At 41.1% G+C, this 57671-nt stretch carries 47 protein-coding genes and 1 pseudogene (2 of these 48 only partly in view); 29 read left to right on the top strand and 19 right to left on the bottom strand.

All coding sequences use genetic code 11. The annotated features are described in order from the left end of the window. The 4 genes from FTU36_RS02185 to FTU36_RS02170 all read right to left on the bottom strand — a co-directional run. A protein-coding gene (locus tag FTU36_RS02185) for a hypothetical protein (RefSeq protein WP_180116713.1) crosses the window boundary here: on the bottom strand, positions 1 to 375 show its 5' end (the start). The gene continues 729 nt to the left of window position 1, outside the view; the window shows 375 of its 1104 coding nt (coding positions 1-375); the start codon lies at positions 373 to 375; the stop codon falls past the left edge of the window. 2 nt (positions 376 to 377) lie between these two features. Continuing rightward, a complete protein-coding gene (locus tag FTU36_RS02180; protein WP_180116712.1) occupies positions 378 to 3500 on the bottom strand; it encodes a type VI secretion system Vgr family protein in 3123 nt (1040 codons plus the stop codon). A 236-nt stretch (positions 3501 to 3736) separates the two neighbouring features. Continuing rightward, positions 3737 to 5551 carry a tetratricopeptide repeat protein gene (locus FTU36_RS02175; protein WP_180116711.1) on the bottom strand — a complete coding sequence of 605 codons (1815 nt, stop codon included), beginning with the start codon at positions 5549 to 5551 and terminating at the stop codon, positions 3737 to 3739. A 114-nt stretch (positions 5552 to 5665) separates the two neighbouring features. After that, positions 5666 to 6436, bottom strand: coding sequence for a ThiF family adenylyltransferase (locus tag FTU36_RS02170; protein WP_180004537.1), 771 nt, complete (start codon positions 6434 to 6436; stop codon positions 5666 to 5668). Positions 6437 to 6634: 198 nt separating this feature from the next. Between FTU36_RS02170 and FTU36_RS02165 the strand changes: the two genes are divergently transcribed. Next, a complete protein-coding gene (locus FTU36_RS02165; RefSeq protein ID WP_180116710.1) occupies positions 6635 to 7075 on the top strand; it encodes a GNAT family N-acetyltransferase in 441 nt (146 codons plus the stop codon). Positions 7076 to 7131: 56 nt separating this feature from the next. On the opposite strand, the gene orn is transcribed toward FTU36_RS02165, so the two are convergent. Beyond that, on the bottom strand, positions 7132 to 7689 hold the full coding sequence (gene orn / locus FTU36_RS02160; protein ID WP_067763591.1) for an oligoribonuclease: 558 nt from the start codon (positions 7687 to 7689) through the stop codon (positions 7132 to 7134). A gap of 125 nt (positions 7690 to 7814) precedes the next feature. Here orn and rsgA point away from each other — a divergent pair, with 125 nt between their 5' ends. The 4 genes from rsgA (at position 7815) to secB (ending at position 10145) form a co-directional block, all read left to right on the top strand. Beyond that, positions 7815 to 8873: a ribosome small subunit-dependent GTPase A gene (gene rsgA / locus FTU36_RS02155; protein WP_180004539.1), complete on the top strand. Its 1059-nt coding sequence runs from the start codon at positions 7815 to 7817 to the stop codon at positions 8871 to 8873. A 93-nt stretch (positions 8874 to 8966) separates the two neighbouring features. After that, positions 8967 to 9374, top strand: a complete 408-nt coding sequence (locus tag FTU36_RS02150; protein WP_078189639.1) for a rhodanese-like domain-containing protein — start codon at positions 8967 to 8969, stop codon at positions 9372 to 9374. A 20-nt stretch (positions 9375 to 9394) separates the two neighbouring features. Beyond that, positions 9395 to 9649: a glutaredoxin 3 gene (gene grxC, locus FTU36_RS02145; protein ID WP_078192689.1), complete on the top strand. Its 255-nt coding sequence runs from the start codon at positions 9395 to 9397 to the stop codon at positions 9647 to 9649. Between the two features lie 40 nt (positions 9650 to 9689). Next, positions 9690 to 10145 (top strand): protein-export chaperone SecB, encoded by a 456-nt coding sequence (secB, locus tag FTU36_RS02140; RefSeq protein ID WP_078189641.1) that lies wholly within the window; start codon positions 9690 to 9692, stop codon positions 10143 to 10145. 150 nt (positions 10146 to 10295) lie between these two features. Here secB and FTU36_RS02135 read toward each other — a convergent pair whose 3' ends face one another. From FTU36_RS02135 to FTU36_RS02105, 7 genes are all read right to left on the bottom strand, one after another. Beyond that, complete coding sequence (locus FTU36_RS02135) at positions 10296 to 11102, bottom strand: enoyl-ACP reductase (protein ID WP_078189642.1); 807 nt, start codon at positions 11100 to 11102, stop codon at positions 10296 to 10298. 151 nt (positions 11103 to 11253) lie between these two features. Next, a complete protein-coding gene (locus tag FTU36_RS02130) occupies positions 11254 to 12075 on the bottom strand; it encodes a TatD family hydrolase (RefSeq protein ID WP_180116709.1) in 822 nt (273 codons plus the stop codon). Between the two features lie 8 nt (positions 12076 to 12083). Further along, positions 12084 to 13040, bottom strand: coding sequence for an RsiV family protein (locus FTU36_RS02125; protein WP_168378435.1), 957 nt, complete (start codon positions 13038 to 13040; stop codon positions 12084 to 12086). Between the two features lie 74 nt (positions 13041 to 13114). After that, complete coding sequence (locus FTU36_RS02120; RefSeq protein ID WP_180116708.1) at positions 13115 to 13942, bottom strand: hypothetical protein; 828 nt, start codon at positions 13940 to 13942, stop codon at positions 13115 to 13117. 106 nt (positions 13943 to 14048) lie between these two features. Further along, positions 14049 to 15641, bottom strand: a complete 1593-nt coding sequence (locus FTU36_RS02115) for a peptide chain release factor 3 (RefSeq protein ID WP_078189646.1) — start codon at positions 15639 to 15641, stop codon at positions 14049 to 14051. Positions 15642 to 15882: 241 nt separating this feature from the next. Beyond that, positions 15883 to 17949 carry an EAL domain-containing protein gene (locus FTU36_RS02110; RefSeq protein ID WP_180116707.1) on the bottom strand — a complete coding sequence of 689 codons (2067 nt, stop codon included), beginning with the start codon at positions 17947 to 17949 and terminating at the stop codon, positions 15883 to 15885. Positions 17950 to 18386: 437 nt separating this feature from the next. Continuing rightward, complete coding sequence (locus FTU36_RS02105) at positions 18387 to 20597, bottom strand: carboxy terminal-processing peptidase (RefSeq protein ID WP_180116706.1); 2211 nt, start codon at positions 20595 to 20597, stop codon at positions 18387 to 18389. A 200-nt stretch (positions 20598 to 20797) separates the two neighbouring features. On the opposite strand from FTU36_RS02105, the gene nagZ reads away from it, so the two are divergent. Together nagZ and FTU36_RS02095 are read left to right on the top strand one after the other, a co-directional pair. After that, positions 20798 to 21820 (top strand): beta-N-acetylhexosaminidase, encoded by a 1023-nt coding sequence (gene nagZ, locus FTU36_RS02100; RefSeq protein ID WP_180021058.1) that lies wholly within the window; start codon positions 20798 to 20800, stop codon positions 21818 to 21820. Between the two features lie 130 nt (positions 21821 to 21950). Next, positions 21951 to 22820, top strand: a complete 870-nt coding sequence (locus FTU36_RS02095) for a class I SAM-dependent methyltransferase (protein ID WP_180021060.1) — start codon at positions 21951 to 21953, stop codon at positions 22818 to 22820. A gap of 29 nt (positions 22821 to 22849) precedes the next feature. Here FTU36_RS02095 and FTU36_RS02090 read toward each other — a convergent pair whose 3' ends face one another. Continuing rightward, positions 22850 to 24178: an alpha/beta fold hydrolase gene (locus FTU36_RS02090; RefSeq protein ID WP_180116705.1), complete on the bottom strand. Its 1329-nt coding sequence runs from the start codon at positions 24176 to 24178 to the stop codon at positions 22850 to 22852. A gap of 303 nt (positions 24179 to 24481) precedes the next feature. Here FTU36_RS02090 and FTU36_RS02085 point away from each other — a divergent pair, with 303 nt between their 5' ends. From FTU36_RS02085 to FTU36_RS02060, 6 genes and pseudogenes are all read left to right on the top strand, one after another. After that, positions 24482 to 25747 (top strand): glutamate-5-semialdehyde dehydrogenase, encoded by a 1266-nt coding sequence (locus FTU36_RS02085; RefSeq protein WP_180088984.1) that lies wholly within the window; start codon positions 24482 to 24484, stop codon positions 25745 to 25747. A 493-nt stretch (positions 25748 to 26240) separates the two neighbouring features. Continuing rightward, positions 26241 to 27458, top strand: coding sequence for an acetate/propionate family kinase (locus FTU36_RS02080; protein WP_078189653.1), 1218 nt, complete (start codon positions 26241 to 26243; stop codon positions 27456 to 27458). 59 nt (positions 27459 to 27517) lie between these two features. Continuing rightward, entirely contained in the window at positions 27518 to 29659 is a 2142-nt protein-coding gene (gene pta, locus FTU36_RS02075) for a phosphate acetyltransferase (protein ID WP_180004548.1), read from the top strand. 269 nt (positions 29660 to 29928) lie between these two features. After that, a pseudogene (locus FTU36_RS02070) lies at positions 29929 to 30650 on the top strand (DUF2515 family protein). Next, complete coding sequence (locus FTU36_RS02065; RefSeq protein ID WP_180059543.1) at positions 30634 to 31533, top strand: hypothetical protein; 900 nt, start codon at positions 30634 to 30636, stop codon at positions 31531 to 31533. The pseudogene FTU36_RS02070 and the gene FTU36_RS02065 overlap by 17 nt, the downstream one beginning before the upstream one ends. A gap of 657 nt (positions 31534 to 32190) precedes the next feature. Further along, positions 32191 to 33717 (top strand): fumarate hydratase, encoded by a 1527-nt coding sequence (locus FTU36_RS02060; protein ID WP_078189659.1) that lies wholly within the window; start codon positions 32191 to 32193, stop codon positions 33715 to 33717. A 129-nt stretch (positions 33718 to 33846) separates the two neighbouring features. Here FTU36_RS02060 and FTU36_RS02055 read toward each other — a convergent pair whose 3' ends face one another. The 4 genes from FTU36_RS02055 to tig all read right to left on the bottom strand — a co-directional run bounded on the left by FTU36_RS02055 (position 33847) and on the right by tig (position 38195). Then, positions 33847 to 34560 (bottom strand): DUF2846 domain-containing protein, encoded by a 714-nt coding sequence (locus tag FTU36_RS02055; RefSeq protein WP_180007185.1) that lies wholly within the window; start codon positions 34558 to 34560, stop codon positions 33847 to 33849. A gap of 163 nt (positions 34561 to 34723) precedes the next feature. Next, positions 34724 to 36034 carry an ATP-dependent protease ATP-binding subunit ClpX gene (gene clpX / locus FTU36_RS02050; protein WP_180116704.1) on the bottom strand — a complete coding sequence of 437 codons (1311 nt, stop codon included), beginning with the start codon at positions 36032 to 36034 and terminating at the stop codon, positions 34724 to 34726. Between the two features lie 29 nt (positions 36035 to 36063). Beyond that, on the bottom strand, positions 36064 to 36669 hold the full coding sequence (gene clpP, locus FTU36_RS02045; protein ID WP_180105472.1) for an ATP-dependent Clp endopeptidase proteolytic subunit ClpP: 606 nt from the start codon (positions 36667 to 36669) through the stop codon (positions 36064 to 36066). Positions 36670 to 36863: 194 nt separating this feature from the next. Next, on the bottom strand, positions 36864 to 38195 hold the full coding sequence (tig, locus tag FTU36_RS02040; protein ID WP_180116703.1) for a trigger factor: 1332 nt from the start codon (positions 38193 to 38195) through the stop codon (positions 36864 to 36866). Positions 38196 to 38460: 265 nt separating this feature from the next. Between tig and FTU36_RS02035 the strand changes: the two genes are divergently transcribed. The 10 genes from FTU36_RS02035 to FTU36_RS01990 all read left to right on the top strand — a co-directional run bounded on the left by FTU36_RS02035 (position 38461) and on the right by FTU36_RS01990 (position 50619). After that, positions 38461 to 40650, top strand: a complete 2190-nt coding sequence (locus tag FTU36_RS02035) for a TonB-dependent receptor domain-containing protein (RefSeq protein ID WP_180116702.1) — start codon at positions 38461 to 38463, stop codon at positions 40648 to 40650. 301 nt (positions 40651 to 40951) lie between these two features. Then, entirely contained in the window at positions 40952 to 43249 is a 2298-nt protein-coding gene (locus tag FTU36_RS02030) for a catecholate siderophore receptor Fiu (protein ID WP_180116701.1), read from the top strand. Between the two features lie 97 nt (positions 43250 to 43346). Further along, the gene (locus FTU36_RS02025) at positions 43347 to 44030 is read left to right on the top strand and encodes a Fe2+-dependent dioxygenase (RefSeq protein WP_180007181.1); all 684 of its coding nucleotides are present in this window, start codon (positions 43347 to 43349) and stop codon (positions 44028 to 44030) included. Further along, a complete protein-coding gene (locus FTU36_RS02020; RefSeq protein WP_180040543.1) occupies positions 44027 to 45127 on the top strand; it encodes an alpha-hydroxy acid oxidase in 1101 nt (366 codons plus the stop codon). The genes FTU36_RS02025 and FTU36_RS02020 overlap by 4 nt, the downstream gene beginning before the upstream one ends. 263 nt (positions 45128 to 45390) lie before the next feature. Beyond that, positions 45391 to 47088 carry a 2-isopropylmalate synthase gene (gene leuA, locus FTU36_RS02015; RefSeq protein ID WP_111884051.1) on the top strand — a complete coding sequence of 566 codons (1698 nt, stop codon included), beginning with the start codon at positions 45391 to 45393 and terminating at the stop codon, positions 47086 to 47088. A 104-nt stretch (positions 47089 to 47192) separates the two neighbouring features. Beyond that, a complete protein-coding gene (locus FTU36_RS02010) occupies positions 47193 to 48353 on the top strand; it encodes a homoserine O-acetyltransferase (RefSeq protein ID WP_168377871.1) in 1161 nt (386 codons plus the stop codon). After that, the gene (gene metW, locus FTU36_RS02005; RefSeq protein ID WP_067763682.1) at positions 48353 to 48946 is read left to right on the top strand and encodes a methionine biosynthesis protein MetW; all 594 of its coding nucleotides are present in this window, start codon (positions 48353 to 48355) and stop codon (positions 48944 to 48946) included. Before FTU36_RS02010 ends, metW begins: the two co-directional genes overlap by 1 nt. Beyond that, a complete protein-coding gene (locus tag FTU36_RS02000) occupies positions 48943 to 49533 on the top strand; it encodes a tetratricopeptide repeat protein (protein WP_078189669.1) in 591 nt (196 codons plus the stop codon). Before metW ends, FTU36_RS02000 begins: the two co-directional genes overlap by 4 nt. A 103-nt stretch (positions 49534 to 49636) precedes the next feature. Further along, complete coding sequence (gene rdgB, locus FTU36_RS01995; protein WP_078192870.1) at positions 49637 to 50260, top strand: RdgB/HAM1 family non-canonical purine NTP pyrophosphatase; 624 nt, start codon at positions 49637 to 49639, stop codon at positions 50258 to 50260. Positions 50261 to 50325: 65 nt separating this feature from the next. Continuing rightward, positions 50326 to 50619, top strand: a complete 294-nt coding sequence (locus tag FTU36_RS01990; protein ID WP_180055641.1) for a hypothetical protein — start codon at positions 50326 to 50328, stop codon at positions 50617 to 50619. Between the two features lie 36 nt (positions 50620 to 50655). Here the strand turns inward: FTU36_RS01990 and FTU36_RS01985 are convergent, their stop codons facing one another. Beyond that, the gene (locus FTU36_RS01985; protein WP_168377993.1) at positions 50656 to 51537 is read right to left on the bottom strand and encodes a permease; all 882 of its coding nucleotides are present in this window, start codon (positions 51535 to 51537) and stop codon (positions 50656 to 50658) included. 141 nt (positions 51538 to 51678) lie between these two features. Between FTU36_RS01985 and tatA the strand changes: the two genes are divergently transcribed. The 4 genes from tatA (at position 51679) to FTU36_RS01965 (ending at position 55594) form a co-directional block, all read left to right on the top strand. Next, positions 51679 to 51900, top strand: coding sequence for a Sec-independent protein translocase subunit TatA (gene tatA, locus FTU36_RS01980; protein WP_078189673.1), 222 nt, complete (start codon positions 51679 to 51681; stop codon positions 51898 to 51900). A 12-nt stretch (positions 51901 to 51912) separates the two neighbouring features. Beyond that, a complete protein-coding gene (tatB, locus tag FTU36_RS01975; RefSeq protein WP_180021083.1) occupies positions 51913 to 52389 on the top strand; it encodes a Sec-independent protein translocase protein TatB in 477 nt (158 codons plus the stop codon). Beyond that, positions 52386 to 53156, top strand: coding sequence for a twin-arginine translocase subunit TatC (gene tatC / locus FTU36_RS01970; RefSeq protein WP_180113544.1), 771 nt, complete (start codon positions 52386 to 52388; stop codon positions 53154 to 53156). Before tatB ends, tatC begins: the two co-directional genes overlap by 4 nt. A 221-nt stretch (positions 53157 to 53377) precedes the next feature. After that, positions 53378 to 55594, top strand: coding sequence for a PhoX family phosphatase (locus FTU36_RS01965; RefSeq protein ID WP_180113545.1), 2217 nt, complete (start codon positions 53378 to 53380; stop codon positions 55592 to 55594). A 40-nt stretch (positions 55595 to 55634) separates the two neighbouring features. Here FTU36_RS01965 and FTU36_RS01960 read toward each other — a convergent pair whose 3' ends face one another. Next, a complete protein-coding gene (locus FTU36_RS01960) occupies positions 55635 to 56414 on the bottom strand; it encodes an NRDE family protein (protein ID WP_078192717.1) in 780 nt (259 codons plus the stop codon). Between the two features lie 93 nt (positions 56415 to 56507). Between FTU36_RS01960 and lgt the strand changes: the two genes are divergently transcribed. After that, the gene (lgt, locus tag FTU36_RS01955) at positions 56508 to 57320 is read left to right on the top strand and encodes a prolipoprotein diacylglyceryl transferase (protein ID WP_180010199.1); all 813 of its coding nucleotides are present in this window, start codon (positions 56508 to 56510) and stop codon (positions 57318 to 57320) included. A gap of 156 nt (positions 57321 to 57476) precedes the next feature. Beyond that, positions 57477 to 57671, top strand: the 5' portion of a protein-coding gene (locus tag FTU36_RS01950; protein ID WP_180026022.1) for a hypothetical protein. It continues 198 nt past the right edge of the window; 195 of the gene's 393 nt are visible here — the first part of the coding sequence; it begins with the start codon at positions 57477 to 57479; its stop codon lies off the right edge, out of view.

Below are 57671 nucleotides of genomic sequence, written 5' to 3'. Positions count from 1 at the left end.
CTGATTTTTCTTTGCTTCATCGTAATGTTGTTGACTCTTATAAGGGATAAAAACAGCATTCCCTTTACTATTTCTATTATTACCAGGTGTCTTAGTTGTATCAACAGATGTAGGATACCTAAACACTGAATCACTATAGGTACCATTCAATGTAGGTTTAACTTTCACTTTAAACTTTAATTTTTTATCTTTATATAAAAAAAATTTGACTAAATCATTCTTTCCACACTCAAAAACTTTTGTACAAAAGTTTGAATCTAATTTAGAATCATTTGAAGTGGATTTTTTTGTTGTTTCGTTTACAAAAGAATAAGTTAAACTTTGTACTAAATTTCTATCACTACAAATAATTTTTAGCCTTGCCTTATAATTCATAGTTATATCTCCTGATCCTGATAATAACTTCGTAAATAATCCCCTTTATCACCACCTTCCGGCAATAAATCTATATCTACTAATATTTTAGGACTTATTAAAACCAACTCTCTAATAAAATCGCTTTCAATCTTAAACATTGGTTTATATTCAGAGTTATTAAATCGTTTAATCGCAATACAAGGTTGTTTTACTTTATTTGAAATAAATTTTGCTTCTCCATTTGCATCACTTTTAAGAGAAGCTAATACATTAGAATTATCATCTAGTAATCTAAACATCAAATTTGAAATTGGATCTCCATTAAAATCTACGAATTTCACATAGGTTTCATCTTCTTGAGTTCCACCTAATCTATCCGCGTAATAGAACCAATTTTCGCCTCCAATAAGAACTTTTACCTTTTCAGCTTTATTTGATTTTAATCGACTAGTACGTCCATATTCATCTAAATTACCTTTTACTAACTTTCCATCATCATAAACTGCTGAGAATTTTAAAGCTTCAAAATCTTGTTTAGGGAATATACTTACTATATCGACTTTATTACTATACGTTATCTCTGCAAATGGTAAATTAGGTAAAAAATAATTTACTTTACTTCCAAGTATAAACTTATGCTGCCCCGCTTTCGCTTCAAACTTCCCACCCGTAGTCGGAAACACACCTGAACCATTTATTTTGATCTGTGAACCACCCGCAGTTAAATTAATCTCTTTAGGGCTGGTGATATAGATCGTATCTTCGGTAGAAATAACCTGAATGCCCTTACGTGCTATCAGATCTAATCCATCACCTTGTGCCTGAATTTCAACTTTTCCTTTGCCAGCAAATGCTCTCAATCCTTCTTGCGCTGCAAATAAACTGATTTTTTTACCTGCATGACCTATTAAAGATTTTTGCGTGGAAATGTTCATACTATTGCCTGCAGTTTGGCTGATCTGACCATTTGCAGATACATGGATATCTTCATTACTACTTAAAGCAATCGAATTAGGTGAAGCCAACACTATGACAGCAGACTTAAATTCTGCTGCTTTTTTCTCATCTTTTTGACTTAAAACTTCGATAAACGCTTGAAGCCCTTCCAAAACTTCCAGTGGGTCTGTCTGCTGATTCTTGGCAACCTCACTTAATGCCTTAGAGCTCTTTAAGGAACTTTCAATTTGGCTTTTGGCTTCATTTGCATTTAAGTGCTCACCTTTCGCCTCATCTTGTTTATAAGTCGACACCAATAAGCCTTGTCCAGCTCGTACTGCCCCCCATTGATCGGTCCGCAGCTCAAAACCTTCACCCCGACTTTCACTTTCTGCCGTTTCTTTAGGATGGCTTAAATGCCCCAAATTCAGTTGTGTTGTCCCGTGGCTGTTTTGTAGTTGGGTCGAGATCTGTCCTGTAGTGTCATCAAAGCGTAATTGACCAAAACCCTCACCGGCCACTTCTTTAGAGCGAATTCCCGCGAGTTTTTTGGTATCTGGTAATTGTCCTTTATTGTCAAATTTAGTAGGACTACGCTGCGCTTCATGAATACGACCCACGACAAAAGGTCGGTCAATGTTGCCATCAAAGAAATCAACGACAACTATTTCACCAACTCGAGGTAAGAAGCGTGCACCATAACCTTCGCCGGCCCAAGGGGTCACCACATCAACCCAAGCCGAGTCTGTGTCATTATTATTCGCACCTGCACCGCCATCATGACCATGATCATCGGAACGGGTAAATAGGAAACGGACTTTTATCCGTCCCCATTCATCAACATGGATTTCTTCACCGGCAGGACCCACAACTTTGGCACGCTGTGGATGTGTTACTGGTCGATGTGTAAGTGGATTAAATTCAGGAACGGTCGTAATATTTCGACGTTGCAAAGCCAAGGTATTGGCTTGGCGTTCATCCGCATCGCTTTGTTTGACTTGCCACTGACTTTGATGGATCAGTTGTGTAACTTGATCGGTTAAGTCTTTGGGTAAATTATTTTGGTTATAAAAAGACTTAGATAAAATCAAAAATTCTTGATCGGCACCACGATGCTGGTCAATCTCTGGATGCTCATCCAATTTGAACCAATAACCAACTTGTGTATCACGCACGGTACTTTTAGCAATAAATTGTTTGGCTTGAGCCGCATAATAATCACTAAAATTTTGATTGAGACGTTCAACTTGAGCACTATTAGAGGCAGTTGCAGCATCTTCACCATTCAGATCTTGTATCCATGCAGGGCTCACATGCCATGCCTGCTCTAAGCTTAAGCTCGCATTATCTTGATTTTGACTATGTAGATGCTTGCTTTGTACTGCACCACCACCCTCGTCCTGTTCAAGCACATCCGCCTGCCACCGCTGCACATGTACCGACGTCGGCTGCAGACTGCGCTGACCGATAAAACTGGTCATACTGTCATTTTTTTCAGTCGCACTACTGCGATGAAAACGGATATTACGTCGCTCCAAAGCTTGATATTGACTATTATCATCAATCAAACGTAGCTTTTGGGCTGCTATGGGTGTCGCAGACGATGTTACAAAAGATTGAGCTTCATCAACCAACCAATGAATGCCTTCACTGCGTAATAAGCGGGTAATAAAATCATAGTCGGTTTCATTACTTTGCATCATGAATGGTCGAACGTCATACTCTTTTTTTAAGCCACTTAAGTCCAAACTTAAGCTCGCTGCAAAAAGTGGGCTCTTTTTTTGCCATTCCTTAAAAATAATCTCGACCACATCTTTGACCGATTTATTCATAAACACGCGGCTATTACGACGCTTATGCCATAATGCCGTTGCATCTTCTAAGGTCAACTTATATAGCGTTAATGCACCATCACTTTGGCCTTGAAATGCTTCTGTAATGATCCCGGTAATACGAAAAAGTTGACCCGCATCGGTTACCTGATCGATTGCGACTTGCGTGCCAATAAATTGTTTGAGTTCTAAGGTCGCAGAAGTCGATAGACAAATCAGTTGAACATTTAAACCCGTACTAAGCGCATGTTCCCCATCAATGCGTTGTAAAAATACCGCCTGATTTAATGTCGAATTTGAAAATTGAATGTGCAAAGCACGTTTTTGTGGACTAATGCCCAATTTTTCAATTGCAGAATATATATTGTTCAGCATCGTTATTATCTAAAATCAGATTTTTATAAAATATGCGGGGTATTTAATCAAAAAAACTCATATTTTTCTAGGCATAAACTGCCTGCTTTGTTGGGTTTTATGTAAGTAAAAATTCAAATTTCCACATCAATTCTTTATGTTATTTTTACTCTATTTATTTCTGCATAAAAAAAATGTAGAGACCATCAAACTAAACTTCAGGTCTCTTCATACCACCTTACTGCTTTGCATCGCGATTAATTAGTATTTAAAAATGCGTGAATATTCTCCAATTGCTCTTGTGCTTCGACATAGCCTTGCAAGGCCGCTTTTTCCAAATATTGCTGTGCAATTTTAAGATCACGCTCTATGCCCATGCCATGAATATATAAATAGCCCAATCGCGTTAACGCCGCAGCATTCATCCCCTGAGCCGCTTGTGCATAATAACTATGTGCCTGAGTTAAATCTTGCTGCACACCCAAACCATGTTCTGACATTTCACCAAGCTGGTACAAGGCAGTCACATTTCCTAATCCCGCCGCTTGCGAGAAATACTGCAACGCTTGTTGGAAATCTTGTGTTCCCCATTGTCCTTTTAAATTAACTAGACCTAGTTGCGTAAGTGCATCAGGATGGCCTAATTTCGCCGCCTTCAACAATGTTCGCTGGGTTTGAGCTTCATCAAACTGTACATCAGGCAAGATATTGTCCATGGCTAAACGGTAGAGATACCAAGCAGCATCCTGCGAACCTTGTTCTGCAGCTTTTTCCAGATAGCTCAGACACTGATCACGATGTGGTAAAGGATACTCTGGCAATGCATAAAAACGTCCAATCACATAATTCTGATCGGCGACACAAGTAATGGACATATCATTTAAGTGTCTTGCCGCTTCAACTAAAAGTTGCTGCGCTTGCTTGATATTTCGCTCAACACCGACGCCGTGTAGATAGCATAGGGCCAAACCGACTTGGTTAATGAATAATGGTTTGAATTGATACGCTGTTTGATATAACTCAAATGCTTTTTGCGGATCATCACTAACCAAATACTTTTCAAAATACAGCGCTGCAATAAGACTAATCGCTTCAGCATCTTTAAGTTGAGCAGCTTCGGTCAGAAAGCGAAAACCTAAAGTTTCCTGCTTCTCCAGGTACCAACCATGAAAATGTGCAATGCCTAATAATCGGCTGGCTGCTGCAACTTTGTGCTCTTTGGCCTGCTGCAAAAGGTCATGATAAACCCGCTGACGCTGATCGACGTCGATTTTACCCATCAATACTGCTTGATAATATTCATACAACTGCTGCTGGTGCCCGAGTAGCAATCCTCGCTTTAAATATTGCAATGACTTTTCATCATTTTGCGCAAGATACTTTCCTTGAGCATAGAACTGCTGCAATTGCTGAATAGCCGCCATATGATCTTGTTGAGCAGCTTTCAGTAAATATTCCAATCCCAGAGCAATATTTGGCGTGGCTTGTTTTAAATAGCACTGTGCCAATTGATACTGTGAATTGGCATGTCCATTGTCCGCATTTTTTTGCAACAAATCTAAATGTTGCTGCTCGGCATGTGTCTGATCTTCTGGGTTTAGTTCGGCGAGTCGATATTGTGCATCCAAATGACCGCGTGAAATCGCATGTCGATACCAGTATTGCGCTTTTTCAATATTGGGCACACCGCCATAGATACCTTCTTCAACTTGCCCCAACACATATGCAGCATCATCGCTACCTAAACTATTGGCTTTTTCCAATAAAGCCAGCGCATTTTCCACACTGACTTCTCGGCCTAAGCCTTGTAAATGCATCTGCCCCATAGCGACATAGGCCTGCGGAATTTCATGCTGTTTGGCTAAATTTTGATACAACTCATAGGCACGCGTATAGTCGGTTGGTGCATCAAGCATTAAACGTTCTGCGAATTTCAGTTGTGCATCTAATTGGTCTATCCACAAGTCATGCCCAACTGCTTTAGCCTGATCGCGTTTTACTGGATCAGGTCTTTTCCACATCCAAAACGCAAGTGCTCCCATCCCCAAAATTAGTATCAGTAAAAACCACATACTCGCCCCAAAAAATCAATATTTTAATTATTCCAACATTGTGTCTGATTTTAATTCTATATACAAAAAAAGCACCGAATTCGGTGCTTTATTTTTTTCAAAATGAGATAGCTGTCATGCTTTTGCTCGTTTTGCATCAAGTTTTTTGAGCACCTCTGACACAGCCACCATCGCAAAGCTGGACGTCACGACTACTGCTGAACCATATCCACCACAACGTAAGCCTGCACTTGGACAAACATCAGCACTGGAAAATGGATTATCAATTGAATAAACACAGGTGATGCCAAACTTTTCTTTCGGCTTTTTACAAATGCCTTTGCCACGTAATTGTGTCCGCAATTTAGCTAACATCGGGTCTTGCTCTGTTCTTGATAAATCTGCGACTCGGATTTTCAGCGGATCAAGTTTACCCCCTGCTCCACCCGAAACGATCAACGGAATTTTATTAAAACGGCAATGTAGCATTAAGGCAAATTTTGCCTTCACATCATCAATGCAATCTAAAATTAGGTCAGGAGCACCTGCCAAAATTTCTTTGACATTTTCAGGCGTAAGATAATCATCAATCAAATTTATTTTGATTCGGGGATTAATCGCACGGCAGCGCTCTGCCATCACTTCAATTTTTTCATGTCCCAGTGTCGTGCTCATGGCAGGCAATTGTCGATTGATATTCGATGCAGCAACCACATCCATATCGACCAAGGTTAGCTCACCAATACCTGTACGTGCTAAAGCTTCTACCGCCCATGAGCCTACACCACCGATCCCGATCACCATGACATGACTTTTTTCATAATGATGAAAACTTTCATCACTATATATTTTGGCTACGCCAGCAAAACGGCGGTCATATTCATCATCTTGGAGCAGTTCAGTCATAGGTTTGGAGGCAGAGTTAAATCAGCCGCCATTTTAGCAAATTCACTGCTTTTTTTCTTTGATAAAACGCAATTCAGCAGACAGCGCAACAGAGCAGCATTCGCATCAGGTCTAAATCCATCAAAATAAACATTTACAGCGAACGGAGATCTGCTTTAAAAATATAACCATAGATCAAAAACTCAAGTGTGTATTGCCATGGACATCCATCCTCTGCCAAATAATTTAAAAATTACCAATGACAAAAATGAAATGGATTTAGACACCGTGCATCGTTTTTTAAGCCATACCTATTGGTCAAAAGATATTCCAAAACATGTGGTGAAAAAAGCGATTGAAAACTCTTTGGCCGTGGCCCTACTTCTCGATGATGAACTCATCGGTTTTGGTCGTGCCATTACGGATTATGCAACTTTTGCTTATTTAGCCGATATTTATGTCACCGATGAGCATCGAGGCAAAGGCTATTCAAAATTAATTGTGAGTACTTTATTTGAAAAATGTGGCTCCTCAGATCTAAGACGCATGTTGCTTGCGACGGCGGATGCACATGGTTTATATCGTCAATTTGGCTTCACTGATTTGGCTCAGCCTGCAAGTTTTCTCGAGATTCATCAAGCCAACATCTATCAACGATAGAGAAAATATCTCGGATAAAAAAAAGAGGCTTTCGCCTCTTTTTCGTTCTTACAACCTTAGTCTTTATTCATAATAAAGAAATATTCACGGTAGTATTTAAGCTCTGCAATCGAGTCACGTATATCATCCATTGCTAAATGCGAGGCATTTTTCTTCAAGCCACCCATAATCTCTGGGCGCCAGCGTTTCGCCAATTCTTTCACTGATGATACATCGAGATTACGGTAGTGGAAGTATTGTTCCATTTCAGGCATTAAACGATGTAAGAAACGACGATCTTGGCAAATTGAGTTACCACACATTGGTGATGATTTTGGATTCACCCATTTTTTCAAAAATTCTAAAGTTTGCTGTTCAGCATCTTGTGCTGTCAATTTACTACGACGTACACGTTCGATTAGGCCTGATTGACCATGTTGGCGAGTATTCCATTCATCCATCGCATTGAGCACACGGTCAGACTGATGTACCGCAAGCACAGGCCCTTCCGCCAGAATATTTAAATTATCATCCGTCACAATTGTTGCAACTTCAATAATCTGGTCGTTATCTGTATCTAGACCTGTCATTTCAAGGTCAATCCAAATCAGGCGTGTATCAGGTGTGCTGCTCATAAATGTGCAATCTTATTAGGCTGTAAAAATGAACATAGTAGCAAATTTATTGGGCTTGCGCTGTAAATAGACCCTGCTTTCATGCTATTTTTGCCATCTAGTTTTCATGGTTTTTTAGGATATGAATGGCTTTAATTCGTAAGCGCCGACTGACTGAACAGCAGCAACGTCGCATTCAGAAGCAACATAAATCTCGTCAGGAAGAAATCGATACTTCTGCAGATTTGGAAGGCTTGGTCGTCCAACATTATGGTCGTCAACTTGAAGTTCAAGCGCTGTCTACACCCGACCAACATCCTGAAAAACCAATTGTGCAAGCAGGTGAACCTGAACCCCATTGGAAACCCATCGAATTAGGCAGTGTTTGGCGCTGCCATACCCGTACCAATCTCGAATTATTGGTGACGGGTGACCGTGTCAAATGGCAAGCTGACCCGATCACAGGTTTAGGGATTATTACCGCGATTCATCCACGCCAATCTTTACTGACACGCCCTGACCGTTATCACAAAGTGAAACCTGTCGCAGCCAATGTCAGCCTGATTGTGATTGTATTTGCACCGCTTCCTGAGCCAGCACCTGGCCTGATTGACCGCTATTTGGTGGCCTGTGCAGATGCTGATATTCCAGCCTTATTGGTCTTAAATAAATCAGACTTACTTAAAGACAACGATCCGATCTTAACGCTATTACAAGAATATCGTGACTTGGGCTATGAGGTCATGCAAACCCAATCCGATGGTGACTTAAGCGCACTTTCTGCTCGACTTTCTGGTGAAACTGTCGCATTTGTAGGTCAGTCTGGGGTTGGTAAAAGTACTTTAATTAATGCCATTGTTCCGGATGCTGCGCAAAAAACCAATATTATTTCGGAAAACTCCGCGCTCGGTCAGCACACCACCACCTCTACGCGCTTGATTGCGTTTGGTGAAGGTTCTGCATTGATTGATTCACCTGGAATCCGTGAATTTGGTTTATGGCACCTAGAATTGGAAAAAGTTCAGCAAGGTTTCCCTGAGATCGAGTCACATTTGGGTTATTGTCAGTTCCGTAACTGTACGCATAAACATGAAAAGCAATGTGCGCTTAGAATGGCGGCTCAAAATGGCGAAATTTTGCCGCGCCGATTAGACAGTTATTTACGTCTGATCGACGAAATCACGGAAGCGCAGCAAAAAAATTAATTTTTATTCTGTTCATGCCCTTGAAGGGGTGATTTTGATCACCATATTTATGGGCTATACTCTTGGCAATTTAAAATTGTAGTTAGGTGAATTGTGGAACGTTGGTTCGAATTTATGGGGAATCACCCCTTCTTATTTGGAACGCTGGCTGTATTGGTCGTGCTGTTCTTTATTCTTGAAGGCCAGCGTAATGGTCGCAAAATTTCACCTCAATCTTTAGGGATTTTAGTAAAAGCTAAAAATGCTCAATTGATTGACTTACGTGATGCGAAAGACTTCCGCGAAGGTCATATTAGCGGTAGCCGTAATATTCCATATAGCCAAATTACAAAACACATTGAAGAGTTAAAAACTTCTGATCGCCCGTTGGTTTTTGTATGTAACCTTGGTCAAGTGGCAGGTTCTGCATTGCAACAAGTCGGTCATGCAGATGCATACCGTTTAGACGGCGGCATTAGCAACTGGAAAGCTCAAGGCTTACCTCTAGTTAAAAGCAAATAAGCGCTTCTTAGGAGATTAACATGGCTGAAGTTACGATTTATTCAACAACTGTATGTCCTTACTGCATTCGTGCAAAACAGCTCCTAGAGCGTAAAGGCGTGGCTTATAAAGAAATTAATTTATCAAATGAAGCGCCTGAAGTACGTGTTGAATTGATGCAACGCACCAACCACCGTACCGTTCCTCAAATTTTTATTAATGATCAGTTTATTGGCGGTTTTGACCAACTTTATGCTTTAGAGCGTGAAGGCAAACTCGACAGCATGCTATCTTAATTTTAAACATAAATCGTCACCTCATATTAAGGAATAAACAATGAGTGAAGAACAACAAGCTCAACCACAATTGGCATTAGAGCGTATTTATACTAAAGATATTTCTTTCGAAGTACCTGGGGCTCAAGTATTTACTAAAGAATGGCAGCCTGAACTAAATATCAACCTTTCTTCTTCTGCAGAAAAAGTTGATCCAACACACTTCGAAGTTTCACTGAAAGTTGTCGTTCAAGCGAACAATGCGGGTGACACTGCATTTATCGTTGACGTTACTCAAGCAGGTATCTTCCTGATCGATAGCGTTGAAGAAGAACGTCTTCCGTACATTCTTGGTGCTTACTGCCCAAATATCTTGTTCCCATTCCTACGTGAAGCAGTGAACGATATGGTTACTAAAGGCAGCTTCCCACAATTATTGCTTACACCAATTAACTTCGATGCTGAATTCGAAGCGAATTTGCAACGTGCGCAAACTGCTGCTGAAGGCCAAGCTTAATTACTTGATCTCAGATATAAAAAAGACCGCTTTTAGCGGTCTTTTTTATTGCCTTTTAGCTTCCCCCTTTACTAAAAGGGGGAATGAGGGGGATTTACTTCTACTTAACAAAATCCCTCCCACCCTCCCTTTAAAAAAGGGAGGAGCAAATTACTCAGCATCTGCCATTAGATCAGCGCTCATACCTACAGTATTAAAGCCAGCATCAACATACAGAATTTCACCTGTGATACCATTTGCCCAAGGTGAGCAAAGGAACAATGCTGCATTACCGACATCTTCAATGGTGACATTGCGTTTAAGCGGTGCGACTTTTTCATTTAGATCTAACATTTTACGGAAAGATTTAATCCCTGAAGCCGCTAAGGTACGAATCGGACCTGCTGAAATCGCATTTACACGAATACCTTCAGCGCCAAGACTTGTTGCCAAATAACGTACGCCTGCTTCTAGTGACGCTTTTGCCATACCCATAACGTTATAGTTTGGCATTACGCGTTCAGAACCTTGGTAAGTCAGCGTCAATAAGCAACCTTGACGTGCAGCCAATAAAGGTTTTGCCGCACGAGCCATCGCAATAAAGCTATATGCGCTGATGTCGTGAGCAATTTTAAAACCTTCACGGTCGGTAATATCAGTGAAATCGCCATCTAAAGTATGTGCCGGTGCAAAACCAATTGAATGCACAACACCATCTAGACCATCCCAATGTTTAGCAAGTTCAGCAAAAGCGGTATCAATTTCAGCGTCTACTGCGACATCACATGGGAAAACTAAAGTTGAACCAAATTGTTCAGCAAAATCATCTACACGTTTTTTTAATTTTTCATTTGGGTATGTAAAAGCCAGTTCTGCACCTTCGCGATGTAAAGCTTGCGCAATACCAAATGCGATTGATAACTTACTTGCAATACCCGCGATTAAAAAGCGTTTGCCAGCCAATAGTCCTTGTGCCATGTGAAACTCACTCAAAATAATTTAACAGCATAATGCCAAGTCTAAAGCATTTTAGAAATTGCATAATGCGCCTTTTTTTAGAAAACCATCATTGTATAAACAATGTGGAGAAAACCTGATTCAATCAAGCAGCGTCAATATTTGTTGCCGCTTAAGCGTCCAAATGCAATGCTTGTAATGAATTTCTCCATAAGATCTGTGCAATCTCAGATTCAGTACGGTTTAAGCTCTGAGCCAAACCCTGCAAGACATAGGGCAAATTGACCGGCGTATTACGAGTACGCCCTTCCGTCGAATGCTGACAACATAAGGGGGTCATATCGGGACAGTCGGTTTCTAAGACCAAATGTGCCGCCCCTAAAGTCTGAACCACTTGATGTAATTTTTTTGCATTGGGATTGGTGATTTGCCCCGTTACACCAATTTTAAAACCTAGCTTGGTAAATGCCTTCGCTTCTTCAACACCACCACTAAAAGCATGTGCGATACCACCGAGTTTAAATCGATGCTTTTTCAACATCGAAAGCACCTCCGCATGGGATTTGCGAATATGCAGCAAAATGGGTTTATCAAACTGCTGTGCTAATTCAAGTTGTGCGGAAAAATACTGCTGCTGCTTTTGAAAAAGTTCGGGCTGTTTATGCTGTTTCAAAAAGGTATCTAAACCTATTTCACCGATAGCGACACAATCATGCTGCTTTAGCAGCTGTTCCACATCGAACAAATGTTCTGTACGATGTTGCTCAATATAAAACGGATGTAAGCCGGGGGCTAAATAGCTTTTGGGAGCATTGGATAAACGAGCTAAAAACTCTTGGGTTTGCAGCAAATCGTGAAAACGTGACTGCACAAAACCAATTAATACCAAAGCATCGACACCCACCTGTTTGGCAGCATGCGCCAACTGTTCCCGATCAGCGTCAAAATCAGGAACATCAAAATGCGTATGCGTATCAAACAGTGAGTAAGTCATTGAACTAATTAATTTGCTTTTACGGCTGAGGCTTCAGCAGCTTCAACTACTGGTAGATATTGCTTTTTCAAGATACTTTGCAATTGATCATACGGAATGGTCAAACGTGGTAAACCCGCCACATATGGCCCAATTTCATATTCGGCATATTGCAAAATTAGACCTTGCTGACTTAGATAAAAGTTATCAGACAGTTTAAATTTCCAAATCTGTTCATATTCTTGAACATTGTCCGCCAACTTGGCATCTTTCACCCAAGTTTTAAAGACTTCATAGCCCAGCTTTTCAAGTTTAGTACGTTGATTGGGCAGCAATATGTCATTGAGCTGTACCAATTTTTGAGTGCTTAAATCGAAGTTATAATATTGCTGTGCAGAAGAACCATGCGCCCCACCTAAATATGAGCTGGTATTTAAAACCACTGTTGCCAAGGGTTTTTCAGCATTCAATATTTTAGGTTTAATCATCAAACTGATTTGCTGATTGGCGCTTAAAGATTTCAACTCTTTATCTAAATTTAAAAATGCTTGCATATAAGGCTGCGTGGCTTTTTCCAATTTTAATTTGGGCGTTTCAACCTTTGCCAAAGCAGATTTTGCTTCAGACGCTGCAGGTACTTCACTTGCAGCGGGAGCGTCTTTGCTCAGCGTTTTATCTTCTAAAGGCGAAACAGACAGGATCTCTCCCAACTGTTTTAAAATTTCCGCATCAATAAATTCATCAATAAAGGCTTGATTACTGTTTAAGCGTTCAACTGAAATTTCAGGACAGACCCCGCCATCACATTCAGGTAAATTCAGTTGTAATTTTTCCGCATCACCAATCAGTTTTGCACTCAAATCTGGCTGTTCAGTTTTGGCTTGATCCGGCTTTTTTTCAGGTTCAGCTTGTTGTGGCTGACACGCCGTGAATGCAACAGAAACTGCCAATATTGAGCTTGCCCAAATTTTATTTTTTTGCACCATTGCTTCAACCTTTCATTTCGAATAATTGATATTTATCTCAGTAAATATCTCATCAAATTAAATACTTTCGTTGTTTAGAACATATGCTGATACACATCAGCTTTCAAGACTTGTTGTGTTTGCGCTTTGCTGAGATAAATATCCAGTTGTGTACTATCTTTGATAATTTCATCTGTACGGTAATGCAAACCGACACCTTCTTGATCAAAGAACCAATCTGCTTGGCCCCAATAGAGCTTTTTCGGTGCCGATTTTTTGACATCCACATCTTGTTCATCTAACCATTTGCCATAGGCTTGCTGCACAATGGCATCCATATTTTGCTGCTGCTTTGCATCAATAATATCTAAGGGTTTGAGATTTTTTTTCGCACGACGGTCTGCCACAAAAAAATAATAGCGCTCTTTGACCGTGATATTTTCCTGTTTGGTATCGACACCGATTTGCAGCAGCACATATTGATTCCGTTGATATGGAACTCGTGTGTACATCGCCAATTCATAGGCTTTATTGGTTTTAAACTCGGCCTGCCAAGCATCTGATTTTTTCACATACGCATCGACAGCTTGTTGGAGATTCATATTCTGCTTTAGTGCAATCTGATCTTGTACGACGCTCGCCTGATTCTTTTCAATCCAGCTATTCAACCACGTATCTACGGTCTGAATGGTTTGTATCTCTAAATCAATACAACTTTTATTTTCACAAAACGGTTTGGCAATTTTAGCGGCTTGCTCTTGGATATTTAAATAAGGCAAAACATCTGGATTGATCACGGCCGCTTCAGAAGCGCCATCATCGGCCGGCTTTGTCGCTTTGTTTTCTTTTCCTGAATCACATGCACCGAGCAGCAAAACACCCCCCAAAAGTGCAAAAACTGTAGCATCCTTGAATATTTTCATGATGTCCTAAACGACCAAATGATTGCGTAATGTATGAATTTAAAAACTCTACCATAAAATAAAACAGCTTCACGAAGAAGCTGTTTTATTTCTGTAAAAGAACAACTTAGTGTTCACGTGTATTACGGAACACGATATCCGGATAACGTTCTTGCATTAACTGTAAATTCACACGACTTGGTGCAAGATAAGTTAAATGACCACCGCCATCGACAGACAATTGGTCATGTGCTTTTTTCTTAAATTCGTTGAATTTTTTCTCGTCATCACACGATACCCAACGTACGGTATTGATGCTTACAGGCTCGTAAATACAATCAACTTTGTATTCTTCTTTCAGACGATATGCCACCACTTCAAACTGAAGCACACCCACAGCACCCACGATTAAGTCGTTACTGTTTTGCGGCATAAAGACCTGAGTCGCACCTTCTTCTGACAGTTCTTTTAAGCCTTTTTGTAGCTGTTTTGACTTCAATGGATCTTTTAAACGCACGCGACGGAACATTTCAGGTGCGAAGTGAGGGATACCGGTAAAGTGTAAATCTTCACCTGAAGTGAAGGTATCACCGATCTGAATCGTACCATGGTTATGCAAACCGATAATGTCACCCGGCCATGCTTCTTCAAGATGTTGACGGTCACCGGCAAGGAACGTCAAAGCATCACTAATACGTACATCTTTACCTAGACGCACATGTTTCATTTTCAAGCCTTTTTCATACTTACCTGAACAGATACGCATGAATGCAATACGGTCACGGTGTTTTGGATCCATATTGGCTTGAATTTTAAAGACGAAACCTGTGAAGCCTTCTTCAGTCGCTTCAACTTTACGGTCTTGCGTCGGATGTGCTTTAGGTTCAGGCGCATATTGACTAAATGCATCCAAAACATGGTCTACACCAAAGTTACCAAGTGCCGTACCAAACAGGACTGGCGTTTGACGGCCTGCCAAAAATTCATCTCGGTCTAAAGGCTCGTTGGCCATTTGAACCAATTCCAATGATTCTTCAAATGCTGCCCAAGCGAGATCGCCGACTTTTTCACGCAAATCTGCATAGTCATAGCCATCACGGACTTCAATATCCGTAATGGTTGAACCGAAACCTGCCTTATAAACGTAGAATTTTTCTTCGAGTAGGTTAAATACACCGGCAAAGTCACGACCTGTACCCAGTGGCCAAGTAATCGGAACACATTTAATTTTTAATACGTTTTCGATTTCATCAAGCAGTTCTAATGGCTCACGAATTTCACGGTCCATTTTGTTGACGAATGAAATAATCGGCGTGTCGCGCATACGACACACTTCCATCAACTTGATCGTACGATCTTCGACACCTTTTGCACCATCAATCACCATAAGTGCAGAGTCAACGGCAGTTAATGTACGGTAGGTATCTTCAGAAAAGTCTTCATGCCCTGGGGTGTCGAGCAAGTTAATCATCTTGTCTTTAAACGGGAACTGCATAACCGAAGTGGTGATCGAAATCCCACGTTCTTTTTCCATTTCCATCCAGTCAGACGTTGCCGCACGATCAGATTTACGGCTTTTTACCATACCTGCAACCTGAATCGCCTGTCCCCATAACAACAGTTTTTCTGTCATTGTGGTTTTACCGGCATCGGGGTGGGAAATAATAGCGAAAGTACGTCGCTGAGCGACCTGTGTCGCTAATTCTTCTTTAAAACTCATGAAAGACACCTACTGCAAAACTCGCAGTGCAAAAGATCAGATCTGATCAATATGGAAAATTGGCGATATTGTATCAGATTGACCATTAAAAATAATCAACCACATCGGGTTGAGTCAAAATCTTAGCGTGGCGTGTCTTGATGTTTTACATTGGATGACGACCTGTTTTTATCGACGATATAACGTATTCCACTGTCTTTTTTCTATACTCATTGGCAATGCGATAAGACTACAAATGACTTTATTCAACTTTCGCTTTCATGCTTTCTTCAAGCTGTGTCACTGGCATCGGCATTCCTAACAAATATCCTTGCAACTGTTGGCAACCTAAACGTTTTAAAATTTCTGCTTGTTGTTCTGTCTCTACACCTTCTGCAGTGACTGTTAGCCCCAGTCGAATTGCCAAGTGAATAATACTTTCTAAAATAATTTCTTCTTTAGAACCGACGCTCAAATTGCGGATAAACTCACGGTCAATTTTCAGTTCATCTACAGGCAGTTCTTTTAAATATAAGAAACTTGAATGTCCCGTCCCAAAGTCATCAATCGCAACTTTAATCCCCATCTTTCTCAAATGTTCAAAAGTCACGATACTGGCATCGATATGATGCATCGCAGTTGACTCGGTAATTTCAATAATTAAATGTGACGGGTTAATTTCATACCGTGCAAAAAGCGACTCTAAAGTACTAAATAAGTGTTTATGTTCAAACTGAATCGTTGATAAATTGACCGCAATCGGATACAGCGGCATGTTCAGCTTTTCCCAGTGCTGAATTTGCTTACAGGCTTCTTCAAGCGCCCAATAGCCCATGGCAATAATCAGTCCAGTTTTTTCTGCACCATTGATAAACTTATTTGGCGTCAGCATACCTAGAGTTGGATGATTCCAACGAATTAAGGCCTCTACTCCACAAATTTCACGATCAACGGCATTAAATTTTGGCTGATAAAATAAAATAAATTGCTGTTCTTCTACCGCTTTATACAAATCATTGATCAGTTTCGTCTGACTTTTTTCTTCAAATTGGTCGGCGGTATAATTAAAAAATGAATAGGTATTACGCCCTTGATACTTTGAACTCAGCATTGCAGTGTCTGCATTGATCAGTAGGTCTTGTAAGTTCGCACCATGTTCAGGGTACATCGCAATACCAATACTGCCTGAAATGTTAATTTCCTTACCTGCAATCAAAAAGCTTTCTTGCATCAATTCCAATATTTTTTCAGACATTGCTGTGGCAGAATCATTGCTTGCCGACTCAAGTACAATCAGAAACTCGTCCCCACCGATTCGTAGCAATTTGGCTTGATCATTAATTAAACGGTGAATGCGTGTGGCAATTTGAATCAGTAGTTGATCACCCACATGGTGTCCAAACACATCATTGACCGCTTTAAAACGGTCGATATCAATATAAATAAAAGCAATTTTATCTTGTCTTAAGCGATGCTCTGTAAATAGAAAATGTGCATATTCAGCCAAAAATAGTCGATTAGGTAAACGGGTCAAATTGTCCTGTACCGCTTGATTAGCCAGTTCTCGATTTGCGCGCATCAACTGCAAACTGCGATGTTCTAAACGTTGCTCAAGTACTGCAACGCTAAAGGCCGCCATCAACAATAAACTGGTGACAAATAAGACAATAAATAGCAATAAATTATGGTTAATTTGAGCCGCAACCAATACATCCATCGAGTTTAGCGGTACAAAATCAACAGCTGCCATACCAATATAATGCATAGCGACAATGCTAAAAGTCAGCATGACCGCAACAAAGGCATTCATGATGTTACGTTTTGGCGAGTATTTATTTTTAAACGTTAGCCAAAATGCCAAACACGAGCCACAGATCGCAACTAAAATTGAACAGATAACAATTAAAGGTTCGTATCGTTGCTCATAACCCTGAACGTCTAAACTCAGCATCCCCGTGTAATGCATTCCGGAAATGCCTAGCCCCATTAAAACTGAGCCTAAAATTAAACGAGGAAATGGTAGCGTCAGTCGTGTGGTTAACCACACGGCAAAAGTGGACGCAACAAAGGCGATAAAATAAGATGTTAGGGTCAGACTAGTATCAAAACTATGATTTGAAGGCAAATGGCTGGCCATCATACCTACAAAATGCATGCACCAAATCGCAGCACCTAAAATTGCACCGCTGAATAATAAAATGACATTTTCATATCTTGGTCGTGTTCCACGGAACAACATTTGTTCGAGTGAAACAGCTAAGTAACAACTTAATAATGCAACTACGATTGAACCAACGACCAGATTGTAATCATAATGAATATGGGTCATATCAAGCGTTCCGCTTAGGTTATCGTGGCACTTTCTTTAACCGAATTACCCAATCTATCTCTTCCCTTTAACTTGTTACATTTTCAATTACTTACTTATTTTCTCTTAGAATCTATTAGTCTACGGTAATGGTCAAGTCTTTCTTTCAAGATTTTAAGCAACTGATTAATTTAAAAAAATAAAGCTTGATGAAGTTCACTAAAACTTAAACTTTTGATAAAAATTGCATCAGGTGTTTATTATTTTAGAACAGTTTCTAATCATAATAAAATGAATAAGTTAGAATCATTTATAGATTGCTTTCTAGATTTAAATCGAACACCGCCCTACTCACAAAAAAAATAGCGAGCCGTAGCTCGCTATTTCTCAATGGATAAATTCATCTTTTCTGTCAAAAACTCAAGCAATCATCTCAATGTTATTTATGGATGAATTACTTACTTTTTGGCTGTTGTTGTATGCGTTTTGCCTTGTAATTTGGCATAGTCCATTAGCACGTTTGCTGCTTCCGTCACAAAGACTTCTTCTTCAGGCAGTGCTGGACGTTGGTTTGCCTTCATTTTTGCACGTGCCTCCACCAATGCATCCATAGACGCTTGGTAGCTTTCCCAGTTGGCATAAGGTTTTTGACCCACCACTTTACGGCGCTGATTTTCAGCATCCAAAGACTTTTGCTCTAGTGCCAACAGCTCGGCTTTACGCTTCGCTAAGTCTAGTACCACACGCTTTTGCTCTTCCGTCTTTTTCGCAATCGCAGTACGTTGCTCTAAATATTTAAATTGCGGATCAATGCTGACACGTTGCTGAGATGACTTAATCAAATCGGGAACATAGGCTTGGATCGAGCCTTCACGTTTAAACGGTGCTGTAGGAATGGTATCCCACTGTAAAGCATTTTTCGCTTTACGTTCACCAAACTCTTCATTGTAAATATCAACCAACTTAATATCAGGCACGACCCCTTTATTTTGGGTACTGCCGCCAGTCACGCGGTAGAATTTACGTTGCGTTAAGGTCGCTTGACCATAGGCTAAAGAGTCAAGTTGCACCTGTGCAGTACCTTTACCCGTTGTGGTACTACCAATCACCACACCACGTTCATAATCCTGAATCGCAGCAGAATAAATTTCACTCGCAGATGCCGAAGCCAAGTTAATCAATACTGCCAATGGGCCTGCATAAGTTTGCGCGCCACCATCATCATCTTCAAACACGCTGACATTGCCATTACCATCACGGATTTGCACCACTGGACCTGATTTAATCACTTGTCCAAGCATACGCGCCACTTCTTCAAGTGAGCCACCTGGGTTGTTACGCAAATCAATGATGATGCCTTCAACATTTTGCGCATCTAATGTTTTTAAGGCTTTATTGGTATCTTCTGACACAGAGCGGTAATCTGTACCTGCACGACGGGCACGATAGTTCAAATAAAACGATGGAATTTCAATCACACCAAACTTATGTTTTTTGCCATCACGTTCAATTTCAACGGTACGTGAACGCACGCCCGCATCTTCTTCTTGAATTACATCACGTACAATCGTGACATTTCGCGCTTGATTCATGGACGCACCAGCACCCAATAAACGTAAAGTCACTTTGGTGCCACGTTTACCACGAATCAGTCCGACAATTTCATTGCTCGGCCAACCGATCACATCCACCATTTTGTCGCCATCTTGGGCAACACCAACGATGCGATCACCTGACTTGACTTGTCCTGATTTGCTGGCTGGACCACCTTCTACAATCGTTTCAATTTTGGTGTAGTCTTCGTTGCCACGTTCAGGACGAATCGACACCCCAATCCCTTCCAATTGCAACGTGGTTTGACGGTTCAATTCCATCGCATCTACAGGCGGAAAATAGTTACTGTGCGGATCATACGTCAGCATCATGGCATTCAGAGTTTTATCAAGCACATCATCGCTTTTTAAACGACTAATCCGCTCTAACTGACGTGTATAACGCTTAGTTAAGGTCTGTTCAGGAGTTAAATCTTCAGGACCAGTTAAATCTTGACCATTTGCTAGGGCAGGATCATCTTTCAACGCTTTCTGTTTGGCTTTCTCTTCTTCTTTGCTGATGGTTAAATTGATCAGCTGAGAGACCAACATTTTATTCCAATGCGCACGCTGTTCTTCTGTCGACTTAAAGAATGGCGCTTTTTCACGATCGGTTTCGATGTAGCTATTCGGTTGATTTAAATTTTGTGGCTTTTTCAGCTCTTCCAACATATAGGTGTAGAACTGTTTTAAGCGCTCACGATATTGCGCATGAATGGCATACGGCCCTGTTAAATTGCCCGCTTTGAGATTTGCGCCAAAAGTTGGGCCATAACGTTTTTTATAATTTTCAATGTCCGGTGCCAAGAACAACGTATGTTCAGCGTCTAAACTATCAATATAAAAATCTAAAATACGGTTAGAGGTATTGGCATCTAAACGCTGATTTAAATAGTGTTGACGGTCTACCAATGTTGCAAGCTGACGTGAGACCAAGGCTTGTTCTTGAGTGGGTTGAATAGTACCCGCACTCACTGCTTCTGTATTATTGGCAGCAATTGCGTCATTCACCACATGAGTGAAAAAGAATCCACCTGTCGCAATCGCAACGGCACAAGCTAATGTTTGAAGTTTCATAAATAATTTGTACTTCCTTGGTATTAAGACCAATATTACCGTGTTGGTTTTCGACCTGAATTGAATAGATTCAAAATCTTAAACAACTTAATATGTTTATGTCGTGTAGTTTTATCATATTCTCTGCTGACAAAGTGTAGCAAATCATTGCAGAATTCAGGTATTGTTTTTCCTTAAAAATTCCAACACGGACACCGAATATGATTGGCGCATTAATGCTCGACATTGCTGGCACAGAACTCACCCAAGAAGATATTGAACTATTACAGGCACCACAAGTTGGCGGCATGATTTTATTTGGTCGCAACATTGAATCTCCTGAACAAGTTCGTGCCCTGACCGACCATATGCGTCAAATTCGTCCTGATATTTTAATTGCCGTCGATCAGGAAGGTGGTCGTGTACAACGCTTAAAGCAAGGCTTCACACTCCTACCAGCTATGGGTAAGTTTGGAGAACTTTACTTAACTGAACCTGAAAAAGCAGTTGAACTGGCTGAACAATGTGGCTGGTTGATGGCGGCTGAAGTCCTTGCGGTCGGGATCGATTTCAGTTTTGCACCAGTGCTGGACCTAAATAATGTCAGTGATGTGATTGGTGACCGTGGTTTTGCCAAAAATATGCAAGACATCATTCCACTTGCAAGTGCCTTCTTAAAAGGTATGAAACGTGCGGGGATGGCATCTACAGGTAAGCATTTCCCAGGCCATGGCTCGGTGAAAGCAGATTCACATGTCGCTGCTGCCATTGACCATCGTAGTTATGAAGAAATCTATCAAAAAGACATGCAAAGCTTTATTCAACTGCAACCACAGCTTGATGCCTTAATGCCTGCGCATGTGATTTATGAAAATATCGATCCTAATCCTGCTGGATTTTCACCGTATTGGATTCAGAAAGTCTTACGTCAAGAGCTCCAATTTGATGGCATTTTATTCTCCGATGATTTAAGCATGCAAGCCGCTTGTGTCGCTGGCGGCGCAGATGCTCGTATCCAAGCAGCATTAAATGCAGGTTGTGATATGGGCCTCGTGTGTAATAACCGTGAATCTGCATGCATTGCGCTGGATGGCATTCAAAACTTGGCTCTCCCAAATCAAGAACGCCTAGAACGTATGCGCGGTAAAATCCCACAGATTGAGATTGGACAAAGCATTGAACTCGGGGCGGACTGGCAAAACGTGCGTAACCGTATTGTGGATTTTAAAAATCAATATTGCTAATCCAAGACTTTCAAAATTCTAGAAAATGGAGCACGACAAGGTGCTCCTTTTTGATTTATGATGAAGACAAAATAAGTGCTTCGGCGCTATACAAAAATTGCCAATAAAAACAACATTAGGTCAGGACGACATGACACAAAGTTTATCGGAACATCGACACATTTCCTTTACTGCACATTACACCGGCTATATTTGGTACAGCATGGGGATTTCGCATCCCGTTTTTGCCACACGTAAAGGCAAATTTTTAGCACGTTTAGTCCATCCTTTAGAAAGCTGGGCAGAAAAGAATGTGGGCGGTAGCATGCGCTCGACGCTCAAACAGCGCCATGCCATGATCGATCAACATTTAGATCAACTCATTGCCCAACACCCTCAGCTACAAGTCCTTGAAATTGCCTGTGGCCTCTCCCCGCGCGGTTGGAATTTTCGCACCAAACATCCTGAAATTGACTATCGTGAACTCGACTTGCCAGATATGGCAAAAATCAAAACACAGGCACTCAAACAGATTGACCCGCATGCCCCCGAGGTCTTAACTGGCGACATTTTCACACAAGATTTTGAACGTATTTTTCAGAGTTTCAACCCTGAACGTCCTTTGGTGGTGATTAGTGAAGGGCTAATTAATTATTTTGATCAAACGCTACTGAATAAGTTATTGCAAGGGATCACCGAATATGGCGCCTCGTTTCAGGAATTACATTATCTGACCGACATCTATCCAGAACCCGTTAAAAACCGTTTAGCACGTTTTATTTGGGCCAGTAGTAAATTACTCAAAGTCATGTCTCGCAGCGCTTTTACTTTTCATTTTCAATCCCCTGCTGAATTACAGCAGTTTTTCACCCATACAGGATTTGAAGAAGTAAAAGTCGTTCAGCCGGCCTTATACTTTCCACAACAGCAACATGAACAAGTGATTCCTTTCCACGATGCAGAGCAGCACTGTGGCGATTTGGTTTGGATGGTCCATGCCAAAACAAAAAAACAGCGCTAAAGCGCTGTTTTTTTTTAGTTGTTCATGTTTTAACTGACGGCTTCTAATAACAATACATCTTCTTTTTGGCGTTGTACAAAGCGTAATAAGCGCTCTGCCAACTCAAAACTACCATGCTTAAACAAAGCGCGAACCTGTGTATCCACAACGTCAAAGATGAGACATTCAATTTTAAACTCACCTTCTTCGTCTTCTAGATGTAAAGCCAAATCTCGTGGATATGCGTGCATGGAGTCCAACATTTCAGCCTGCACATTCAACAACACACCAAAATAATTTAAATCCATAATTTGAGTATCAACCACAAGGTCTGAATGGCGATGAGATAAATGCGTGAATGGCTGTTGTACACTTACACGCGCTTCGCCACGGCGTTCAATATTTTGCATTTGCTCACGGCTCATTGGAATGATCCCGTCCAACTGCTGAATAGACTCACCGCGTAGATAAGTTGCAAACAAATTCATGGTTTCCTTACGGCGTTGCAACTGCGGTAAATGATCCGCATTGGCAATCATAGCAAATTGCATATTCGGACATTGCAATGCAAAGCCCGCATTTTCATGTGGCAAAGTAAAACTGTCGTACTGCCCGCATGACACCAATACATCACACTGTGGAATCGGCACGTCTTGCAAACGCAGCAAACGATTACAATTAATGTCATAACGCTCTTGTTCGGTATTGGTGAATTCAGCCATTTGTCTAAAGAACAAACGCTTCGCTGTCGGTGACATCCGCGTCACATCCAGTTTGGCATGATTGACCAAATACAAAATCACCGCTTGACCAAATTCATCCATGCGCTGTTCTTTCATTAAGTGCAAGGATTCTTCAAGCAACATGCGCCAGCTCTTGCGCGTTTTTTGCATCACGCCCATTAAAATCATGCGATCAATCAATTCAGGACGTTGATCGGCCAGACCTGCTGCCACCACTGAACCTAGTGACATCCCCATCACGGATACTTTTTCTAGCCCGGCGATATCCAACCAAACGCCCAACATCTGCGCCAGATCACCCAACTCTAAAGTCCCTGCTGACACGGCTGTATCGACATTGGTAATTTGCTGGTTTGAGCCCATGGAGGGTAAATCAATTAAAATAATAGGGCCTGCCGCAAATAATTGTTCGACACAATATTTGTAGGAATTAAAGTTTTGAAATGCCCCACCAATAATAACAATCGGGGTGCGATGAATGGTTTCAGGTTGTGCAATGGCCATATATTCGACCTTCCAGCCATCAATCCATGTCGTTCTGGCAGGCTGTTTAAAGCTTTGCTTGTCATACAGATCGAAAAAACTGTAATGCGTACTTTCCTGTACGGTGGGATCCATTTGGATAATGGAATTCATATTCCTTTCCTCCATTCCTGCCTTATTTTTATTGTCAGGAATTCATTTAGAGACTCTGCTCGACTTAGCGTCCTGCTCTTTAATCGTTATTTGTACGACTTCAATGTCGCTATTGTTTCATTCTATACAGAGGTTCATTTTACAAGCAACTGATATCCCCGCCGCTTATCTACTTTTGTTCTAAAAACAATTTCAAAATGTTAATTCTGGTCAGCAAGTACAGTCGAATATGCACTTAAGTGCTTCATTGTTCAGTCACAGGCTGTTAATATCGAGTTGAAATTTCTAAGTGATCAAACCGCTATGCAAGAGTCTATTGAACAATACATGCAAACGGTAGGACAGCAAGCACGCACAGCATCACGTGTGCTCGCAGGGGCTTCTACCCAGACTAAAAATAATGCCTTATCAGCAATTTATACTGCTTTACAAAACAGTGAAACTGCAATTTTGGCAGCTAACCAAGTGGATATGACCAAAGCGCATAACAACAACTTGGATAGTGCTCTCCTTGATCGCTTAGAACTTACCCCCACACGCTTTAAAGGCATGCTCCAAGGTCTAAAAGATGTGATCGCACTAACTGACCCGATTGGCGAAATTACCGATATGGCCTTTCGTCCGACAGGTATTCAGCTGGGCAAAATGCGCGTGCCGCTAGGTGTTGTCGGCATGATTTACGAATCTCGCCCAAATGTCACCCTTGAAGCCGCATCTTTAGCGCTTAAATCAGGTAACGCGATTATTTTACGTGGTGGTTCTGAAGCTTTGGAATCTAACCAAGCAATTGCGGCAGCGATTCAACATGGCTTAACTGCCGCAGGTGTACCTGAGCATGCCGTTCAAGTGCTTAATACCCCAGACCGTGCTGCGGTTGGCCAATTAATTACCATGCCTGAATATGTCGATGTGATCGTACCTCGTGGTGGCAAAGGCTTAATTGAACGTATCACCAATGAAGCACGTGTGCCTGTTATCAAACATCTTGATGGTAACTGCCATGTTTTTGTGGAAGCTCAGGCTGATTTGCAAAAAGCATTACCTATTGCGCTTAATGCCAAAACACACCGTTATGGCGTATGTAATGCCATGGAAACCTTGCTCGTCGATGAAAATGTCGCTGAAGAGTTTTTACCACGCATTGCTGAACTCTATGCTGAGAAAAAAGTTGAGCTTCGTGGCTGTGCTGAAACGCAGCGCATTTTGGGTGAATCGATTGTTCCTGCAACTGAGGAAGATTGGTACACCGAATACTTAGGCCCAATTTTGGCAGTGAAAGTCGTTACAGGCTTAGATGAAGCAATTGAGCACATCAACAAATATGGCTCTCACCATACAGACTCAATCATTACCGAAAACTTTAGTCTGGCTCGTCAGTTCTTAACGCGTGTAGATTCGAGTTCAGTGATGATCAATGCCTCGACTCGTTTTGCAGATGGGTTTGAATATGGTCTTGGTGCTGAGATCGGTATTTCAACCGATAAAATCCATGCACGTGGGCCAGTCGGTCTTGAAGGTCTGACTTCTCAAAAATGGATTGTGTTTGGTGATGGTCAAATTCGCCAATAACACCCAATAAGACAATGAAAGCTGTGCTTTTCTGAGTAAAGGCACAGCTTTTTTTATTGCGATTTAAAAAACTAGACCCAGGGTTCACATATTGAAATATAATCCTGCAAACACACAGGATTTAGAATCGAAAACAGATTTTTTGACAATTAAATGCTTAAGAAGAATAAGAAAAGTTCAATTTACCTGCTTTTTTGCAACAATTTTAGGATTACAGCGCAGCAACCGCATGTTATGTTCTATGTATATCTCTTAAATCGTATAAATTTTGAGGATTATTTTATTAATAAATGAAAACTATGAACTGATAAATTTTAATTATTATTGTGCTCAGGGTCGATAGTGCTTAAGTCTAATCTCCTAAAGTCTATCTAGGACGATAAAAAAACCCATGATAAAACATCATCACAGATCTAAATTGCATCAATCAATACAACTGCAATCAGATCAACATTATGGATAAGTATTTCAATTAGAATTCGGGTATTTAAACGTGTCTACATCAGTATTAGTAATTAACTGCGGATCTTCTTCTATCAAATATGCGTTAGTTTCTGAGCGCCGTGAAGATCGTATTTTTGGTCTGGCCGAGAACCTAGGTTCTGCTGATGCACGTATTAAAGGGGTCACTACGGGTGGTGCTGCGCTTGAGCTGTCTATTCCACATGCTGACCATGAAAAAGCCCTCGAAACTATTTTAGAGCGTTTGGCTCACCATAATCCTCAAGCGATTGGTCACCGCGTGGTACACGGCGGTACATTAACCAAAGCTGAGCTATTAACACCAGAAATTATTGAACGTATTCGTGAAGCTACACCGCTTGCGCCATTGCATAACCCTGCTCACTTGGTGGGTATCGAAGCAACCATGCGTTTGTTCCCTGAACTTCCGCAAGTAGCCGTATTCGATACAGCATTCCACCAAACCATGCCGTCTCATGCATACCGCTATGCATTACCAAAATTCTTGTACACACAGCATAACGTACGTCGTTATGGCTTCCACGGTACTAGCCATGCCTACGTATCTGAGCGTGGCTCAATGTTGGCAGGCAGCTTTAAACAAGGTGGCTGGTTAACTGCTCACTTAGGCAATGGTAGCTCGACTTGTGCGATTTGGAATGGTCAATCTGTAGATACGTCAATGGGTCTAACACCACTTGAAGGTGTGGTGATGGGCACACGTAGTGGTGATGTTGACCCAAGTATTCACAGCTTCCTTGCGAGCAACTTAGGTTGGGATATCTACAAAATCGACAAAATGCTGAACAGCCAATCAGGCCTACTCGGTTTGTCTGATCTATCAAATGACATGCGTACATTGATCGAAGCATCAGAACAAGGTAACGAAGATGCCGCGCTTGCCATTGAAGTATTCTGCTACCGTTTAGCAAAATCTTTAGCAGGTCTCAGCTGTGGTCTACCACGTATTGACGGTTTATTCTTTACCGGTGGTATTGGTGAAAACTCTGCCTACATTCGTGAAAAAACGGTTTCATACTTACCACACTTTGGTTTCAACCTGAGTAAAGAATTAAATGACAACTTAAAACGCGGTACGGAAGGTCGTATTGACCACGGTACTGGCCCACAAATTTGGGTTGTTCCTACCGATGAAGAAGGCCGTATTGCCAAAGAAACTGAGCATGTTGTAGACGAGGTGACAGCGTCTGCTACAAAAAAGCCTGATGCTGAAGCTGCGATTGCATAAGCAATCGCATCAGCCCCTTCGCCTTCAATATTAATTTTTAGCTTTAATTTAGACACCGTATGAAAACAATTTTACTCGTGCCAACTGGGGAAGGTGTAGGTTTAACATCTGCATGCTTAGGTTTAATTTATGCTTTGGAATGCCAAGGGGTCAAAGCAGGTTTTCTGAAACCATTTTCACAGGAAAATGTCGCAGATACTGTAGACCGTACAACGGCTCTTTATCGTCATTTATTTAATAATGAAACGGTAGAACCCATTCACCATGCCACCATCGTGAAACAACTCAGTCATGATGAAAGTGATGAACTGCTCGAAGAAGCGGTTCGTTTGCACCGTGAAATTGCAAAAAAGCATGACCTAATTATTGTTGAAGGCTTGGTTCCAAACAGCCGAGATAACTTTGCCTCAGAACTGAATGCGACTTTAGCAAAAGCACTCGATGCCAAAGTGATTATTGTCAGCACAGCAGATATTCAAAATGCCACGAAAACGGCTGAGAAAATTGACAGTTCACTACGCCAATTTGGTGGTGCGGCATCTGAACGTACTGCGGGTGTTTTGTTTATGCGCACACGTGGCTTGCCAGAAGAGTCTGCGCAAATTCCTGTCACACTTGATCCAAATCTGCGTTTAATTAGTGACACCAATAAATTTGTACTCGAATTACAACAAAGTAATCCGCAAATTGGTTCTACACAGCTACCTGTTATTGGCCTCGTTCCATTTAGTAATACGCTCAGCGTACCGCGCATGTCTGACTTGGCGACGCATATTCAAGCGGAATGGATCAACCAAGGCGATGCCGCTCATCGCCGCGTACTACATAGCAGCCTAGTTGCATCGAATATTGAACATGAACTTCACAAATTTGTGGCAGGCGAACTGATTATCAGCGCCTCTGACCGTATTGATGTGTTGTTGGCTTCTAGCCTTGCAAGTAGCAATGGTATTCCACTTGCCGGTTTAGTTTTGACTGAACATCATCAACCGAACCCACAAGTTTTAGATTTCTGCCAAACCGCGATTAAGCAAGGCTTACCGATTTTACATACGCCTTTAAGCACTTTTGAAACGGCACAACAACTTTCAAATTTAGGCAATGAAATTCCTGTCGATGACGTAGAACGTGCAGAGCAAGTGACTCGCTTTGTTTCAAGCCACATTAATGCTGAGTGGATTACTGAAGTATTGAATGGTTCGTATCAACCACGCTTGTCCCCTTCTGCATTCCGTCATGAATTGGTACAAAAATCCATTGCTGCGAAAAAACGGATTGTTCTACCTGAAGGTGATGAACCACGGACCATTCAAGCGGCTGCCATTTGTCAATCACGTGGCATTGCACACTGTATTTTATTGGCAAAACCTGAAGCCGTGATTGAAGTTGCAAAAGCACGTAATATCGAACTTCCTCATGATTTGGAAATCATTGATCCAGACCTGATTCGTGAAAACTATGTGCCGAAAATGGTTGAGCTGCGTAAAGGCAAACTCAATGATCTACAAGCACGCGAACAGCTACAAGACACCGTGGTTTTAGGCACCATGATGCTTGCACTCGATCAAGTGGATGGCCTTGTATCTGGTGCAGTACATACTACGGCGAATACAGTGCGTCCAGCATTCCAATTGATTAAGACTGCACCTGATTATTCATTGGTTTCTTCTGTATTCTTTATGCTGTTACCAGATGAAGTCTATGTCTACGGTGACTGTGCCATTAATCCAGATCCAAATGCAGAACAGCTTGCAGAGATTGCGATTCAATCTGCAGATTCAGCGAAAGCTTTTGGTATTGACCCACGTATTGCGATGATTTCATATTCAACAGGTACTTCAGGTGCAGGAGCAGATGTCGAAAAAGTGGCTGAAGCAACACGCATTGCCAAAGAACGCCGTCCAGATTTACTCATTGATGGCCCGCTTCAATACGATGCTGCATCGGTGGAAAGTGTGGGACGTTCTAAAGCACCTGACTCTAAAGTGGCTGGTCGTGCCAATGTGTTTATTTTCCCTGATTTAAATACAGGTAATACAACCTATAAAGCAGTTCAACGTTCTGCAAATGTAGTCAGTGTTGGCCCAATGCTGCAAGGTTTAAACAAGCCTGTAAATGACTTGTCTCGTGGCGCATTGGTCGATGACATCGTGTTTACCATTGCATTAACGGCGATTCAATCCGAACAACAAGAAGCTTAATTTTAGTTTCGAGTTCTTAACCACCCTTTCGAAAGACTGGGTGGTTTTTTGTTTTATATAACTTCCATTATATTAAAAATGGCTCAGAATTAGTGGAAATTTCTTTTAAATTCTATGGCTGAATTTTGAGTATTTGGTACATGACCAATAATATATTCATTCTTCGCTTAAAAAAAGAAATCAAAGCTCTGATACACATATCTAATTTAAAAAATAAAAGGAAAAATTTACATAAATTAGAGCCTGGATATGAAACTAGGGTGTGACGTATTGCTTCAGTTTATGCCAATATTTATCTAGAAAAAGAAAAACATCGAAACAAAGATTTAGTTGGCCGTTACTATTGGATGGGCTTAGGTGCATTTGTTTCAAAAAATCTTAGCTGCCATTTTAAACATGGTTTAACTGCATGGGAATATAAATGGATTCCACTAGGGGTAATTCGTGATCCTGTACATACTTTTGCAAAAGGTAACTTATGGCTATTTATGGATATTGCACCTTGGCATTATGCTTTGAGCATGTCTTCATCCTCTTTTAATCAATGCCGAACTCAACGTGATGTTTCCAAATTTACTCATATTAAAAAAGAAGTTATAAACGTTCCTTGGTCAAATTGTTTACCCATAATTAAAAACTTAAAAGCACTTTAGAAATTAAAAGTGCTTTTGAATATCTACCAAAATTGAAAAGTATTCTGCCGAGTTCTTATAATATCAAAAACATGGAAAGAGAATATCAGGGGCGACACGCCGGTGTACTCGATAAGGTACCAGAAACAGTATACAGCGAACCATTATCAAACACTAAAGTCGCCAATTATGATAGCCGTATGGAATGGATTAAAAAAGCAGCAGAAAAATATCATCGTTTAATGCAAAGTGATAAAGGAAGATACTTTTTAGAAGAAGAACTAAAAATTATTGCGAAATGGGGCGATAGCAAAGCTAATTTTACAGTTGGAAAGGATAGTAATGATGGAAAAATTTAATTACTGCATTGTTATTTTTATGGTGGGTTATCTCCTTTCAGCTTGTCAACCTAGTGCAAAAAATACAGAGAATAATGTCATGAATCAACTGCGTTTTAGTTTACATTTAGGCAAACAAGGATTTAAAGATTTTTCTCAACATAATCTTGGGCATCCCGATAGTCATCCATCTGGAGCAGGTTTTAAAGAGTTAGATTTTACACCGCCCAACTTAGGTCAGATTAAAGTTGAAAATGGTGAGAATAGCTTAGTGATAGATCATGTATTTTCAGTTCTAGGAACATCGTTTAATAATGAGGATGGAATACAAGGGCTTGATGTTAATGCAGGGCTAAACAAAGAAGAATTTGTACGTCCTGAACAAGCCCACCAAGCTTATGTTGACTTAATGAAACGTATAAATCAGGCCGAATGGAAAAATTATTTCTATCGTTTTTCTGCACGAATAGCAAAGGAAGATAATATTCGATATCTAATGAAATCAGGTGATGTCATTGACCCGACTTATATCTTTAATTATGAAGAATGGAAAAAAATAATCAATACAGTTGGAGGGAACTCTATTGGCTACCGATTATATGCCAATGGTATCCTTTTGGATCTGAGTATAAAACAAACTCAAAAAACTGAAGATGGTAAAGAACAATATATGGTTCGTTATGCTTTCAATACGATTCGTTATGATGAAAGAAATTCAATGGATGATTCAGAGAATAATATTGATACTTACAAAATGACCTCAAAAGAGTTAGAACAAGCATTTGCAAATGAGCTGATAAGAAATAAAAAATCAAGAGAAATTGATGAAAAAGAAGTTATAGTACAAGGCTACCGTATCGATGAAAATTATGAAGATCCTGATGTTTGGCAATATGTTAAATAATCAAATGTTGTCGCGTTTAGACTCAATTTTAAAGCACTTTTACACAAAATTGATCATTGAAACTAAAGATTTGAAGATTTGAAGATTTGAAGATTTGAAGATTTGAAGATTTGAAGATTTGAAGATTTGAAGATTTGAAGATTTGAAGATTTGAAGATTTGAAGATTTGAAGATTTGAAGATTTGAAGATTTGAAGAAGAATATTATTTTTATAAAATTTAAAGCAAAAAAAGAAGATAAAGCTTTAGGCTTGATCTTCTTGTTGACCGTAGAACCAAGTTGCTGCGATAAACAGAGAAAAACCAATAACTGACAACACTGGAGTAACCATATATTTCACACTCTAACTTTGATGACGTCATTATGTAAAAGTTTTATGACAGTTATATGACAAATACAAAATATTTAAAAATAACAAATATCATTTATTTTCAACAATTTAAAAATAAAAACATATCTCCCCCTCTAGTTTTGTGACAAATATTTCATGAAATATGACAGTTAAAACGTCATTTTCAGGCCATTTATGACAGCGAAACATGGCACTGTTTAAGCCTATTAAACTTTCGGCCAAAGATTAAGCGAAATACCCACACAACTGTGTTTTTGTCTTATAATTTAGCCCGCTAGCTATCAGCCCGCTCAAGAGATATTTGTATGACAACTATTATCAAGCAAGATGACTTGATCACATCGGTAAAAGATGCGCTTCAGTTCATTTCTTACTATCACCCACAGGACTTCATCCAAGCGATGAGCCGTGCGTATGACCGTGAAGAAAACAAAGCCGCAAAAGACGCGATTGCACAAATTTTAATTAACTCTCGTATGTGTGCAGAAGGCCATCGTCCTATCTGTCAAGATACGGGTATTGTGAACGTATTTCTTGAAGTGGGCTTAGACGTTAAATTTGATTTAACCATGAGCCTAGACGATGCAATTAACGAAGGTGTACGTCAAGGTTATCTTGAAAACTCAAACATTCTTCGTGCATCAGTATTAGCTGATCCTGCTTTTGGTCGTAAAAATACCAAAGACAACACCCCTGCTGTAATTCACTACAAACTCGTTCCGGGTAATAAAGTTGATATTACTGTTGCTGCTAAAGGTGGTGGTTCAGAAAACAAATCTAAACTTGCAATGCTTAACCCTTCTGACTCTATCGTAGATTGGGTACTTAAAACTGTTCCAACAATGGGTGCAGGTTGGTGTCCTCCTGGTATGCTCGGTATCGGTATTGGTGGTACTGCTGAAAAAGCCATGATGCTTGCAAAAGAAGCATTGATGGAAGAAATCAACATGGACGAACTCCTTCGTCGTGGCCCACAAAACCAAATCGAAGAACTTCGTATCGAAATCTTCGAAAAAGTAAATGCTTTAGGTATTGGTGCTCAAGGTCTTGGCGGTTTAACGACTGTTCTTGATATCAAAATCAAAGACTACCCATGTCACGCTGCGGGTAAACCAGTAGGTATGATTCCTAACTGTGCTGCAACTCGTCATGCGCATTTCCAATTAGACGGTTCAGGTGTAGCGCATATTCAAGCGCCTAGCCTTGAAGACTACCCTGCGGTAACTTGGGATTCATCAACATCTAAACGTGTTGACTTAGATAACATCACTCAAGAAGAAATGAACTCTTGGCAACCTGGTGACACACTACTTCTTAACGGTACAATCTATACAGGTCGTGACGCTGCGCACAAACGTATGGTTGACATGTTAAACAAAGGTGAAGAACTTCCAGTTGACCTAAAAGGTAAATTTATTTACTACGTTGGCCCTGTTGATCCAGTCGGTGACGAAGTTGTTGGTCCAGCTGGCCCAACAACTGCAACACGTATGGATAAGTTCACACGTCAAGTGCTTGAAGCAACTGGCATGTTCGGTATGATTGGTAAAGCGGATCGTGGTCCTGCTGCTGTTGAAGCAATCAAAGACAACAAAGCAACTTACCTCATGGCTGTTGGTGGTGCTGCTTACTTAGTATCGAAAGCGATTCGTGAAGCTGAAGTTGTAGCATTTGCTGACTTAGGTATGGAAGCGATCTACAAATTTGTTGTAAAAGACATGCCGGTATCTGTAGCTGTTGACGTAAATGGTACTTCTGTTCACGCAACTGCACCAAAAATCTGGCAAGCAAAAATTGGTAAAATCCCAGTAGTTGATGCTGCTGCGAACTAATTTCGCCACGTTCAAGATCAAAAAAAAGCACCCCATCGGGTGCTTTTTTATTGTCAATATTTAGACTGTCTGTCGAATGACATTCGCTATTTAATGCTTTCACACACTCAAAAACACGAGCTAATTACATTACCAAGTTAATGGATTCCACAGTTTAAAAGGCTTGGTCAACTGCACATCTTCCGCAGGATCATAATGAGGTGCTTTCAACTTCTGCGCACTTTTCCGCACTTTTCCAGTGTTTTGATCTTCTGCCACAAAGTTAAAACTGTTGGATTTCAACTCTGTAAATGCGATTTCATTTCGACCAATTTTTTCAGGCATGAGCAGCAATGGCCCTGAAACCGTTCTTTTACTGGATAAATTCTCTTCATCATATTTAATGAAGTAAGTTTGACCTGCTTCAACATCAAAGTCTAAATATTTAGGTTTTTGAAAATGATTCACCCCCAAAGGGCGACTCGATGATAAGCGGTAATTCCCCGCAGGTAACTCCACCCAGTAATAATGATTATTCAATAAACTTGGAATACGCTCACTGTTCAGAAATAAGCTGCTGGCCACAATTTCTTGACGATTCCATTTACTGTCTGGACGATATAAATACACAATCGCTGCTTGATCATGCTGAGCTTTCACTTCTTGAAAATGTCGGCCTTGTTTCTGATTGACCCAACCACCAATGGTAAACATACCCAATCGATATTGCTCAATATGACCCGGTGTACTTTCAGGATCCACAGGCTTTAATGTTGAAGCCAATGACGTTTGCTCAACGGCTGATTTTCCATGACAACCCAGCAGCGCTACACTGCTTAAAAGTAGAATTGCAACTCCACGCATGATTATCCCTCACTGCGTCTTTTTTTATTTTTACACTTTTGTTTTCAGTTTTTTACATTCAGGCATCCACGCCATCCTGCTGAGATTAACATTCTGCTTTTATTTTTGGAAATAAAAAACGTGTGCAAATCTTGGATTTACACACGTTTCAGACGAATAGCGCTTAAGCAGATTTAGAGTTTACAACTTTTAAATCTGACTTCGGCGCAGCTTCTTCAGTTTTCTTTGGTTGACGTTCTGATTTAAATTCAGGTTCCGCTTCACCATTAATCACCGCTTCATTGACCACAACCGTACCTACATCTGAACGGCTTGGTAGGTCGTACATCGTTTCAAGCAATGAATTTTCTAAAATCGAACGTAGACCACGCGCACCCGTATTACGGTCAAGGGCTTTTTTAGCCACGGCACGTAATGCAGAGTCTTCAAATACGAGGTCAACATTTTCCATTTCAAATAAATATTGGTATTGACGTGTCAATGCATTTTTTGGTTCTGTCAGAATCTGCATCAATGCTTCTTCGTCCAGTTCTTCCAAGGTAGCAATGACAGGTAAACGACCAATAAATTCAGGAATCAGACCGAATTTAACCAAATCTGTCGCTTCAACTTGGCGGAATAAGTCAGATAATTTTTTAGTTTCATCTTTCTTACGGACTTCAGCCGTAAAGCCAATACCGCCTTTTTCCTGACGCTGCTGTACGATTTTCTCTAGGCCAGAGAATGCACCACCACAGATAAATAGGATATTTGAAGTATCAATTTGAATAAATTCTTGCTGCGGATGCTTACGACCACCTTGAGGCGGAATCGACGCAACCGTACCTTCGATCATTTTCAATAATGCTTGCTGAACACCCTCACCCGATACATCACGAGTAATAGATGGGTTTTCAGACTTACGGGTAATTTTGTCGATTTCATCGATATAGATAATGCCTTTTTGCGCTTTTTCTACATCGTAATCGGCTTTTTGAAGGAGTTTTTGAACAATGTTCTCAACGTCTTCACCCACATAACCAGCTTCAGTTAAAGTCGTTGCATCTGCCATCGCAAATGGCACATCTAAAAGACGCGCAAGTGTCTGAGCAAGCAGTGTTTTACCTGAACCTGTTGGTCCAACCAACATGATGTTACTTTTCGAAATCTCTACACCGTCTTCTGGTTTTTTACCACTGGTGCCAACTTTTAGGCGTTTATAGTGGTTGTATACCGCAACAGAGAGGGTCTTTTTCGCAACATCTTGACCAATCACATATTGGTCAAGCGCAGTACGGATTTCATGCGGTTTTGGTAAAGGACGAGTTGCCCAGTCATTTGATTCAACTTGCTGACTGGTCTGAACTAGGTCAAGACATACGTCCACACACTCATTACAGATGTACGCGTCCTCACCTGCAATCAGTTTCCCGACTTCAGACTGCATTTTACCGCAAAATGAACAATGCTTTTGTCCTTGAGGATGTTCGGACATATTCACTCCAATAATTAATTCTTTAAAACTTATGGACGTTTAGATAAAACTTCGTCCACAAGACCGTAATCTTTTGCAGCTTGCGCTGTCATAAAGTTGTCACGGTCAGTATCTCGAGCAACAGTTTCGTAGTCTTGACCACTATGCTCTGCCATTAAACGATTTAAACGTTCTTTGATGAATAGAATTTCACGTGCATGAATTTCAATATCAGATGCCTGACCACGGAAACCACCGAGTGGTTGGTGAATCATGACACGGGCATTTTCAAGACAGTAACGTTTGCCTTTAGCACCGGCGTTAAGCAGGAATGCACCCATCGATGCTGCTTGCCCCATGCAGTAAGTCACAACATCAGGTTTAATAAATTGCATGGTATCGTAAATCGCCATACCTGCAGTAACCGAACCGCCTGGTGAGTTGATATATAAATGAATATCTTTATCTGGGTTTTCTGCTTCTAAGAACAACATTTGGGCAACAATCAAATTTGCCATGTTGTCTTCAACTTCACCGGTTAAAAAAATCACACGTTCACGCAAAAGGCGTGAATAAATATCAAAAGAACGCTCGCCACGAGATGACTGTTCTACCACCATTGGCACTAGTGCGTTTTCAATTGTTGGAACATACATACGTTATTTATTCCTAAATTTTTCTGACTCAACCCATAATTCACAATATGAGGGATATTTGTCGAAATTGCAAAAGATTCCCAATTAAATAACAGATATTTTTTTCATAAGCATTGTGAAATCAGGACAACTTATTTGGGGGCAAATTTCGATAAAAAAAGGCGCTTAATGCGCCTTTTTTTGAAAGCTAAAAATTAGCCTTGTTGACGAGCTTGTTGCTCTTTCAATAAGTCTTCATAGCTCACAGTTGTATCAGTTACTTTAGCAGAAGCTAAGATGTGATCTACAACTTGGTCTTCTAGAATAACAGCTTCGATTTGAGCACGTTGCTGTTTATCGTTGTTGAAGTATTCAATTACTTCTTTAGGATCTTCGTAAGAAGAAGCCATGTCTTCGATGTAAGCATCAACACGTGCAGCATCAACTTCAATTTTAGCATCAGCCAATACTTTGCTGACTAATACGCCAAGTTTAACTGATTTTTCAGCTTGCTCTTTGAATAGGTCATCTGGAAGCATGCTTGAATCAAACGCTTTAGCGCCTTGAGCACCAAACTGTTGAGTGAATTGTTGGATCATTTGTTGACGTTGACGGTCAATTTCTTGAGCAACCATCGCTGCTGGAAGTTCAACTTCGTTTGCCGCAACGAGTGCATCAAAAGTTGCGCCTTTCACTTGGTTACGTAAACCATTTTTCACTTCACGTTCCATGTTTTTACGAACGTCAGCTTTTAATTTGTCTACGCCATCTTCTTCAGAAATACCGAAGATTTGTAGGAATTCAGCATCAATTTCTGGAAGTTTTTGCTTTTCAACAAGTTTCACAGTGATTTTGAACTGAGCAGCTTTACCAGCAAGGTTTGCTGCTTGGTAGTCTTCAGGGAAAGTTACATCAATAACTTTCTCTTCACCTTTTTTCATGCCCACGATGCCATCTTCAAAACCAGGAATCATGCGACCAGAACCAAGTACTAATTTAAAGTCTTCAGCAGCACCACCTTCAAACTTCTCGCCATCTACAGTGCCTTCAAAGTCAAAAGTCACTTGCATGTCTTTTTTCGCCATGCCTTTGGTTTCTGCCCAAGAAGCACGTTGCTTTTGAAGATTTTCAAGCATTTGCTCAACGTCTTTGTCGTTCACTTCTGAAGACTTACGTTCAACTTCTAAACCTTCAAATTTCACTTCAACTTCTGGATAAACTTCAACTGTCGCTTCGTAAACTAAAGCGTCGTCTTTCATTTCAGTTTTTTCGATGTTTGGCATACCAACAGCGTTGATTTTTTCTTGTTGGATTGCTTCAAAAACGGTGTCACGAATAATGTCGTTCACCACTTCTTGATAAATACCCGCACCGTATTCACGACGAACAACGTTTACAGGCACTTTACCTGGACGGAAGCCGTTGATCTTCACAGTTTTGGCAGTGCGTTTCAAGCGAGCTTCAAACTGCTCGTTAATACGGCTCGTCGGTACAGATACATTTAAACGACGGGCAACGCCCGAAACCGCTTCAGAAGTTACTTGCATGGCTTCCTCGATATAGTTAGTAATAACAGTTTATAAAAAAGTGCCACATTATATGACAACATTAAAGGATATACAAAATACGTTCTGATCTCGACTGAATTTTTTTAATCGTCACGCTATTTTCTGTAAATTTTCAACTTTGTGTATATTTCTTGTTGTAAATAAGAATCCTTATCATTATTATTAGCCAACTCCTTCATGAATGATTCTAATTACCATATAGGTCTAAATTAGGATCATTGATTCATATTAGAGATATAATTTTATGGCTAAGTTCAACCTACACCCGCTGTGTCTTGCATTACTTGGGGCTACCTCTACTGCTGTTTTCGCAAATACCTCTACCGATGCGACTTCAACCCACCAACTTTCCACAATTGTGGTTTCAGCGGCAGGTTTTGAACAAAAAATTAAGGATGCACCTGCATCAATTACTGTCATTAGTGCAGAAGATTTAAAAAATAAACGTATCAACTCCGTTGCTGATGCCTTGGTTGATGTGGAAGGGGTTGATATTAGTCCAACAGCAGGAAAAACAGGCGGACTAAATATTCGTATTCGCGGGATGGATGCTGAATATACGTTGGTACTGATTGATGGCCGCCGCCAAAACAGTACAGGTGATATTACCCCTAATGGTTTTGGTGAATCAAATAACAGTTTTATTCCGCCAATTTCTGCAGTTGAGCGAATCGAAATTATCCGAGGACCCGCTTCTACCCTTTATGGCTCAGATGCCATTGGCGGTGTCGTTAATATTATTACCAAAAAAGTTTCACCAGAATGGACAGGTGCTGTCACACTCGAAGGGACAATTAACCCAAACTATTCAGATTTTGGCAATCAACGCTCAGTAGATGCCTACGTTACTGGTCCATTAATTCAAAATTTACTTGGTATTCAATTACGTGGCCGTAAAGCGGAGCGTGATCAATCTCATATAACCCCAGATGCCAATTCAGATACCGAGTTATCTCAAGGTAACAGCCCAACCAAATCTGATTTAGAAACTCTTGGTGTTCGCCTAACACTAACACCTAATGATAATCATGATATTTCTGCTGAATATGAGCAAACCGAACAATGGTATGACAATAGTAAAGGGCAATTGGGTACTTTAGGTGCAGATGGAGGATATAACTCCTCTCAAGAATATAATCGTGAAAAAGTAGTTCTAGCTCATACTTGGCGTACCGATATTGGTACTTTGGATTCAAGTATTAGCAATACTCAGACCGAAACTGTAGGACGTTTAATTCCAGCACGTGCTCAGAATTTGTCAAAAACTGTCACACCTCGCTTACTTGAGAGTGAAGATACTATTTTTGATACAAAGTTCACCACACAACACTTTAGTGGGCACAACATAACACTAGGCGGTCAATGGTGGGATGCAAGCATTAAAGACGGCTTACGTGTGAATAAAGAAGTTTCTTTTGATCAACTCGGTTTGTTTGCAGAAGATACTTGGGCATTAACGGATAGCTTAGCTCTGACTTTAGGTCTACGTTTTGATGATCACAGCACTTTTGGTGATTTTTGGACACCTCGTGCGTACCTCGTTTGGAATGCAAATGACAATTGGACATTTAAAGGCGGATATTCTGAAGGATATAAAGCACCACGTTTAGAACGCTTAACCAATGGTATTTATAATGTCAGCGGCCAGGGACGTAACCCAGTTTTTGGTAATCCTAATTTAAAGCCAGAAACGAGCAACAACTTTGAGTTAGCTGCATATTTCAATAATAACGATAATTTTGATGCCAACATTACTGCCTTCTATAGTCAGGTAGAAGATAAAATTGTAAATGGTAATGCTGAACTAAAATGTGACACAGATACCAATAAAGCAGCTTGTGAAGCATTTATGGACTCCATTGGAACACCGTGGACCATGGATTATTATAAAAGCAAAGGGCAAACACGAGCAGACTCATGGAATGTTACTCGTCCAACTAACGCAGAAGAAGCCGAGGTTTATGGAATCGAAACTGGTTTCAATTGGGAGTTTATCCCTGCTTGGAAATTTGGTCTAAATTACACTTGGACAGAAACCGAAATTAAAGATTCCAAGTTGGGTAATCCACCTTTAAACGATACTCCTGAACATATTGTAAATGCTTCTTTAAAATGGCAAGCAGCTGATTACGTGAATCTATGGGCTCGTGGTGAATACCGAAGTGAGCGTGCTCGTTTTACATCAACTTATGAAAACTTAACTGCTGCCAACCAAAAGGTTTATGATGAATTAGGTGACTTTAAATCTTATGCCTTATTCCATATTGGCTCTAATTTTACCGTAAACGATAATTGGGATATTGGTGTCGCACTGTACAATGTTTTTGATAAAGACTTTACCGATTACGAACTAATTGATGGCAGTTATTACAACCGCCACAGCAACACCCAAGAAGGTCGCCGTGTTCAATTGAGTACAACCTTTAAATTCTAAATAACACTTTATAAAAAAACCTGCTTCGGCAGGTTTTTTTACATCAACAATTTACGATTTATTCTTATTTAATTCATAATCATGGCTATATTTGTAATCTCAATCAATTACAAACCAATAATATGTTTTATCAATACTTAATAAAAAACAGATACTTAATTAATACTTGTTATATCATTACATTAAATAGGGCTATCACGATACGATTATTTATCGTGAATAACAATTACATAAAGATGTAAGAACAAATAAGAATCATTATTATTCGCATACAAATTCACTACTCCGAATCGGGTTCGAAATGGCCTTCATTAAAACACGTAAGAAAATTGTTTCTACAGCGATTGCTTCATCACTTTCAATCATTGCAGGCAATGTAATGGCTGAAGAAAAAGCTGTCCAACTCGAGACGATTAATCAAACTGTAAATAAAGAGAATTATAAAGTAGAAAAAGCGTCTTCAGATAAGTTTACGCAATCTCAACTAAATACGACTCAGACTATGGCCATTATCCCTGAGAAAGTATTAAAAGAACAAAATGCAACGACCCTAACAGAAGCACTTCGAAACGTTCCTGGTGTCGGCACATTCTCCCTAGGTGAAAACGGACGAATGAATACTGGTGATGCTGTTACCATGCGTGGATTTGATACAGCAAATAGTATCTTCATCGATGGAGTACGTGACTTGGGTAACGTTACTCGAGACATGTTTAATTACGAACAAATTGAAGTATTTAAAGGCCCTGCTGGTACAGATAATGGTCGTACAGCTGCCTCAGGTTCAATTAATTTATCAACAAAAGAAGCAAAACTTCAAGACGCTAACAATGCAACTCTTGGTTTCGGCTCAGATGAATATTACCGAGCGACTGCTGATATCAATAAAGCAATAAGCGATACAACTGCCATCCGTTTTAATGCCATGGGTGAAAACTCAGACGGTATTGGTCGTGACGGCGTTACAAATGAAAAATGGGCTGCTGCACTTTCAGCCGGCTTTGGTTTAGGCACAGATCTTCGCCTTTTCTTAGACTATCTACATATTGAACAAGACAATGTCTTGGATGGCGGTATACCAACCGTTGGTTTACCTGGTTTTGATGCGGCTAAAAGTGCTGGTAGTCGAACTGACTTTTCAAATCTTGCTGGTTATTTGAATTCTCACCCAGTGGATACATCAAATTATTATGGTGCACCTGAAGATTTTGATGATGTCACTGCAGACATGGCAACTGCTCGTTTAGAGTATGATTTATCAGAAAATACGAAAATCAAAAATACCTCTCGTTGGGGCAAAACAGAGCATCAATATTTAACCACCTTCTCTGGTAATTCTTATACGACTACAAATCCTACGAATCCAAATGATGCATCTGCAATGCGCGTTTCAGGCAGTGCAAATAATAGTGATTCTGAAAATGAAATTATGACTAACCAAACTAGCTTGGTTACAAGTTTCAATACTGGCCGCTTAAAACATGATGTCAGCACAGGCGTTGAATTTACACGTGAAGAAATGAAAACGCGTGGTTGGACTGCTACAGTTACCGGTACAAGTTCATTGTATAACCCACAAGGCACTGTACATACCGCTTTAGTCAGAAATACCAATGGTAATGGTGATTCTGAAGCTCAAATGGATACCTACTCTATTTTTGCCTTCGATACTATTGAAATTTCACCACAATTTTCTGTGAATGGTGGCGTTCGTCTAGATCGTTATAAACTTGATGCCGATACATTTGTGAATACGGCTGCTTCAGGTCAACCGGCAAATTATGTTGCACAAAGCTTTAAAGATGACGGCAACCTATTCAACTGGAAAGTTGGGGCACTATATAAACCAACTGAAAACGGTAGCTTGTATGCTAACTACGCCATCCAACAACAAGCACCGGGTACTATTACAGGTGGTGACGGTATTGGTAATGCCAATGCATTTGCCCCATCTGGTTCAGCAAGCAGTAACAATAACTTAGATCTTGATCCTCAAGAAATTGAAACCATTGAAGTTGGTGCTAAATGGGAATTTTTTGACAACCGTTTACTCTTAACAGGTGCACTTTTCCAAACTGAACTCACAAATGAGTTGGAAAAAGATGGTGAAGAATACTACCAAACTGGTGAAAAATCAGTTAAAGGTGTTGAACTTGGCGTGATTGGTAACTTAAATGACAATTGGCAAGTTATTGCTGGTTATACACATCAAAAAACAGACATTAAAAATGTAACCCAAGCTGCGAGTAACCAGCAAGTTTCAGCAGATGGTTCAAGTAATATGCCATTTACGCCTTCTGATGCATTCACATTGTGGACGACCTACAATATGGATAAATGGAGCATTGGTAGCGGCGCGCGTTACAATGGTGAAATGACTAAAAACAAAGATGGCAATCAGGTCGGTCCTGCTGTCATCCCTGACTACTGGGTATTTGACTCAATGGTTAGTTACCAAGCAACACCAAATGTAGGGATTCAATTCAACATCAACAATTTATTTGATGAAGACTACATTAACAGCATCAACCGTGGTGGATTACGTTACATCGCAGGTGCTGAACGTAACTATCGCTTAACATTTAATTTTAAGTTCTAAATTAAATATTCTAAAAAAAGCCTTAATCTTGTATTAAGGCTTTTTTATTTATGCTTATCTTATGTAGATTTGATTAAAATTAGATTAAGGTTAAATTATGCTTCTTCATGTCCCTCATGTCCTTTCAAAGCAACACGTTCAAAGCATCAGACAAGCGATGAACCAAGATAATCAGTGGGTTTCAGGAAAAAGTTCGGCCGGAGCACAAGCTCAAAACATCAAAAAAAATTTACAAATCAATTCAAACAGTCAGCTCTATCAGCAGTTAAGTCAGCAAGTATTACCGCAAATTAAAGAAAGTCTGCTCATTCAATCTTTTGCATTACCTAAAGAAATCTTGCCTCCGCTTTTCAATTGCTACCAAGATACCGGTCACTACGGTAATCATGTCGATAATGCAATCCATTACTATCATGAAAAAAATATAACTGTGCGTACAGATGTCTCAATGACCATTTTTTTATCAGAACCCGATGAATATGAAGGTGGTGAACTGATCATTGAGGATACTTATGGTGAACATGAAGTTAAGTTAGATGCTGGCGATGCAATTATTTATCCAGCGACCAGTCTACATCGTGTTGAACCTGTGACTTCAGGCTCCCGTATAGCAGCTTGTACTTGGGTACAAAGCATGGTCAAAGATGATTGGCAAAGAAGCATGCTTTTTAATTTAGATCAGACCATTATGCAATTACGACAAAATTTAGGCGATAGCAAAGAAATATTACAACTGACGAATCACTACCATAATCTTTTACGTCAATGGGCAGTTCTATGAGTCAACATTCTCCATTGCAACCACTGACTCAGATTCCTGCTCATTTACAAACCATTGCCGATTACGAAAAACAGGCTGAACTGCACCTGTCACACATGGTGTGGCAATACCTACAAGGTGGTTCTATGGATGAACACAGTGTACGTGGCAATTTGTCTCAGTTTGAACAGATACAACTTCTACCACGTATGCTCAGAGATCTGACCCAAGGTCATACCCAAATTGAGATATTAGGGCAACGTTTTCCGCATCCTATTTTTGTAGCACCCATTGGTCATCAACAACAATTTCATCCTGATGCTGAAGCTGCAACAGCCCTCGCCGCCGAAGTCCTTGGCAGCAATATGATCCTCAGTACGTTTACCAATACAGATATGCGTGAGTTAAAGCAGGACAATCCATTCAAATGGTTCCAATTGTATTGGCAAGGTGAGCGCGAAAAGTCATTATCACTGGTCAAAATGGCAGAAGCACATGGTTTTAAAGCGATTGTGGTGACCGTTGATTCTCCACATTCAGGAATTCGTGACCGAGAGAGACATGCGTTTTTTGAACTTCCTAAGCATGAACCGCAGCCTCATCACTCTATTCAACAACCTCAAACCAATAAAAATGAACATCCATTATTTCAAGGTCTAATGAAAATTGCACCGACATGGGCGGATATCCTTTGGCTCAGTCAAAATACATCTTTACCAATTATTTTAAAGGGCATTGTCAGTCCACATGATGCTGAACTTGCCCTGCAACACGGTGTACAAGGCATTATTGTGTCGAATCATGGTGGGCGCGTACTGGACGGTTGCATTTCCCCTCTCACCGCCTTAGAACTGATTAAAAAAGTTGTGCCTCTGGATTTCCCAGTTTTATATGATGGTGGTATTCGTCGTGGTTCAGATGTGTTTAAAGCGATAGCCTTGGGTGCATCTGCCGTATTAGTCGGCCGTCCCTGCATTTATGGTTTAGCTACAGCGGGCGCTTTAGGCGTTGCACATGTACTCAAAATACTGAAAGAAGAATTTGAGATTACAATGGCATTGATGGGAACAGCCACCGTCGATGAGATTAATAAAGATTATATTTTTCAAAAAAGCTAATTTTATAGAAAAATATTTTCCAGTAATGGCATCTTGACGCAAAAATAGGAAATTATTTCCGAAATATATGGACTAATATTTAGTTATACATTTACGAGCTTACGGTAAAGCTAAGTCATGTGAATCTTTACAGATTTATTTCGACTTTCGACTAAAGACTACGAAATTAAACTTGTAAATTGCTAGAATAGACACAATCTATATAAGTAGTACCTTGCCGTTTATCCACGACATTTATCCACGGTGCTATAAGGAGTTTTCACATGATGTTGGCAGATCCAAGCAAAAAATACCGTCGCATGTACCAACGTGTAGACTTACCAGACCGTCAATGGCCAAATAACGAAATCAATAAAGCGCCGATCTGGATGAGTACCGACCTTCGTGACGGTAACCAAGCGATCTTCGAGCCAATGAACATTGAACAAAAGTTCAAAATGTTCCAAATGCTTGTGAAAATTGGTTTCAAACACATTGAAATCGGCTTCCCTTCTGCATCACAAATCGACTTTGATTTCACTCGTTTGTTGATCGAAGGCGGTCATATTCCTGATGATGTGTACATCGAAGTTTTGGTTCAAGCACGTGATCATCTGATTCAACGCACATTTGAATCATTGCAGGGCGCAAAACGCGCAATCGTGCATATCTACAACTCAAATTCTCCAACCTTCCGCAATAAAGTGTTGAATGTTGATGTTGCTGGTGCAAAACAATTAGCGATTAACGCTGCAACGAAAGTCAAAGAATACGCTGCAAAACAGCCTGAAACTGAATTTGTATTCCAATACAGTCCAGAGTGTTTTACTGCAACAGAATTAGAAGTGGCTAAAGATGTCTGTGATGCGGTCACTGAAATTTGGGAAGCATCTCCAGAGAACAAAGTGATTTTAAATTTGCCTGCAACGGTTGAAGTTTCTGGTCCAAACGTCTATGCAGACCAAGTGGAATGGATGCACCGTAATATTCAGCGCCGTGACGGTGTGATTATTTCTGTGCACTGTCATAACGACCGTGGCTGTGGTATTGCCGCTTCTGAGTTGGCGATTATGGCTGGTGCTGACCGCGTCGAAGGTTGTGTGTTTGGTAATGGTGAACGTACAGGTAACGTAGACGTTGCAGCGATTGCATTGAACATGTATACCCAAGGTGTTGCGCCAAACTTAGATTTCTCAAACATTAACGAAATCATTTCAATCATTGAAGAATGCACAGGCTTGCCGGTACACCCTCGTCATCCGTATGCTGGTGATTTGGTCTTCACCGCGTTCTCTGGCTCACACCAAGATGCCATTAAAAAAGGTTTCGAGTTCCAAAAGAACGAAGAAATGTGGGATATGCCTTATTTGCCAATCGACCCGAAAGACTTGGGCCGCGACTATGATGCCGTGATTCGTGTCAACTCACAGTCTGGTAAAGGCGGTATTGCGTACTTGTTAGAATCAAATTACAACGTGGTGTTGCCTCGTCGTATTCAAATTGAGTTCTCGCAAATCGTACAGCAAAAAACAGATGAAGACGGTACCGAGATTTCTGCGCAAGCAATCTGGTCTTTATTTAAAGACACGTATGTGGCTGCCAAAGACACGCATTATGCGGCGAAAAACTACCGCTTACATGATGAAAATGGCAAACAAGTCATTGAGCTTGATGTCGAAGTGAACGGTGAGATCCAGCAATTACGTGGTGAAGGCAACGGCCCAATCTCTGCTATCTTAAATGCCTTGCAGTTACCGATTGATGTCTTGAACTATGAAGAACGTAGCATCAGTTCAGGCGCACATGCTAAAGCCTTGGCTTTAATTGAGCTTCAAGTGAAAGGTACAGGTAAGTCTGCATTCGGCGCAGGTGTGCATGACAACATCGTGACCGCATCTATCGAGGCGATTATTGCCAGCACTAACCGTTTAATTGAACAAGGTGTTTTGAGTACTGAACAAGTGATTGCTGCTGCAGTCTAATTCAATGCTATAAATATCAAATAGCAATAAAATGACTTTAGAAGGATACCCTCAAGTGGTATCCTTTTATTATTCATACTAAAGATTTAAGGCGAATTATTCCTGTGTCTTTTCCAGCTGACTCAGTGGGCTTAGTTACCCCACAAAAGTTTATTTTTGAAGAGCCGTTAGAGCTCGAATGCGATCGCATACTCCCACGTTTTGAGCTCATGGTTGAAACTTATGGCGAACTGAATGCAGACAAATCTAATGCAATTTTGATTTGTCATGCACTGTCAGGCCATCATCATGCAGCAGGTTATCATCATGAAGATGACCGTAAACCGGGTTGGTGGGACGCATGTATTGGACCAGGCAAAGCCATTGATACGTCAAAATTCTTTGTCGTAGCATTAAATAATATTGGCGGCTGTAGCGGTTCTACTGGACCGACCTCTCCAAATCCTGAAAATGACAATCGCCCTTATGGTCCTGATTTCCCATTAGTGACTGTCCGTGACTGGGTCAAAACCCAAGCCATGTTGTCTGATCGTTTAGAAATTCAGCAGTGGTATGCGGTGATTGGCGGCTCTTTAGGGGGCATGCAAGCTCTACAATGGTCTGTGGACTATCCAGATCGTTTACAAAAGTGCGTGATTATTGCCAGTACACCAAAACTGTCTGCGCAAAACATTGCCTTTAACGAAGTGGCGCGTCAGTCGATTTTGTCTGACCCTGATTTCCATGATGGTCGCTATTTAGAAAATGATAGTTATCCTAAGCGAGGTTTGATCTTGGCCCGTATGGTGGGTCATATCACTTACCTCTCTGAAGAAGCCATGAAACAAAAATTTGGCCGTGACTTAAAGTCAGGTAAATTTATGTATGGCTTTGACGTCGAATTCCAAGTCGAAAGTTATTTGCGTTATCAAGGTGAGCAATTTAGCCGTAACTTTGATGCCAATACCTATTTGATCATGACCAAGGCTTTAGATTATTTCGATCCATCACGTGAATATGAGCAATCATTAAAAACCGCGATGTCTAAAACCAAGTGTCAATTTTTAGTTGTTTCATTTACAACGGACTGGCGTTTTACCCCTGCTCGTTCGCAAGAAATTGTAGATGCATTAATTAGTAATCATAAGCCTGTGAGCTATGTGGATATTGATGCTGAACAAGGTCATGACTCTTTCTTGTTCCCGATTCCGTTATATGTGAAAAGCTTACGTGCATTCCTAGGCGGTGTAAAACACCTGCAAGAAACACCGAAGGAGACCAACTAATGCGTATTGATCATCAACTGGCTGAACGTTGGATTAAACCAGATTCAAGCGTACTCGATTTAGGGTGTGGTGACGGTGAACTGCTTGCACATATGAGCAAAAAGCACAATATTCGTGCATATGGCTTAGAAATTGATCAAGAAAAGATTGCAATTGCGGTCAGTCGCGGGTTAAATATCATCCAACAGGACTTGAACTTAGGTTTAAGTCGCTTTGCCGACCAGTCTTTTGACTATGTGGTTATGGCACAAGCCTTGCAAGCTGTAGATGCACCAGACGTTCTTTTAAGAGACATGGTGCGTGTGGGGAAACAGGCCATTATCACCTTTCCAAACTTTGCACATTGGAAGACTCGTTCTTTCCTTGCATTAAAAGGAATGATGCCTGTTTCAGACGCGTTACCCTATATGTGGTATAACACGCCCAATATTCATTTATGTACTTTCCGTGATTTTGAAGCGCTGTGTGCTGAAAATAACATCCGGATTATTAACCGACTTGCCGTGAATGGGGATCAACAAGATAGTTTACTGAGTAAACGTCTCCCAAATCTATTTGGTGAAGTCGCAATTTATCGAGTGAGCGCTCTATGAAAAAATTATTATTAAGCACGACGCTACTGATTGGACTTTTTAGCATACAAGCCCATGCGGATTATGTTGCTCCATCATCTTCAGTTTCTAGCCAAGCTGCACAATATTCAATTATGGATATTCACAGCTTAAGTAAAGCTGCTAAAGCAGGTCAGCCTGGTGCTCAGTTTTACTTAGGCACTAAATATCAACAAGGTAAAGACGTTGCAAAAGATGAACGTCAAGCTTTTGCATGGTACAAAGCTGCTGCCGATCAAGGTTTATCTGCAGCTCAGCTCAATGTGGGTCGTATGCTCGCTGATGGCATTGGGACTAAAAAAGATGAAGCGCTTGCTCGTCAATATTTCGAAAAAGCAGCCAGCCGTGGTGATAACCGCGCAAGCTTTAACTTAGCCATGATGGAAGAGCAAAAGAAAAACTACATGGGTGCATACCAATGGTATGAGCTTTCTACCCGTGATGGCATGCTCGACAACAAAGTGATTAGCTTGTCTGAAGGCAAAAAAACCGCTTTAGCAGCGAACTTAAGCCAAGACCAAATCCGTCAAGCACGTGACCGTGCGGACAAATGGATTCAAGCACAATAAGTTTTTGAATCTTAAAAAGCACCTTCGGGTGCTTTTTTATTGCCTGTCAGCCACAGCATCTTGTTAAAATAGCCTCAAATCTTGTTTTATGGTGAATATTCACATGGCTTCAACTGATTGGTTATCTCAAGGCACTTTGGTGCTTGCAAGTAATAACAAAGGCAAAATTGCAGAATTTGAAAAAATGTTTGCCGAGCTTAATCTTCCTGTTGAAGTGATTCCACAAGGTCAGTTGAACATTGAAGATGCCATCGAAGACGGTCTAAGCTTTGTTGAAAATGCCATTATCAAAGCGCGTCATGCGTCGAAAATTTCAGGCAAGCCAGCCATTGCAGATGATTCTGGCATTTGCGTACCTGTGCTTGGTGGCGCACCGGGGATTTACTCTGCGCGCTATGCAGGTGAACATGGCAATGATGCCGCTAACAATGCCAAGTTGCTTGCTGACCTCAAACCGCTCCGCAAAGAGGGTGAAGCCATCGAAGGGATGTTTGTATGTGTCTTGGCTTTGGTCCAACATGCAGAAGACCCACTCCCACAAATTTTCCAAGGGATTTGGCGCGGTGAAGTGATGGAAGCAGCACGTGGTGAAAATGGCTTTGGCTATGACCCACTGTTTTGGCTGCCAGAACTGAATGTTTCTAGTGCTGAATTATCAAAAGAAGAAAAAAATAAAATCAGCCATCGTGGTCAGGCGATGAAATTATTTAAAGCAAGTTTGAAATAATTTGCATTGGAGTTAATCTTAATGCCAAAGATTAACTCCAATCCCTGAATAAAAATAGAATAATTATGGAACTTCAACCGATACAGATCATATGCAACGCTTGCCATCACACTTCAACTGAAATCCCGACACGCTCTTTTCTTGGTTTTCAAAAACTAAGCTGCCCTCATTGCCAGGCGCAACTGACCTACCCGCTCACCTCAGGCTTTCGTACCACTTACGCTATTTTTGCAGTGTTGATCGTACTGTCGATCATGCTTAATCTGTCGCAAGGTCAAATTGGATTTCCAGGCCTGATAGGTATCGCGATGATATATGCCCTCGTGCGTGATTGGCAGATTCGCAAACAGCTCAAGTAGTCGCCCTTTACGGGCATTTATAATTCACTTTTCATCTTAAAGCGAAAAAAGATGCAAAATTAACCCATAAAAACTGACGACGATGCAGCTCATAATCGTGCCTGAAGCAATATAACGCGCCGAAGTGCCTGTTCCTTGATAATGCGTTTCTAAAGCCACAATATTCGCTGCAGGGGGTAAGCAAAAGAGCATAAACATCACCCCAATATATTTCTCGATCTGGGGAATTGGAAGAAAGGCATAACTCAAACTACAGATCACCGCGCCAACGGTGAGTTTCATCGCATAAATACGACTACTGTTAATCAGATCACGCCATTGTACCTTGGTTTGACGCAGCCACATGCCTAAGACACACATCCCCGTGAAACTCATTCCAATTTTTGCAGCTTGATAGAGCCAATCTAAGATCTGATGTTCTTCTAAATGCTGCAGTCCAACTATTCGACAGACGCCTGCAATCATCAAGGCAAATACAGGGGGAGACATCGCCACTTTTTGCATCACGCTCGACCATGGGAGTTGGGCTGAACTGACGGCTGTCACGGCCCACATATTGCCAAAGATAGAGCCACCGACATACAGAGCCACCATCGCTGCACTAATTTCAGGGCCAAACAGTGCTAAGGCAAAAGGAAAACCCAGCCAAGCCAAGTTCAAATAACTGACACACAAGGCACGTAAACTATCTTTTAACAGCCAGCGAAATAAATAAAACATCAGCACGGCAACACTAAAGCTAAAGAGCATGAGCGCTAAACTGCCTGCTTGATAGAACACCATGTTGTAGATGATTACGGCTGGAATAAAACAGCGTGCAAGTAAGCTAGAGAAAATCGATTTGAGCGATGCGGTTCCTGATAATGATGCCAATCCGAGACCACTTAAAAAACCCAATATCGGAAGAAGAAACGCCACTACACCACCCTCACTGCTCAATCCATGCATAGTAACACTGAACATAAGCTTCGCGGCTGTCTTTAAACTGCAACATCTTGGTCACTTCACTGTCATCTACAACTGCTGAAATGTTGTGCAGACCAACAAGAGGATAACAAGATGGCTGGACTATCGATTTGGCATGTACTGATTTTTGCAATTGTGGTGATTTTACTCTTTGGTACCTCTAAGCTAAAAAACTTGGGCAAAGATGTCGGCGGCGCGGTCAAAGATTTCAAAAAATCGATGCGTGATGAAGACGCAGCAAACACACAGCTTAATGAGCCTCGCACGCTAGAGCATGAAGCTCAAAATAAAACCAATTCCTCAGTTCAAAGCTAAGGAGTTGTCATAATGCTTAATATTGGTATTAGCGAATTACTGGTGTTCAGCATTATTGCGCTGATCGTACTTGGCCCAGAAAAACTGCCTGAAGGTATCCGCTTTGCAGGTAAATGGTACGGGAAAGTTAAACGACTGATCAGTAACGTGCAAACAGATATTGACCGTGAACTTCGCATGTCCGAACTTCGTGAAGAAATGCAAAAAGAAATGCAACGTATTCAACAGCTCGAAGCGCGTATGCAGGCTCAGATGAATGAATTGCAACAAACGCAACACCCCATAGAACAGACTGCGCTAAAACAACAAGAAGCCGTCCTACCTGACAATAAAAATTTATCCCCACGTTATCAGTACATCGAACGTGGTCAGAGCACGATCTTTGCCGTGGCTACACCCCAAATGAAAAAAAAGCACGAGATTAAAACAGACCAAGCTCCTACATTAAGTTCGACCGATGCATTAGCAGAATATCAGGTGGCCGTATGACAGATCTTTCACTGAATAATTCACAGAACACTGTGCCTGATTTGGAAGAAATGCCAATCACCAAACATTTGGTGATTTTGCGTCGGCATTTGATCAAAATTACAGGACTCATTTTGATTCTGTTCTTTTGTTTATTGCCCTTTGCCAATCAAAGCTATCAATTGATGTCAGAGCCACTGCGTGCTCAACTGCCAATGACCTCATCCATGATTGCAACGGATGTAACCGCCACCTTTATGGCGCCGTTTAAGCTGAATTTCTTTGTCGCGCTAATGCTCGCGATGCCCTTCGTGATTTATCAACTTTGGGCCTTCATCAAACCTGCACTGTATGAAAAAGAGCGGCATTTGGCGATGCCCTTATTATTCGGCAGTATCGTCCTCTTCTATGCCGGAATTGCATTTGCCTATTGGGTTGCCCTGCCCTCCATCCTACATTTTTTTATGAGTGTTTCCCCTGAAACAGTCGCCCCAATGACGGACATCAATAGTTATTTAAGTTTCTGCTTAAAGCTTTTTTTGGTGTTTGGGCTGACCTTTGAAATTCCCATCATCACGCTAATTTTGATTTTGATCGGGGTGGTGTCTACTCAAACCTTGGTGGAGAAGCGTCGTTTTATTATCGTCGGCTGTTTTTTTGTCGCCATGTTTGCCACGCCACCCGATGCGCTTTCGATGATCATGTTGGCCATTCCCATGTGGATGCTGTTTGAGCTGGGTTTGTTCTTTGGCAAGCTGATTGAAAAACGACGTGCATCTGCACCTTAAACAAACTTATTTTTCGACAATTTTGGTGAGTTTTACACCTAAGAGGCTGAGATAGCCTCTTTTTTTTATGCACCCATTTAATGTTTTGCAATTTACATGCAGCGAAATCTAAACGCCTATTTCATCAGTTTGCAACATTAGCTTCAAAGCATTGTCATATTTTATCGATAGTTTTATGTGATCAACTTTTACCCAGCACACCTTTGCCAGGATTTAAATTCATGACAAACATGCCATATAACGAAGATCAAGAACTTGATAACAACACTTCGGATAACCTTCATTTTCGTGACATTTTAGAACAACGCATCAGCCGTCGTAGCTTGATTACCAAGACTGCGAGTGGTGCAGTCGCACTTGCATTGGCATCTTCATTAACGGGGTGTAATGATGACAATGACTCAGGTTCAAATAGCAATACCAAACCACCAGTTACCGATCCAAATCAAAAACCGACCAAATTCAATTTCACACCAGTGAAAAAGAATTTAGACGATATCGTGACTGTTCCTGAAGGCTATCAAGCGCATGTACTATATGCGATGGGTGACTCGATTAACCCTGCATACCCAGCATGGGATGATAACAATGTTCCTTCTGGCCCGAGCTTCCAATTCCGCTCTGGTGACTGCCATGACGGTATGAGCTTCTTTGGTTTAAATACCACCTCTGGACGTTATGATGCCAAGCAGTCTGACCAAGGTTTGTTGGTGATGAACCATGAATACATCAATCCAACCTTCTTACACCCACAAGGCCCAACCAAAGTGGATGGTCGTCGCCCTGAAGATGAAGTCATCCGTGAAGTCAATGCACACGGTGTTTCTGTGATTCAAATTGAAAAAGACAGCAAGACTCAAGCCGTTAAACTGGTACAAAATTCTCCATTTAACCGTCGTATTACCGCATCGACCGTAATGGACTTTAAAGGCCCTGTAGCAGGCTCAAGCTTAGTTTGCACGAAATTTTCAACCAATAGCCAGCAAACCCGTGGTACACACAACAACTGCGGTAATGGCTATACCCCTTGGGGCACTTACCTGACGACAGAAGAAAACTTCATTGGTTACTTCGCTCGTGCAAAAGAAGATGATGCCAAACGTAGTCCTGCTGAAATTGTGGCACTCAACCGTTATGGCCTAAAAGCGGGTGCAAACTCACGCTATGGTTGGGAAACAGCGATTGGAAGTAATGAGTCTCAAGATTTATATGACCGTTGGTCAGCGAATGTTACCGGTACTCAGGCAGCAGAAGATTATCGTAATGGTCCAAACACCTTTGGTTGGATTGTCGAAATTGATCCATTTGACCGCCGTGAAAACCCCGTAAAACGTACTGCACTGGGTCGCTTTGCACATGAAGACTGCCGTGCAAGTCGCTTACGTGAAGATGATAACCTTGCGTTTTATATGGGTGATGACTCACGCGGCGAATACATCTATAAATTTGTATCCGACCAAAAATGGAATAAAAAAGATGTCAACGGTGGCTATGCTGCGGGTGACAAATACATGAACAACGGTAAGTTATACGTTGCCAAATTTAACAATGACGGCAAAGGTCAATGGATTGAATTGAGCTATAACGTCAATGGTTTAAACCAAAGCAACAGCGTGTATCCGTTTAGTTCACAAGCAGATGTTCTGACCTTCGCACGTCTTGCTGCAGATGCTGTCGGTGCCACCAAAATGGACCGTCCTGAATGGGTCGCTGTGCATCCAGACAATGGTGAAGTCTATGTGACCCTCACCAATAACTCGAACCGTGGTACGACGCATGCACTAGATGCTGCCAACCCACGTAACTACACTGACCCTGAAGGTGGTAAAGGCAACGTCAACGGTCATATTATCCGTTTCCGTGAAGATGGTGATACAACCACAGCACTCAGCTTTACTTGGGATATTTACCTGTTTGGTGCTGAAGCAAAAATGGCGAGCAACATTAACTTATCAGGTCTCAATGACAACAACGACTTGTCTTCACCCGATGGGATGTGGTTCGACCCACGTGGTGTGTTATGGATTCAAACCGATGACGGTGCTTATACCGATACCACCAACTGTATGATGCTTGCTGCGCTACCAGGTCAAGTTGGTGATGGCACAAAAGCCACGACCTCATCGGGTCAAGAAACCATTGTGGGTGCAAAACTGAATGATGAAAACTTACGTCGCTTCCTGACTGGGCCTAAAGAGTGTGAAATCACAGGTGTGACGATGACACCTGACTACAAAGCGATTTTTATCAATGTGCAACATCCCGGCGAAGATTCAGCATCCTATGCTGAACCGACCAGCCACTGGCCTGCATCACAAACCAATGCTGCAGCGACCTCACGCCCACGTTCTGCAACCGTTGTCATCACCCGTAAAGATGGTGGTGTGATAGCTGGCGAAGCGGTAGAACAAGCTCAGCCAACGCAAAAAACCGCATAAAAAAACTCTAAAAAATAAGCCGACGAATCGTCGGCTTTTTTTATGGCTTTAAATGCACTTCTATCTGTGTGATCTGTCCTTGTTGCTCACCCTGCTGCTGTTTTTCCTGCCAATGCCACTGTGAATCCCGCATACACAATAAATTTGAACAACGTGTGCCATACACCGGACTTTGAATAAAGGTTGAAGACAGCAAATGTTCCATTTCTGTCTGAATCCCAGTATTGGGTAACAGCGCTGGAATGATTTTTCGCTCATCTTCCAAAATATCCCACGCAGCAGCGTCTATGTCCGCCTGTGGTTGCTGGCTTTGTAGCATCGGCAAAAATTCTTGAGTGAACCGTTTACGTAAATGTCGGGTCTTTTCCCAATGTTCAGTCATTAAACCATTGGATGTGACATACACCCCTTTGGCTAAGACTTGTGGTGCTTCACCGCGATTACTCATATAAACGGCTTGAGTGGCATCGCCAACGAATAAATTAAAGCCAGCATAATTACATTGGATTTGTTCCAGTGCTTGCGCAAACCGAATGGGCGTTTGCTCAGATTCTAAAAATTGCTGAATCAAAGCGCCACGTGAAGTGGGATATGTGGTCTGATCACGACCATCACGAAAATTGGTCACAATCGCCCAACGCCCTTGAGCGGTTATCCCCATCCATGTTCCACCAGACTGTAAGTCCTGCCCTGCAATAATCGGACTATCTACCCATTGCTTTAGGCCTGCCGTCGGTCGATGATAAAACTCATCACGATTCGAAATCAGGCAGAGTGGCATGTCATCCAAGACCTGCCAAGCAAAAGCCACAATGCACATATTCAACTCTCAATATCTTTACACATTGAATGTACAACATTTTTCAGCACATTCAGCTAAAATCTGTGCAAAACATAATGACAAGGAACAGCAATGCTGACATATCCAAATATCGACCCTGTGGCGATATCACTGGGGCCACTACAAGTTCACTGGTATGGTCTGATGTATTTATTGGCCTTTTTATTTGCATGGGGCTTGGCAACCTACCGTGCAAAACAACGTGACGGCTGGAACGCAGAAATGGTCTCAGACCTGATTTTCTACGGTGCATTGGGTGTCGTGATTGGTGGACGCTTTGGCTATGTCTTCTTTTATGGTTTCGATCAGTTCCTTGCCAACCCATTGTGGCTATTCCAAGTTTGGACAGGCGGCATGAGCTTCCATGGCGGTTTCCTTGGGGTCATGATTGCCATGTTAGTGTGGTGCAAGAAATATAAAATGACTTGGTTCCAGACCCTCGACTTTATCGCACCCTGCGTTCCAACAGGCTTAATGTTTGGTCGTATTGGGAACTTTATTGGTGGCGAGCTATATGGTCGTGCAGTGACTGACCCAAATTTTGCTTTCGGCATGATCTTCCCGACCGATCCACTTCAGTTGGTGCGCCATCCGTCGCAACTCTATCAAGCACTCTGTGAAGGTTTAATTCTGTTTATCGTGCTGTGGTGGTTTAGTTCAAAACCTCGTCCACGTTATGCCGTTTCAGCCTTATTCCTCATCGGATATGGTATCGCACGCTTCACCGTTGAATTCTTCCGTGAGCCGGACAATGGTCAACTGTTCATCGGATGGATGAGTAAAGGTCAGTTCCTGACAGTTCCGATGATTCTGATTGGACTATGGATGATGTGGTATGCCTACCAGAAAAAAATCTATGACTGGGGTCCACAAAAAAATCATTAATATTTTCTAAATGTCTTTAAGCAAGCGAGGTTTAAGCCTCGCTTTTTTATGCGCTGAAATTTATTCCTTCATACGCATTTACTGCACATGAAGTGACTGAATTAGACAACTGATCTGTGCTAAAGTTTATTCAGCTTATTTTTAAACTATCGATCCATGCTTGAATTTTGGTTTAACCCCAGCGTTTCTGTACTTAAAAAAATCCTGTTTTTTATTGCGATGACCATACTGACAGGTGCTCTGTATTGGATGGAACCCTTAACACTTCAAGCCATTCTCATGTTCATGGGTACAGGCGTGATTTTCCTGATTTGTCGTTATTGCAAGATTCATTTTGCAGCAAAAAACCCA

The organism is Acinetobacter sp. YH12096, from assembly GCF_013419215.1.
Taxonomy (GTDB): Bacteria; Pseudomonadota; Gammaproteobacteria; order Pseudomonadales; family Moraxellaceae; genus Acinetobacter; species Acinetobacter amyesii.
Note: the sequence above shows the minus strand (reverse complement) of the source record. Positions and strands in the feature narration are given on the sequence as shown.

What these genes read in the sequence shown, in the direction of transcription:
- FTU36_RS02180 (WP_180116712.1), bottom strand. Translation starts at nt 3,500, where the DNA reads ATGCTGAACAATATATATTCTGCAATTGAAAAATTGGGCATTAGTCCA.
- FTU36_RS02175 (WP_180116711.1), bottom strand. Translation starts at nt 5,551, where the DNA reads ATGTGGTTTTTACTGATACTAATTTTGGGGATGGGAGCACTTGCGTTT.
- FTU36_RS02170 (WP_180004537.1), bottom strand. Translation starts at nt 6,436, where the DNA reads ATGACTGAACTGCTCCAAGATGATGAATATGACCGCCGTTTTGCTGGC.
- FTU36_RS02165 (WP_180116710.1), top strand. Translation starts at nt 6,635, where the DNA reads ATGGACATCCATCCTCTGCCAAATAATTTAAAAATTACCAATGACAAA.
- orn (WP_067763591.1), bottom strand. Translation starts at nt 7,689, where the DNA reads ATGAGCAGCACACCTGATACACGCCTGATTTGGATTGACCTTGAAATG.
- rsgA (WP_180004539.1), top strand. Translation starts at nt 7,815, where the DNA reads ATGGCTTTAATTCGTAAGCGCCGACTGACTGAACAGCAGCAACGTCGC.
- grxC (WP_078192689.1), top strand. Translation starts at nt 9,395, where the DNA reads ATGGCTGAAGTTACGATTTATTCAACAACTGTATGTCCTTACTGCATT.
- secB (WP_078189641.1), top strand. Translation starts at nt 9,690, where the DNA reads ATGAGTGAAGAACAACAAGCTCAACCACAATTGGCATTAGAGCGTATT.
- FTU36_RS02135 (WP_078189642.1), bottom strand. Translation starts at nt 11,102, where the DNA reads ATGGCACAAGGACTATTGGCTGGCAAACGCTTTTTAATCGCGGGTATT.
- FTU36_RS02130 (WP_180116709.1), bottom strand. Translation starts at nt 12,075, where the DNA reads ATGACTTACTCACTGTTTGATACGCATACGCATTTTGATGTTCCTGAT.
- FTU36_RS02125 (WP_168378435.1), bottom strand. Translation starts at nt 13,040, where the DNA reads ATGGTGCAAAAAAATAAAATTTGGGCAAGCTCAATATTGGCAGTTTCT.
- FTU36_RS02120 (WP_180116708.1), bottom strand. Translation starts at nt 13,942, where the DNA reads ATGAAAATATTCAAGGATGCTACAGTTTTTGCACTTTTGGGGGGTGTT.
- FTU36_RS02115 (WP_078189646.1), bottom strand. Translation starts at nt 15,641, where the DNA reads ATGAGTTTTAAAGAAGAATTAGCGACACAGGTCGCTCAGCGACGTACT.
- FTU36_RS02110 (WP_180116707.1), bottom strand. Translation starts at nt 17,949, where the DNA reads ATGACCCATATTCATTATGATTACAATCTGGTCGTTGGTTCAATCGTA.
- FTU36_RS02105 (WP_180116706.1), bottom strand. Translation starts at nt 20,597, where the DNA reads ATGAAACTTCAAACATTAGCTTGTGCCGTTGCGATTGCGACAGGTGGA.
- nagZ (WP_180021058.1), top strand. Translation starts at nt 20,798, where the DNA reads ATGATTGGCGCATTAATGCTCGACATTGCTGGCACAGAACTCACCCAA.
- FTU36_RS02095 (WP_180021060.1), top strand. Translation starts at nt 21,951, where the DNA reads ATGACACAAAGTTTATCGGAACATCGACACATTTCCTTTACTGCACAT.
- FTU36_RS02090 (WP_180116705.1), bottom strand. Translation starts at nt 24,178, where the DNA reads ATGAATTCCATTATCCAAATGGATCCCACCGTACAGGAAAGTACGCAT.
- FTU36_RS02085 (WP_180088984.1), top strand. Translation starts at nt 24,482, where the DNA reads ATGCAAGAGTCTATTGAACAATACATGCAAACGGTAGGACAGCAAGCA.
- pta (WP_180004548.1), top strand. Translation starts at nt 27,518, where the DNA reads ATGAAAACAATTTTACTCGTGCCAACTGGGGAAGGTGTAGGTTTAACA.
- FTU36_RS02065 (WP_180059543.1), top strand. Translation starts at nt 30,634, where the DNA reads ATGATGGAAAAATTTAATTACTGCATTGTTATTTTTATGGTGGGTTAT.
- FTU36_RS02060 (WP_078189659.1), top strand. Translation starts at nt 32,191, where the DNA reads ATGACAACTATTATCAAGCAAGATGACTTGATCACATCGGTAAAAGAT.
- FTU36_RS02055 (WP_180007185.1), bottom strand. Translation starts at nt 34,560, where the DNA reads ATGCGTGGAGTTGCAATTCTACTTTTAAGCAGTGTAGCGCTGCTGGGT.
- clpX (WP_180116704.1), bottom strand. Translation starts at nt 36,034, where the DNA reads ATGTCCGAACATCCTCAAGGACAAAAGCATTGTTCATTTTGCGGTAAA.
- clpP (WP_180105472.1), bottom strand. Translation starts at nt 36,669, where the DNA reads ATGTATGTTCCAACAATTGAAAACGCACTAGTGCCAATGGTGGTAGAA.
- tig (WP_180116703.1), bottom strand. Translation starts at nt 38,195, where the DNA reads ATGCAAGTAACTTCTGAAGCGGTTTCGGGCGTTGCCCGTCGTTTAAAT.
- FTU36_RS02035 (WP_180116702.1), top strand. Translation starts at nt 38,461, where the DNA reads ATGGCTAAGTTCAACCTACACCCGCTGTGTCTTGCATTACTTGGGGCT.
- FTU36_RS02030 (WP_180116701.1), top strand. Translation starts at nt 40,952, where the DNA reads ATGGCCTTCATTAAAACACGTAAGAAAATTGTTTCTACAGCGATTGCT.
- FTU36_RS02025 (WP_180007181.1), top strand. Translation starts at nt 43,347, where the DNA reads ATGCTTCTTCATGTCCCTCATGTCCTTTCAAAGCAACACGTTCAAAGC.
- FTU36_RS02020 (WP_180040543.1), top strand. Translation starts at nt 44,027, where the DNA reads ATGAGTCAACATTCTCCATTGCAACCACTGACTCAGATTCCTGCTCAT.
- leuA (WP_111884051.1), top strand. Translation starts at nt 45,391, where the DNA reads ATGATGTTGGCAGATCCAAGCAAAAAATACCGTCGCATGTACCAACGT.
- metW (WP_067763682.1), top strand. Translation starts at nt 48,353, where the DNA reads ATGCGTATTGATCATCAACTGGCTGAACGTTGGATTAAACCAGATTCA.
- FTU36_RS02000 (WP_078189669.1), top strand. Translation starts at nt 48,943, where the DNA reads ATGAAAAAATTATTATTAAGCACGACGCTACTGATTGGACTTTTTAGC.
- rdgB (WP_078192870.1), top strand. Translation starts at nt 49,637, where the DNA reads ATGGCTTCAACTGATTGGTTATCTCAAGGCACTTTGGTGCTTGCAAGT.
- FTU36_RS01990 (WP_180055641.1), top strand. Translation starts at nt 50,326, where the DNA reads ATGGAACTTCAACCGATACAGATCATATGCAACGCTTGCCATCACACT.
- tatA (WP_078189673.1), top strand. Translation starts at nt 51,679, where the DNA reads ATGGCTGGACTATCGATTTGGCATGTACTGATTTTTGCAATTGTGGTG.
- tatB (WP_180021083.1), top strand. Translation starts at nt 51,913, where the DNA reads ATGCTTAATATTGGTATTAGCGAATTACTGGTGTTCAGCATTATTGCG.
- tatC (WP_180113544.1), top strand. Translation starts at nt 52,386, where the DNA reads ATGACAGATCTTTCACTGAATAATTCACAGAACACTGTGCCTGATTTG.
- FTU36_RS01965 (WP_180113545.1), top strand. Translation starts at nt 53,378, where the DNA reads ATGACAAACATGCCATATAACGAAGATCAAGAACTTGATAACAACACT.
- FTU36_RS01960 (WP_078192717.1), bottom strand. Translation starts at nt 56,414, where the DNA reads ATGTGCATTGTGGCTTTTGCTTGGCAGGTCTTGGATGACATGCCACTC.
- lgt (WP_180010199.1), top strand. Translation starts at nt 56,508, where the DNA reads ATGCTGACATATCCAAATATCGACCCTGTGGCGATATCACTGGGGCCA.